Origin of the sequence: Emticicia sp. CRIBPO (assembly GCF_009905725.1) — a bacterium.
Lineage (GTDB): Bacteria > Bacteroidota > Bacteroidia > Cytophagales > Spirosomataceae > Leadbetterella.
Genome location: NZ_JAAAKV010000004.1, coordinates 1 through 57671 on the forward strand (window position 1 = coordinate 1; position 57671 = coordinate 57671).

The 57671-nt window shown below is 45.5% G+C and carries 38 protein-coding genes (1 of these 38 running past the window's edge); 14 read left to right on the forward strand and 24 right to left on the reverse strand.

Annotation, left to right across the window (positions count from 1 at the left end; all coding sequences use genetic code 11):
* The first annotated feature begins 87 nt into the window (after nucleotides 1-87).
* Both GVN16_RS09005 and GVN16_RS09010 read left to right on the forward strand, forming a co-directional pair.
* Nucleotides 88-14925 carry a gliding motility-associated C-terminal domain-containing protein gene (locus GVN16_RS09005; RefSeq protein ID WP_205748825.1) on the forward strand — a complete coding sequence of 4946 codons (14838 nt, stop codon included), beginning with the start codon at nucleotides 88-90 and terminating at the stop codon, nucleotides 14923-14925.
* A 115-nt stretch (nucleotides 14926-15040) separates the two neighbouring features.
* Nucleotides 15041-17581 (forward strand): OmpA family protein, encoded by a 2541-nt coding sequence (locus GVN16_RS09010; RefSeq protein WP_166563555.1) that lies wholly within the window; start codon nucleotides 15041-15043, stop codon nucleotides 17579-17581.
* A 5-nt stretch (nucleotides 17582-17586) separates the two neighbouring features.
* Here GVN16_RS09010 and GVN16_RS09015 read toward each other — a convergent pair whose 3' ends face one another.
* Both GVN16_RS09015 and mutY read right to left on the reverse strand, forming a co-directional pair.
* Complete coding sequence (locus GVN16_RS09015; protein WP_166563556.1) at nucleotides 17587-18051, reverse strand: single-stranded DNA-binding protein; 465 nt, start codon at nucleotides 18049-18051, stop codon at nucleotides 17587-17589.
* Nucleotides 18052-18111: 60 nt separating this feature from the next.
* Entirely contained in the window at nucleotides 18112-19158 is a 1047-nt protein-coding gene (mutY, locus tag GVN16_RS09020) for an A/G-specific adenine glycosylase (RefSeq protein WP_166563557.1), read from the reverse strand.
* Nucleotides 19159-19355: 197 nt separating this feature from the next.
* Here mutY and GVN16_RS09025 point away from each other — a divergent pair, with 197 nt between their 5' ends.
* From GVN16_RS09025 to GVN16_RS09035, 3 genes are all read left to right on the forward strand, one after another.
* Nucleotides 19356-19640, forward strand: a complete 285-nt coding sequence (locus tag GVN16_RS09025; protein WP_166563558.1) for an HU family DNA-binding protein — start codon at nucleotides 19356-19358, stop codon at nucleotides 19638-19640.
* Nucleotides 19641-19716: 76 nt separating this feature from the next.
* Nucleotides 19717-20481 (forward strand): lipopolysaccharide assembly protein LapB, encoded by a 765-nt coding sequence (locus GVN16_RS09030; RefSeq protein ID WP_166563559.1) that lies wholly within the window; start codon nucleotides 19717-19719, stop codon nucleotides 20479-20481.
* A gap of 422 nt (nucleotides 20482-20903) precedes the next feature.
* Nucleotides 20904-22406, forward strand: coding sequence for an Rne/Rng family ribonuclease (locus GVN16_RS09035; protein ID WP_229244108.1), 1503 nt, complete (start codon nucleotides 20904-20906; stop codon nucleotides 22404-22406).
* Between the two features lie 92 nt (nucleotides 22407-22498).
* Here the strand turns inward: GVN16_RS09035 and GVN16_RS09040 are convergent, their stop codons facing one another.
* Entirely contained in the window at nucleotides 22499-23437 is a 939-nt protein-coding gene (locus GVN16_RS09040) for a CPBP family intramembrane glutamic endopeptidase (RefSeq protein WP_166563561.1), read from the reverse strand.
* 170 nt (nucleotides 23438-23607) lie between these two features.
* Here GVN16_RS09040 and dusB point away from each other — a divergent pair, with 170 nt between their 5' ends.
* Nucleotides 23608-24636, forward strand: a complete 1029-nt coding sequence (gene dusB, locus GVN16_RS09045; RefSeq protein ID WP_166563562.1) for a tRNA dihydrouridine synthase DusB — start codon at nucleotides 23608-23610, stop codon at nucleotides 24634-24636.
* A 167-nt stretch (nucleotides 24637-24803) separates the two neighbouring features.
* On the opposite strand, the gene GVN16_RS09050 is transcribed toward dusB, so the two are convergent.
* Together GVN16_RS09050 and GVN16_RS09055 are read right to left on the reverse strand one after the other, a co-directional pair.
* The gene (locus GVN16_RS09050; protein ID WP_166563563.1) at nucleotides 24804-25724 is read right to left on the reverse strand and encodes an alpha/beta hydrolase; all 921 of its coding nucleotides are present in this window, start codon (nucleotides 25722-25724) and stop codon (nucleotides 24804-24806) included.
* 151 nt (nucleotides 25725-25875) lie between these two features.
* Nucleotides 25876-27909 carry an OmpA family protein gene (locus GVN16_RS09055; protein ID WP_229244110.1) on the reverse strand — a complete coding sequence of 678 codons (2034 nt, stop codon included), beginning with the start codon at nucleotides 27907-27909 and terminating at the stop codon, nucleotides 25876-25878.
* 510 nt (nucleotides 27910-28419) lie between these two features.
* On the opposite strand from GVN16_RS09055, the gene GVN16_RS09060 reads away from it, so the two are divergent.
* Together GVN16_RS09060 and GVN16_RS09065 are read left to right on the forward strand one after the other, a co-directional pair.
* Entirely contained in the window at nucleotides 28420-28692 is a 273-nt protein-coding gene (locus GVN16_RS09060; RefSeq protein WP_166563564.1) for an RNA-binding protein, read from the forward strand.
* Nucleotides 28693-29198: 506 nt separating this feature from the next.
* Nucleotides 29199-29471: an RNA-binding protein gene (locus GVN16_RS09065; RefSeq protein WP_166563565.1), complete on the forward strand. Its 273-nt coding sequence runs from the start codon at nucleotides 29199-29201 to the stop codon at nucleotides 29469-29471.
* A 222-nt stretch (nucleotides 29472-29693) separates the two neighbouring features.
* On the opposite strand, the gene GVN16_RS09070 is transcribed toward GVN16_RS09065, so the two are convergent.
* On the reverse strand, nucleotides 29694-30401 hold the full coding sequence (locus GVN16_RS09070) for an SAM-dependent methyltransferase (protein WP_166563973.1): 708 nt from the start codon (nucleotides 30399-30401) through the stop codon (nucleotides 29694-29696).
* Nucleotides 30402-30413: 12 nt separating this feature from the next.
* Nucleotides 30414-31079 (reverse strand): HAD family phosphatase, encoded by a 666-nt coding sequence (locus GVN16_RS09075; RefSeq protein WP_166563566.1) that lies wholly within the window; start codon nucleotides 31077-31079, stop codon nucleotides 30414-30416.
* Nucleotides 31080-31312: 233 nt separating this feature from the next.
* Between GVN16_RS09075 and uvrA the strand changes: the two genes are divergently transcribed.
* From uvrA to GVN16_RS09090, 3 genes are read left to right on the forward strand one after another with little or no spacing between them, the layout of a single operon-like run.
* Nucleotides 31313-34192 carry an excinuclease ABC subunit UvrA gene (uvrA, locus tag GVN16_RS09080; protein WP_166563567.1) on the forward strand — a complete coding sequence of 960 codons (2880 nt, stop codon included), beginning with the start codon at nucleotides 31313-31315 and terminating at the stop codon, nucleotides 34190-34192.
* Nucleotides 34189-34824 carry a carotenoid biosynthesis protein gene (locus GVN16_RS09085; protein ID WP_166563568.1) on the forward strand — a complete coding sequence of 212 codons (636 nt, stop codon included), beginning with the start codon at nucleotides 34189-34191 and terminating at the stop codon, nucleotides 34822-34824. Before uvrA ends, GVN16_RS09085 begins: the two co-directional genes overlap by 4 nt.
* A gap of 10 nt (nucleotides 34825-34834) precedes the next feature.
* Nucleotides 34835-35659, forward strand: coding sequence for an amidohydrolase (locus GVN16_RS09090; RefSeq protein ID WP_166563569.1), 825 nt, complete (start codon nucleotides 34835-34837; stop codon nucleotides 35657-35659).
* 3 nt (nucleotides 35660-35662) lie between these two features.
* Here the strand turns inward: GVN16_RS09090 and GVN16_RS09095 are convergent, their stop codons facing one another.
* The 10 genes from GVN16_RS09095 to GVN16_RS09140 form a co-directional block, all read right to left on the reverse strand.
* Nucleotides 35663-36358 (reverse strand): sulfite exporter TauE/SafE family protein, encoded by a 696-nt coding sequence (locus GVN16_RS09095; protein ID WP_166563570.1) that lies wholly within the window; start codon nucleotides 36356-36358, stop codon nucleotides 35663-35665.
* A 9-nt stretch (nucleotides 36359-36367) separates the two neighbouring features.
* Nucleotides 36368-36805 carry a FixH family protein gene (locus GVN16_RS09100; protein WP_166563571.1) on the reverse strand — a complete coding sequence of 146 codons (438 nt, stop codon included), beginning with the start codon at nucleotides 36803-36805 and terminating at the stop codon, nucleotides 36368-36370.
* Nucleotides 36806-36817: 12 nt separating this feature from the next.
* A complete protein-coding gene (gene ccoG, locus GVN16_RS09105) occupies nucleotides 36818-38233 on the reverse strand; it encodes a cytochrome c oxidase accessory protein CcoG (protein ID WP_166563572.1) in 1416 nt (471 codons plus the stop codon).
* 29 nt (nucleotides 38234-38262) lie between these two features.
* Nucleotides 38263-39063, reverse strand: a complete 801-nt coding sequence (locus GVN16_RS09110) for a cbb3-type cytochrome c oxidase N-terminal domain-containing protein (RefSeq protein WP_166563573.1) — start codon at nucleotides 39061-39063, stop codon at nucleotides 38263-38265.
* A gap of 39 nt (nucleotides 39064-39102) precedes the next feature.
* The gene (locus tag GVN16_RS09115) at nucleotides 39103-39264 is read right to left on the reverse strand and encodes a CcoQ/FixQ family Cbb3-type cytochrome c oxidase assembly chaperone (RefSeq protein WP_166563574.1); all 162 of its coding nucleotides are present in this window, start codon (nucleotides 39262-39264) and stop codon (nucleotides 39103-39105) included.
* A 47-nt stretch (nucleotides 39265-39311) separates the two neighbouring features.
* Complete coding sequence (gene ccoN, locus GVN16_RS09120; protein WP_166563575.1) at nucleotides 39312-41492, reverse strand: cytochrome-c oxidase, cbb3-type subunit I; 2181 nt, start codon at nucleotides 41490-41492, stop codon at nucleotides 39312-39314.
* Between the two features lie 155 nt (nucleotides 41493-41647).
* Nucleotides 41648-41824: a cbb3-type cytochrome oxidase assembly protein CcoS gene (ccoS, locus tag GVN16_RS09125; protein WP_166563576.1), complete on the reverse strand. Its 177-nt coding sequence runs from the start codon at nucleotides 41822-41824 to the stop codon at nucleotides 41648-41650.
* Nucleotides 41821-44286: a heavy metal translocating P-type ATPase metal-binding domain-containing protein gene (locus GVN16_RS09130; RefSeq protein ID WP_166563577.1), complete on the reverse strand. Its 2466-nt coding sequence runs from the start codon at nucleotides 44284-44286 to the stop codon at nucleotides 41821-41823. Before GVN16_RS09130 ends, ccoS begins: the two co-directional genes overlap by 4 nt.
* Nucleotides 44283-44651 (reverse strand): hypothetical protein, encoded by a 369-nt coding sequence (locus GVN16_RS09135; RefSeq protein ID WP_166563578.1) that lies wholly within the window; start codon nucleotides 44649-44651, stop codon nucleotides 44283-44285. Before GVN16_RS09135 ends, GVN16_RS09130 begins: the two co-directional genes overlap by 4 nt.
* A 19-nt stretch (nucleotides 44652-44670) precedes the next feature.
* The gene (locus tag GVN16_RS09140) at nucleotides 44671-45498 is read right to left on the reverse strand and encodes a universal stress protein (RefSeq protein ID WP_166563579.1); all 828 of its coding nucleotides are present in this window, start codon (nucleotides 45496-45498) and stop codon (nucleotides 44671-44673) included.
* 204 nt (nucleotides 45499-45702) lie between these two features.
* Between GVN16_RS09140 and GVN16_RS09145 the strand changes: the two genes are divergently transcribed.
* The 3 genes from GVN16_RS09145 (at nucleotide 45703) to GVN16_RS09155 (ending at nucleotide 49968) form a co-directional block, all read left to right on the forward strand.
* Nucleotides 45703-46938 (forward strand): PAS domain-containing sensor histidine kinase, encoded by a 1236-nt coding sequence (locus GVN16_RS09145; protein ID WP_166563580.1) that lies wholly within the window; start codon nucleotides 45703-45705, stop codon nucleotides 46936-46938.
* A 24-nt stretch (nucleotides 46939-46962) separates the two neighbouring features.
* Entirely contained in the window at nucleotides 46963-48021 is a 1059-nt protein-coding gene (locus GVN16_RS09150; RefSeq protein ID WP_166563581.1) for a response regulator, read from the forward strand.
* A gap of 708 nt (nucleotides 48022-48729) precedes the next feature.
* Complete coding sequence (locus GVN16_RS09155; protein WP_166563582.1) at nucleotides 48730-49968, forward strand: ROK family transcriptional regulator; 1239 nt, start codon at nucleotides 48730-48732, stop codon at nucleotides 49966-49968.
* A gap of 125 nt (nucleotides 49969-50093) precedes the next feature.
* On the opposite strand, the gene GVN16_RS09160 is transcribed toward GVN16_RS09155, so the two are convergent.
* The 7 genes from GVN16_RS09160 to GVN16_RS09190 form a co-directional block, all read right to left on the reverse strand.
* On the reverse strand, nucleotides 50094-50618 hold the full coding sequence (locus tag GVN16_RS09160; protein WP_166563583.1) for a helix-turn-helix domain-containing protein: 525 nt from the start codon (nucleotides 50616-50618) through the stop codon (nucleotides 50094-50096).
* Between the two features lie 140 nt (nucleotides 50619-50758).
* On the reverse strand, nucleotides 50759-51700 hold the full coding sequence (locus tag GVN16_RS09165; RefSeq protein ID WP_166563584.1) for a nitrilase family protein: 942 nt from the start codon (nucleotides 51698-51700) through the stop codon (nucleotides 50759-50761).
* A gap of 60 nt (nucleotides 51701-51760) precedes the next feature.
* Entirely contained in the window at nucleotides 51761-52225 is a 465-nt protein-coding gene (locus GVN16_RS09170) for a hypothetical protein (protein WP_166563585.1), read from the reverse strand.
* Nucleotides 52226-52297: 72 nt separating this feature from the next.
* Complete coding sequence (locus GVN16_RS09175; protein ID WP_166563586.1) at nucleotides 52298-55651, reverse strand: DEAD/DEAH box helicase; 3354 nt, start codon at nucleotides 55649-55651, stop codon at nucleotides 52298-52300.
* A 68-nt stretch (nucleotides 55652-55719) separates the two neighbouring features.
* Nucleotides 55720-56457 (reverse strand): class I SAM-dependent methyltransferase, encoded by a 738-nt coding sequence (locus GVN16_RS09180; protein WP_166563587.1) that lies wholly within the window; start codon nucleotides 56455-56457, stop codon nucleotides 55720-55722.
* Between the two features lie 2 nt (nucleotides 56458-56459).
* The gene (locus tag GVN16_RS09185; RefSeq protein ID WP_166563588.1) at nucleotides 56460-57200 is read right to left on the reverse strand and encodes an ankyrin repeat domain-containing protein; all 741 of its coding nucleotides are present in this window, start codon (nucleotides 57198-57200) and stop codon (nucleotides 56460-56462) included.
* 72 nt (nucleotides 57201-57272) lie between these two features.
* A protein-coding gene (locus GVN16_RS09190) for a serine hydrolase (RefSeq protein ID WP_166563589.1) crosses the window boundary here: on the reverse strand, nucleotides 57273-57671 show its end. The gene runs 621 nt beyond the window's last position; 399 of the gene's 1020 nt are visible here — the last part of the coding sequence; the start codon falls outside the window, past its right edge — the gene reads right to left on this strand; its stop codon occupies nucleotides 57273-57275.

Here is a 57671-nt window from a genome sequence, read left to right on the forward strand (position 1 = left end):
GGTTCAACAATCGTAACTCAGGACAAAAACCTTCCTACGATCACAGCGACTGGCGGACAGATCACTTGTTTGGTTCCAACCATCACAGTGAGTGCGACAGCGACACCAAACACTGGTGTATCTTATGTGTGGACTGTACCTGCTGGTGTAACCAACCCTGGAAGTGTAGCTTCATTTACAACTACAACACCTGGAACATACTCAGTAACCGTAACAGTAACTGCGACAGGCTGTACTGCAAGTACAACTGCGACAGTTACAGAAGATAAAACACCTCCGACCGTAACGGTAGCTGGTGGCCAGATCACTTGTTTGACTCCGAGCATCACAGTATCAGCGACAGCCACGCCAAACACAGGTGTGACTTATACCTGGACTGTACCTGCAGGCGTAACAGCCCCGGGTAATGTAGCTTCGTTCACAACGACTACCCCTGGTACTTATAGTGTGACTGTAACGAAAGAGAACGGATGTTATGCAAGCAGTTCGACTGTTGTAACAGAAGATAAAACACCTCCGACTGTAACAGCGACTGGCGGAACAATTACCTGTGCAGCACCAAGTGTGACAGTGACTGCTACTGCGACAGCCGGTGTAAATTATTCATGGATTGTACCAGCCGGAGCAACTGCCCCAGGCAACGTAGCTTCATTTACAACTACAACACCTGGAACATATTCAGTAACTGTAACAAAAGAAAACGGATGTACTGCCAGCACGACAGTAGTTGTAGGTCAGGACAAAAACCTTCCGACGATCACAGCAACTGGTGGCAAAATCACATGTTTGACTCCGACGATTACAGTATCTGCTACAGCCACACCAAACACAGGTGTAACTTACGTGTGGACTGTACCTGCCGGAGTAACCAACCCTGGTAGTGTAGCTTCATTCACGACTACAACCCCAGGTACTTATTCAGTAACGGTAACAGTAACCGCGACAGGATGTACCGCAAGTACCACTGCGATAGTAACCGAAGATAAAACACCTCCGACCGTAACAGTAACAGGAGGTAAAATCACTTGTTTGACTCCGAGCATTACAGTAGCTGCAACAGCAACACCAAATACGAATGTATCTTATGTATGGACCGTACCTGCCGGCGTAACTGCCCCAGGTAATGTGGCTTCATTCACTACTACAGTGGCTGGAACTTACAGTGTAACCGTAACGAAAGAGAACGGATGTTATGCAAGTAGCTCTACGATTGTAACAGAAGACAAAACGACACCTACTGTAACAGTAAGTGGTGGAATGATCACTTGTGCCGCTCCAACCGTAACTGTTTCAGCGACTGCTACACCGAATACCGATGTAAGCTATGCATGGACTGTTCCTGCCGGAGTAGTTAATCCAGGTAATGTGGCCTCATTTACTACCACCGTACCTGGCACTTATTCTGTAACCGTAACCAAAACATCTTCAGGATGTACGGTGACCGGTTCAACAGAAGTAACAGAAGATAAAGGAATACCGACCTTAACTATATCAGGAGGACAAATTACTTGTCTTGTTCCAACAGTGACAATAGCCGCAACGGCTACACCGGCAACGGGAGTATCTTATGTCTGGACTGTACCTGCGGGTGTAACTAATCCTGGTAATGTAGCTTCATTCACTACAAGTGTACCGGGAACCTATTCAGTAACAATAACTGTAACTGCAACCGGATGTACTGCAAGTAAATCAACTGTGGTGACAGAAGAGAAAACGCCTCCTACAGTAACTGTAACCGGTGGTAAAATCACTTGTGAAACTCCAAGCATTACAGTATCAGCGACAGCCACGCCAAACACAGGTGTGACTTATACCTGGACTGTACCTGCAGGCGTAACAGCTCCTGGTAATGTGGCCTCATTTACGACCACAGTAGCTGGAACTTACAGCGTGACTGTAACCAAAGAAAACGGATGTTATGCGAGCAACTCGACCATCGTAACAGAAGATAAAGGTGTACCGACGATCACATTGACCGGAGGTAAAATCACTTGCGAAATGCCAAGCGTAACCGTAAGTGCTACACCAACAACAGGTGTATCTTATACCTGGACCGTACCTGCGGGGGTAACAGCTCCTGGTAATGTGGCCTCATTTACAACGACAGTAGCCGGTGATTATACCGTAGTCGTAACCAGTCTGACCACAGGTTGTACAGCAACGAAAACCGTAACGGTAACCGAAGATAAAAACTTGCCGAACGTCACCGTAACAGGTGGTAAAATTACCTGTGCTGCACCGACGGTAACAGTAAGTGCAACACCGGCAACAGGCGTGTCTTATGTTTGGACCGTGCCTGCAGGTGTAACTAACCCTGGCAATGTGGCTTCATTCACGACCACAGTAGCCGGAACTTATAGTGTAGTGGTAACCAATACTACTACAGGATGTACAGGAACTGGCAACACTGTTGTTACTCAGGACACAGATGTACCTACAGTAACCACAACTGGTGGTCAACTGACATGTGAAGAAAGAAGTATCAAACTGACCGCTAACGGATCTGCAGGCGTGACTTACGCCTGGAGTGGTCCTGGAGGATTTACTGTAAATACCCAGGAAATCACCGTAAACACTGCCGGTACCTATACTGTAGTAGTAACCTCACCAAACGGATGTACTGCTACTGCAACGGCTGTTGTAACCCAGGATACTGAAATGCCGACAGTAACCATCACAGGTGGCAATCTGAATTGCGAAGTCACAAGCGTGAAACTGACAGCGAATGCTTCTCCTGGTGTGACTTATGCCTGGAGTGGCCCCGGAGGATTTACAGCGACAACCAAAGAAATCACTGTAAGCACCGCCGGAACTTATACGGTGATTGTAACCTCACCAAACGGATGTACCGCTACTGCTACCCATACCGTAACAGGCAGCACAGAAGTTCCTCAGGTGACGGTAACTGTAGAAAACGATGGAAAGCTGACTTGTGAGAAAACAAGCCTGCTGGTAACCATCACTTCTGCACCTTCACAAAACGTAACCTATACCTGGACAGTACCTGCCGGAGTAACCAACCCTGGCAACGTATCAAGCTTTACTGCAACTGTACCGGGTACTTATATAGTAGTGGTGACCAATACCCTGAACGGATGTTCAACAACCAAAACCATCAAAATTGAAGGCAGCCCGGTTGATCCTGATGTAAGGGTTGAAGTAGACGGTTCATTGAGCTGTCTGGTAAGTAGTGTCACTGTAAGTGCCATTGCTTCTCCGATCCAAAGTGTAAGCTACCAGTGGATTGTTCCGGCGGGCGTGCCTAATCCTGGTAACGTATCATCGTTTGCTGCTTCTGCAGTAGGTACTTACACTGTGATTGTCACCAATACAGAAAACGGATGTGTAACTGACGCAGCAAGCGTAACCGTAACCGGAAACTTCGACCTTCCGGTGGCGACAGTCACTCATACAGATATTAATTGTCACGGAGCCAGCACAGGTACTGCCACAGTAGTGCCTCAGGCCGGAGCTGCTTACACTTATCTGTGGAGCAACGGACAAACCTCTGCTACTGCAACAGGCCTGATCGCCGGAACTTATACAGTAGTAATCACTAACACTGCAAGCGGCTGTACCATCCAGAAAGTGGTTGAGATTATTCAACCTGACGAACTGACCGCTACGATCGGTAAAGAAGATATCGACTGCAAAGGTGGAAAAACCGGAACTGCTACAGTAATTCCTGCAGGCGGAACAGGTCCTTACACTTATGTATGGAGCACTAATCCTGTACAAACAACTGCAACAGTAACAGGACTTACTGCAGGTACTTACAGTGTGGTGGTTACAGATGCCAATGGATGTACCGTAACGAAAGAAGTAGTAGTGGATGAATCTGATAAAGTTGCACCACCACCACCGAATATTTATACCGATAAGTTGACAGTTTGCGGAACAGAAACTGCGACACTGACAGCCAGAGGTTGTGACGGTATCGTAACCTGGAGCAACGGCATGACCGGAACTGTCATTCATGTAGGTCCTGGAACTTACTCTGCAACTTGTACAAACGAGTGCGGCGTGAGCAGCTCATGTACCAACTGTAACCTGATTACCATCAAAGTTCGTGATATTCCGAACCCTCCGACCATCGAAACCAGCAAAACCTTGCTTTGTGGTGATGAGAAGGCGACACTGACAGCTACAGGCTGTACAGGAACAGTAACGTGGAGCAACGGTATGACCGGAACTTCTATCCTGGTAGGAGCCGGAACTTACACTGCTACTTGTACCAATGCTTGTGCAACAAGTACAAACTCTAACTCAGTGACCATTACTACAGGTCAGTATCCTACGGTACCTGTGATATCAACTGACAAGCTTATTGTTTGCGAAGATGGTAAAGCTACACTGACAGCTACAGGTTGTACCGGAACTGTGATCTGGAGCAACGGCATGACAGGAGAGACCATCCTGGTAGGCGAAGGATCTTACAATGCTTACTGTCAGACAGAATGTGGTATCAGTGCTTACTGTAAAATCATAAAAATAACAAAAGAAGTTAAACCAGCTCCGCCGGTGATCTCAACAGACAAACAAATGGTTTGTAATGACGAGAAAGCGACACTTACAGCGACAGGTTGCACAGGAACTCTTAAATGGAGCACCGGAGCAACCACTGCAAGTATCGTGGTGGGAGAGGGAACATATACAGCTACCTGCAGCAACATCTGCGGAGAAAGTGCGAATTCAAACAGTATCACCATCATTAAACAGGTAACACCGGCTGCTCCGACCATCACCCCAAGTAAAACAGAGGTTTGTGGTAATGAGAAAGCTACCCTGACTGTAACTTGTGCGGGTACTGTGAGCTGGAGCAACGGAGCCACCGGACTAACTATTCAGGTAGGTGCCGGAACTTATACAGCGACATGTGCGAATACCTGCGGAACCAGCGATAATTCACTTCCGGTGACTATCACTACAGGAACACCTCCTGCCGCACCGGTGATCGCTACCAACAAAACAATGCTTTGTGGTAACGAGCAAGCTACGCTGACTGCTACCAACTGTGCCGGAACTGTAACCTGGAGTAACAACGCTACCGGAGTATCGATTCAGGTGGGTGCAGGAACTTATACAGCGACTTGTACTACTAATTGCGGAACAAGCGTCGCTTCTAACTCTGTGACGATCACTACAGGAGTTGTGGCTACTACACCGACGATTACAGCCAATAAAACAGTGATTTGCGGTAACGAGCAGGCTACACTGACTGCTACCAACTGTAACGGAACCGTAACCTGGAGTAACAACACTACAGGAGCATCGATCCAGGTAGGAGCAGGAACTTATACAGCCACTTGTACTACTACTTGCGGAACAAGTGTGGTTTCTAACTCAATAACCATCACTACCGGAACGCCTCCGGCTGCACCGGTTATCTCGGCTTTGAAAACAGTGGTTTGCGGAGTCGAACTGACTACGCTGACCGCTACCAACTGTGCCGGAACCGTAACCTGGAGCAACAACGCCACAGGAGTATCGATCCAGGCAGGAGCCGGAACTTATACAGCTACTTGTACCACGACTTGCGGAACAAGTGCAGCATCTAACTCGGTGACCATTACTACAGGACCAGCACCAACCACGCCGGCCATCACTGCGAGCAAAACCTTGCTATGTGGTAATGAGCAGGCAACGCTGACTGCCACGAACTGTAACGGCACCGTAACCTGGAGCAACAACGCTACAGGAACTACTACCCAGGTAGGAGCGGGAACTTACACTGCGACTTGTACGACTGTTTGCGGAACAAGTGTAGCATCTAACTCAGTGACGATTACAACAGGAACAGCACCAATCACGCCGGTGATTACTGCAAGCAAAACCTTGCTATGTGGTAATGAGCAGGCTACGTTGACCGCTGCAAACTGTAACGGAACTGTAACCTGGAGTAATAATGCCACCGGAACTACCATCCAGGTAGGAGCTGGAACTTATACTGCGACTTGTACTACGACCTGCGGAACAAGTGTAGCGTCTAATTCAGTGACCATCACTACAGGAGCAACGCCAACCACGCCAACCATCACTGCGAGCAAAACCTTGCTGTGTGGTAATGAGCAGGCGACGTTGACTGCAGCCAACTGTAACGGAACTGTAACCTGGAGCAATAACGCTACCGGAGCCACTACTCTTGTAGGAGCCGGAACATATACTGCGACTTGTACTACAGCTTGTGGAACAAGTGTAGCTTCTAATTCAGTGACGATTACAACAGGTGTGACGCCGACTACTCCAACCATCACAGCAAGTAAAACCTTGCTATGTGGTAATGAGCAGGCTACGTTGACCGCTGCAAACTGTAACGGAACTGTAACCTGGAGTAATAATGCCACCGGAACTACCATCCAGGTAGGAGCTGGAACTTATACTGCGACTTGTACTACGACCTGCGGAACAAGTGTAGCGTCTAATTCAGCGACCATCACTACAGGAGCAACGCCAACCACGCCAACCATCACTGCGAGCAAAACCTTGCTGTGTGGTAACGAGCAGGCTACGTTGACAGCAACGAACTGCAACGGAACCGTAACCTGGAGCAACAATGCTACCGGAACTACTACCTTGGTAGGAGCCGGAACATACACTGCGACTTGTACGACTGCTTGCGGAACGAGTGTGGCATCTAATTCTATAACGATCACTACAGGTGTGATGCCGACTACGCCGGTGATTACTGCAAGTAAAACTTTACTATGTGGTAACGAACAGGCTACCTTGACAGCAACTAACTGTAACGGAACCGTAACCTGGAGCAACAATGCTACCGGAACTACCACGCAGGTAGGAGCGGGAACTTATACAGCAACTTGTACCACGACTTGCGGAACAAGCGTGAACTCAAATACAATCGTGATCACTACAGGTACTGCACCGACTACGCCGACCATTACTGCCAGCAAAACCTTGATATGTGGTAACGAGCAGGCAACGTTGACAGCTACCAACTGTAACGGAACTGTAACCTGGAGCAATAACGCTACCGGAGCCACTACTCTTGTAGGAGCCGGAACATACACTGCGACTTGTACAACTGCTTGTGGAACAAGTGTGGCATCTAATTCAATAACGATCACTATAGGTGTGATGCCGACTACGCCGGTGATTACTGCAAGTAAAACTTTACTATGTGGTAACGAACAGGCTACCTTGACAGCAACTAACTGTAACGGAACCGTAACCTGGAGCAACAATGCGACCGGGGCTACTACCTTGGTAGGAGCGGGAACATACACTGCGACTTGTACTACGACTTGCGGAACAAGTGTGAATTCAAATACAATTGTCATCACTACGGGAGCCACGCCAACTACGCCAACCATCACTGCCAGCAAAACCTTGCTATGTGGTAATGAGCAGGCAACGTTGACAGCTACCAACTGTAACGGAACAGTAACCTGGAGCAACAATGCTACCGGAACTACTACATTAGTAGGAGCCGGAACATACACTGCGACTTGTACAACTGCTTGCGGAACAAGTGTGGCATCTAATTCAATTACGATTACAACAGGTGTGATGCCAACTACACCAAGCATCACTTCTAATAAAACCCAGGTGTGTGGAATTGAGCAAGCTACCTTGACCGCTACTAACTGTAACGGAACGGTGACCTGGAGCAACAACGCCACCGGAACTACTACCTTGGTAGGAGCAGGAACATACACTGCCACATGTACCACATCTTGCGGAACAAGCGTGGTTTCTAATTCAGTGACCATCACTGTAGGAACACCACCGGCAGCACCGACTGTCACGACAAACAAAACCTTGTTGTGTGGTAACGAACTTGCTACCCTGACTGCTTCTAATTGTACAGGAACGGTAAGCTGGAGTAACAACGCTACCGGAACTACCACTCAGGTAGGAGCAGGAACTTACACTGCAACCTGTAGCTCGACTTGCGGAACAAGTGCAGCGTCTAACTCTGTAACCATTACTACAGGATTGATGCCGACTACGCCAAGTATTACAGCGAATAAGACAATGGTTTGTGGTGTTGAAAAAGCGACATTGACTGCTACCAACTGTAACGGAACGGTGACCTGGAGCAATAATGCTACGGGAACTACTACCCAGGTAGGAGCAGGAACTTATACTGCGACTTGTGTAACAACTTGCGGAACAAGTGCCGTTTCAAATTCGATCACGATCACTACTGGAGTTACGCCTACTACGCCGACCATCACAGCCAGCAAAACTGTGTTATGTGGTAATGAGCAGGCTACGTTGACCGCTACTAACTGTAACGGAACGGTAACCTGGAGTAACAATGCTACCGGAACTACCACACAGGTAGGAGCCGGAACCTACACCGCCACTTGTACTACAACTTGCGGAGTAAGTGTTGCTTCCAACTCTGTAACCATCACTACAGGATTGATGCCGACTACACCGGTTATTACTGCGAGTAAAACGATTGTATGTGGTAACGAAAAAGCTACATTGACCGCTACCAATTGTACAGGAACTGTAACATGGAGCAATAATGCTACCGGAACAACTACCCAGGTAGGGGCCGGAACATACACAGCGACCTGTACTACTTCATGCGGAACAAGTGTTGCTTCCAATTCGATCACCATCACTACAGGTGTGACGCCAACCACTCCGACCATCTCGGCTAACAAGACCCAGGTGTGCGGCATTGAGCAGGCTACCTTGACTGCTGCCAACTGTAACGGAACCGTAACCTGGAGCAATAATGCTACCGGAACGACTATCCAGGTGGGAGCCGGAACATATACTGCCACTTGTACTACCACTTGCGGAACTAGTGTGGCATCAAATGCAGTAACTATCACTACCGGAACAGCTCCGTCAGCACCGACCATCTCTGCCAGCAAAACGCCGCAGGTGTGTGGTAACGAACTGGCTACCCTGACAGCAACAGGCTGCACAGGAACCGTAAGCTGGAGCAATAATGCTACAGGAGCAGGTATCCAGGTAGGAGCCGGAACTTATACTGCTACTTGTTCTTCGACTTGCGGAACAAGCGGTAATTCAAATTCAGTAACGATTACTACGGGTGTGGCACCAACCACTCCGGTAATATCAGCCAATAAGACCCAGGTTTGCGGTAACGAAACAGCTACCCTGACAGCAACGGGCTGCACAGGAACTGTAATGTGGAGCAACAATGCTACCGGAACAACCACTCAGGTAGGAGCCGGAACATATACTGCAACTTGTACTTCAACTTGCGGAACAAGCGTGGCTTCCAACTCAGTAACGATCACTACCGGAGTGACACCGACAACACCAACGATCTCAGCTAATAAAACTCAGATTTGTGGTATTGAGCAGGCAACCTTAACAGCTTCGAATTGTACCGGAACTGTAACATGGAGTAACAATGCTACCGGAACAACTACCCAGGTAGGAGCCGGAACATACACAGCGACTTGTACCAACACTTGCGGAACAAGCGTAGCTTCTAACTCAGTAACGATCACTACAGGAGCATTGCCTGCAGCACCAAGTATCTCTGCCAACAAAACGCAGGTTTGCGGTGAAGAAAAAGCGACGCTCACAGCAACGGGTTGTACAGGAACAGTAAGCTGGAGCAACAGTGCGACCGGAACAAGCATCCAGGTAGGAGCAGGAACATATACTGCTACTTGTTCTTCGACTTGCGGAACAAGCGTAGCGTCTAACTCTGTGACCATCACTACAGGAGGAACATCTGTGCCACCAACCATCTCTGCGAATAAAACACAGATATGTGGTGCTGAAACAGCTACCCTGACAGCAACGGGCTGCACAGGAACAGTAACCTGGAGCAACAACGCTACCGGAACAACTACCCAGGCAGGAGCCGGAACATACACTGCCACCTGTACTTCAACTTGCGGAACAAGCGTAGCTTCAAACCCGGTGACGATCACTACCGGAGCCTTGCCTGTAGCACCAAGCATCTCTGCTAACAAAACGCAGGTGTGCGGAATTGAAACAGCTACCCTGACGGCAGCAAACTGCTCGGGAACAGTAACCTGGAGCAACAATGCTACCGGAACAACTACCCAGGCAGGAGCCGGAACTTATACAGCGACCTGTACTACTTCTTGCGGAACAAGTGTTGCCTCTAATTCAGTGACCATCACTAACGGAGGAGCAATACCAACTGCACCAAGTGTGACAACTAACAAAACACAGGTTTGCGGAACAGAAAAAGCAACACTGACCGCCAGCAACTGTACCGGAACTGTAACGTGGAATGACGGAACAACCGGAACAACCAAACTGGTAGGAGCAGGAACATACACTGCTACCTGTACCACTACCTGCGGAACAAGTCCTGCTTCAACATCTGTAACGATCAATAGCGGAGGAGCTCCTGCTGCACCAACCATTACTGCCAACAAAACGCAGGTGTGCGGAACAGAGAAAGCGACACTGACTGCTGAGAACTGTTCAGGAACAATAATATGGAATAACGATATGACCGGGGCAACCATTCAGGTGGGTGTGGGTACTTATAAAGCGACTTGCAGCACTACATGTGGAACCAGCGGCAATTCAAATACCATCACCATCACTACCGGTGGAACAGCACCATCAGCACCGACGGTAACGGCTAACAAAACGCAGGTGTGTGGTAATGAACTGGCAACATTGACAGCCACCAATTGTGGAGGAACAGTAACCTGGAGCAATGGATCAGCCGGAGCAAGTATCCAGGTGGGAGCCGGAACTTACACAGCAACATGTGCAACATCTTGCGGAACAAGCATGGCTTCAAATTCTGTAACCATTACTACCGGAACGGCTGCTTCTGCACCGACCATCTCGGCTAACAAAACCCAGTTGTGCGGAGCTGAACAGGCGACCCTGACTGCTGCCAACTGCACCGGAACCGTAACCTGGAGTAATAATGCCACCGGAACTACCACACAGGTAGGAGCCGGAACTTATACCGCAACCTGTACCACTTCTTGTGGAACCAGCGTAGCTTCAAATGCAGTGACTATCACTACCGGAGCCTTGCCAACAGCACCGACGATCTCGGCTAACAAGACCCAGTTGTGCGGAGCTGAAACAGCTACCTTGACGGCAGCCAATTGTGCAGGAACAGTAACCTGGAGTAACAATGCCACCGGAACCACCACGTCGGTAGGTGCCGGAACATACACGGCGACTTGTACTACTTCATGCGGAACAAGTGTTGCGTCTAATTCAGTGACCATCACTACCGGCGGTACACCATCTGCACCATCACTGACTTCTGATAAAACACAGGTTTGTGGTACTGAGAAAGCGACCATCACGGCCGCTAACTGTACAGGAACCATCACCTGGAGCAACGGAGCAACCGGAACAAGCATCCAGGCAGGAGCCGGAACTTATACAGCGACTTGTACCAATGCCTGCGGAACAAGCGGTAACTCAACTGCAGTAACGATCACCACCGGTGCACCGTCTGCAGCTCCGATTATCTCTGCCACCGCTACGCAGTTGTGTGGAAATGCCACCATCACACTGACAGCTATCTCTTGTAACGGAACAGTGAAATGGAGCAACAATGCCACGGGTACAACGACCACGGTTTCTGCAGCCGGAACTTACACGGCAGTTTGTGTGACTTCGTGCGGAGACAGCCCTGCAAGTAATGCAGTAACCATTACTACAGGTCAGACGCCGGGTAGCCCGACCATCACTGCAGACAGAACAAATGTTTGCGGAACTGAGAAAGCTGTCCTGACTGCGACCAACTGTACAGGAACTGTAACCTGGAGCAACGGTGAAACCGGTACTTCAATACAAGTAGGAGTAGGAAGCTATACCGCAAAATGCTCTAATGCATGTGGTTTGAGCCCTAATTCTAACAGCATCAATATCGAAAGCGGCGGAACTCCTGCAGCTCCGGTAGTTGAAGCTAACAAAACCGCACTTTGTGGTGCTGATTCAGCAAAACTGACCGCTTCGGTTTGCGGAGGTGTAATCAGATGGAGCAACAATGTTCAGGCAGATGTCATTTATGTGAAAACAGCCGGAACTTATACAGCAACATGTACCAATGCATGCGGTGTGAGTGTAAATTCTGCACCGATCACCATCACCACGGGAGGAACACCTTCAGTGCCGGTAATAACAACAGCTAACAATGCGATTTGTCAGGGAGATTCAACTATTCTTACAGCAGACGGATGTTCAGGTACCATTACCTGGAGTACTGCTGCCACAGGATCGACCATAAAAGTTAAAACAGCAGGAAGCTACACCGCAACCTGTACCAATACCTGCGGAACCAGCTCAGCTTCTGCACCGATGGTAATTACTGTCAAAACAGAAGGTTGCGGAACGGGATGTGATGCACCGAAACCGGTCATTACAGCTTCTAAAACTTCAGTTTGTCAACCGGAGGAAATTACGCTGACAGCTTCTGAATGTGCCGGTGGATCAATAGTATGGTCTAACGGTAAAACAGGCAGCAGCATCGTAGTGAAACCTACAACAACGGCGACTTACATTGCGGTTTGTAAAGTAGGAACCTGTATCAGTCTGACTTCTAATGTGCTGACTATTCATGTGGGTAACATCAACCCGCCTAAGCTGACATGTTGTGCCAAAGAACTGATTTGTGAAGGTGAGTCTGTCACACTGAAAGCCGGTGAGTGTAACGGTGAGATTGTATGGTCTAACGGAATGAAAGGTAAATCAATCACTTTCGTACCTACAGTGTCTACCAAATATGCAGCGGTTTGTGATATAGACGGATGTATCAGTAACCCTACAGATTCTATCGCCATCGCTATCGGTAGCCCTAACAAACCATTCATCACTTGTAAAACCAAAGTGATATGTCTTGGAGAAACAGCTACACTTTCAGCTTCGGGATGTACAGGTAAGATCATCTGGTCTAACGGATCTGAAGGATCGGTATTGAACGTGACACCGGCAGAAGCAGGTAAATATTCTTACACTGCCATCTGTAAATCAATTCAGGGTAAATGTGAAAGTGAGGTTTCAAACACCGTGACCATCACCGTAGGTGGCGTGGTTGAGGCACCGACTGTCATAGCTGAACTTGAAAATACATGTCCTTACGAAACTGTTGATCTGAACAACGCTGTGTTGGGAAGTCCTGCGGCCGGTGGAACATTCGAGTTCCATGCCAGCAACTCGCCTAACTCACAACTGATCACTAATCCAAGTATGACCGTAGCGGGTAACTACTACCTGTTCGAAAGAAGCCAGTTCGGTTGCTACAGTGATGCAGCGGCTATCAAGGTAACCATCCAGGATTGTGGAACAGGCGGTATCGGCCCGGATCCTACCAAGTTTGTAGATGTAGCCATCGACAAAAAAGGAGACAAGCTGTTTGCAGTGGTAGGTGATACAGTGACCTACAGAGTGGTTGTGAAAAACAACAGCAATAATGTAGCCACCAGTGTGGTAGCGAGAGATATCCTTCCTGCCGGGCTTACCCTTGATACTGTCGGCGTAAACGCCGTACTGGAAGGAGGAGCCATCATCGCAAGAATCGATAGCTTGTTTAAAGGAGACAGTCTTGTATTTACTTATAAAGCACTGGTTTCAGGAACCGGTAAGATCACGAACAAAGCGGAACTGGTGAACATTGGCCAGATAGATAACGTACTGTCTAATAACACCAGCACCTTTACGATCAATGATCCGATGGAAAGCAACCTGATGGGAGTCAACAAGATTGCGGGTACGCCGGTTAAAATCGGAGACCTTCAATATGAGGTGCCGTTCTCGATCTTTGTGACCAACATGGGTGGAACAGACATCAGCAAAGTTCAGATCACGGATAACTTGGCCCAGACATTCGGTAACGGTGCGGTCATTCTTGACGACACCATCCTGGTAACGGCTGAAGCCGGTCTGACAGCCAACCCGAACTTTACAGGTAGAGGCGTTAATACAAATCTTTTGATTGATACTGCGAGCACACTGCAGGTTGGTAAAAAACTGGGTGTAAGCTTCAAGGTTAAAGTTGACCTGAAAGATGCCACCACGTTCGACTTCCTGAACAGTGCCAAAGGATTCTCGGTAGCCGACACCACGATCAGCGACATATCGCAGAACGGTAACAATCCTGATCCGGACGGAGACTTTGACCCGACCAATAACAACGATCCTACGCACGTTGACCTGACTCCATCAGTTGATTCGACATCAAGCGGCATCGGAGTGGCCCTGGCGGTAATTGACTCAATGGCCGTTAACTCAAGTACTTACGAAGTGACCTACATGGCCCTTGTGAAAAACATGAGTAACTCGGTATTGAACAACGTACAACTGGTAGACAGTCTGAAATATACTTTCGGAGACAGCATCCAGTACCAGATCAAAGGTCAGTCGATCGGTAAAAACAGTACACTGAAAATCAACAATGCCTTCAACGGTATTACCGATAACAGAATACTGGTATCTGACTCAACTACCAAGCTGAATGCAGGTCAGGTCGACTCGGTGTTCTTCACCGTCACCGTTGAATACAAAGGAAATACCGGCCCTTACTCTAACAATGTAATAGCTTCGGCTAAAACAACGGAAGGAAATGAAGTGGCGGATGTTTCAAACAACGGACTCGTGATTGTTCAGTCATCAAGTACGCCTACCGTGTTCTCGATACCGGAATCGGCCCTTGACAAGATCATCATTCCTGACGGCTTCTCGCCTAACGAAGATGGTAAGAACGACACATTCGAAGCCATCGTACCGGCCAATGTTGAGATCGACGTATTCGAGATTTATAACAGATGGGGTCATATGATCTGGAAATACAGCCAGGAAAGCAGAGTAGAGAACAAGATCACATGGGATGGAACTTCAAACACAGGTTACAGATTCGGACCAGAAGGTGTGCCTGACGGAACTTACTATTACTCAATCAAGGTAAAAGGTGAGTCGAAAAGAAAAGTGAATTTCATCACTGTGTCGAGATAATTTATAACAGTAGTCCATTAATGCCACCATTGAATCTCTTAAAGATCTCTGGTGGCATTTTTTCCATATAGTTTAAGAAACTTACCATTATAACAATTTCGCATACAAAGACTTAATGATTCGCATCTTAATTCTTATATCATTATTTTTTGTTTTTGAGTCAGAAGGCATCGCCCAGAGCGTTGCCAAACAGATTCAGAAAGCGGATGCTAGTTTCAAAGAGTTGTCGATTGCCAGTGCCATTGAGCAGTATGAGACCATTATTAAAAAGAATAAGAACCTGACGGCAGACGAAGACCAGAAAGTTAAACTCAGTCTAGCCAATGCCTATTTCCAGGTCAAGGATTTTGTTTCTGCTGAAAAGTACTTCACAGAAATATTGAGCAACAACCCTGTCCTTAAAGGAGACGACCTGAAGTCATACCTCCGGTATGCTCAGGTTTTATCCAGTAACGGCAAGCCCAAGGAAGCCGCCGTTGCCTGGAAAAAGTACAGTGAACTTAAGGATCAGGACAAAAGGGCCGAGCAGTTTCAGAAGCTCTACAGCAATCTGGATGCCCTCACCCGTAACGCATCAAGCTATAAAATTGAGTACATCGGAATCAACACCGCCAGTGCAGACTTCAGCCCGGCGTTTTATAAGGACGGGCTGGTGTTTGTATCTAACCGCGGCAAGTCCGGGCCTGTAAAAAGGGTTTTCAGCTGGGACAATTCTTCTTTTCTTGACTTGTATTATCTCGAAGACCTGAAGGTTCTCGGGGCTACCGAAGAATCGGTGGCGTCTATCGGCTCCAGTAATCAGAGTGACAACACTACAAAGTCAAGTAAAAGTAAAAGTGAAAAACTGGGTTCTGACTACTACACCCCACCGACCTCCAACGATGCCCCGACGATTGCCCATCAGGGTAGCGTATATATCAACGGCACTCAGAACTATGAAGAGACTGCTACCGTAGAAACCAGGAAATTCAGTAAGCACCTCAACTCCAAATATCATGAAGGGCCCTGTACATTTTTTCATGACGGCTCAAAAATCATTTTTACCCGCAACGGCAATTCGGGCGGAGGAGGGATTTTCGGACAGAAGAAAGATGTCATAGACCGGCTCAAATTATATTCGGCAGATAAAAAAGGAAACGATTGGTCTAACATCAGGGAGTTACCTTTTAACAGCAGCGACTATTCATGCGGACACCCTACCATCAGCTTTGATGATAAAGTCCTGTTTTTTGTGTCGGATATGCCCGGTGGGTATGGAGGTACAGACATTTATGTCACCCGTTTTAACAACGGAGAATGGTCAAAGCCCATGAACCTGGGCGGAGGAGTGAATACGGCAGGAAATGAAATGTTCCCTTTTGTAGACAAAGAAGGTGGTTTGTTCTTTTCGAGTGACGGACATCCCGGACTCGGTGACCTGGATATATTCTATGTTAAAACCGACCTTAAAACCCTTAAGGCAAGCGGCCCGGTCAGAAACGCCGGAGCACCGATCAACTCCAGCCGCGACGATTTCGGTATCATTTCGGATGCACAGCGTCAGTCGGGATATTTCAGCAGCAACAGGAAAAGGGGAGGAGGTGATGACGACATCTACAGGTTTACCCGTCTGGGGTCAGTATATGGATGCCGTGACCTGATCGTCAGTATATTTGATAAAGACACAAAAAAACCTCTGGAGAACGGCCGCTTTGAATACCGGGTCAAAGATGATAAGAGAGGAGCTGAACAGGCCACTACCAATACTTCGGGGGTGAGCAAACTTTGCCTGGAGGCGGATAGGGAATTTGACTTTGTATTTGAAAAGGAAGGGTACATTTCAGAGAAGAAGTATTTTTCGAATCTTGAAGCTTCTGATTTTGAACCCTCTAAAATAGAAATTTATCTGAAACCGGAAGAGAAAAACCGGAAGCTTCCTGAAGAGCCGGAACCGGATGACAAGGCTGAAAAGAAAAGCCAGCTGGTCCAGAAAAGAAGCAGCACGAACGATTCGAAAGTTTTCAGGGGTGTAGTCACCGGCGGTGAAAACAGCCAGCCTATGGCCGCTGTAAAGGTGAAATTTGTCAATAAATGTACCGGGCACGTGCAGGAAATGTACACCCGTAAGGACGGTTCTTATGAGTTCAGCAGGGACCTGGGCTGTGAATATGAACTGATAGCCACAAAAGAAGATTTCGGCACCAGTACCGAGACCATAGCCAAAGTGCCTGGTAAAAAACTGTTCAGCAAAAAGGCAAAACCTACTTATTCGGTCAATCTTTTTGACACCAGGTTATATAAGGTAGGCGACGTGGTGAAACTGGAAAACATTTACTATGACCTGGAGAACTGGAAAATAAAAGGAGAATCTGCCAAAGAGCTGGATAAGCTTGTGGCGATCCTAAAGAAATATCCGAACATGATTATCGAGATAGCTTCACATACCGATACCCGCGGCAATGCCGCTGAAAACATGAAGTTGTCCCAGCTCAGGGCCAAAGAAGTTTTCGATTATATCGTCCGTAAGGGAGGCATCAATAAAGACAGGGTGAAATCGGTAGGAAAAGGAGAAACCGAGCCCCTGAATGAATGCAGCGATGGAGTACAGTGTACAGAAGCTGAACACCGCCGCAATCGCCGCACTGAATTCAAGATTTTATTTATTGAGAGAAAATAACCTGATCAGAAAGGAAGATCATCTTCGTCCATGACAGGGGGCTGAGATACCTGGTCATTTCTCTGGGTTCTTTCCTGGTACTGACCCGGACTTGCCGGCTGCTGCTGTGTACCAGAAGGTGCTCCGCCTTGTCTGGAAGCCGCCCCGCCCAGCATTTGCATGGCCTGGCCGCGGATCCTGATCCCGGTCTTTTCCTGGCCGTTCTGATCCGTCCATTTCTCACTTCTGATTCTTCCTTCTATGTAGACGGAGTCTCCTTTTTTCAGATATTGCTCGGCTACATTGGCCAGACCTTCCCAAAGCTCGATCCGGTGCCATTCGGTCTGGTCCTGCTTCTGACCACTTCTGTCGGTATAGGTTTCAGTGGTGGCGATAGAAAAGTTAGCTACCTTGGCACCACTTGGCAAAGTCCTGATCTCAGGGTCAGATCCCAGGTTGCCAATCAAAAGAACTTTATTTAAAACTGCCATATATTTTATTTTTAGAGTAAAAATGAAAATTTGTACTGAAGCATCCTTTTACAAATATAACTAATTGTGAGACAAATACTGCTTCAAATAATTGACAATCAGCTGAGGTTTAGGTAGGTTTTCAAAAGCACTCAGCTCAATAAACTCACCGGTTTTGTCCAGAATGACCATGTTTTCCAGCTCAATTTCCCAGAAATAAGCCGTTATTTTGCGGTGAGTCAGTACGTGAAAAAATTTCTCACTTTTGTTAATTGCTACAAACTTCGGCAGCCCGGAAGGGAAAATAAGCCCGAGTTCATGCTCCAGGTCAAAGGAATTGTCCTCTTTTTCGACCAGGTAAAAGTCAAACATATTCGCCCAGATGTCCTTGGAAGGTCTCTGATTTACCCATATATGATCTCTGTTTTTGAAGACCAGGTAGTTCAGAAAACGCTCTTTTGTCTTCACTTTTTTGTCTTTTTTCGGATACTCCGATTGCGTTTTATGGAGAAAAGCACCGCACTCCACATGTACCGGACAAGCCTCACAATCGGGATTTTTAGGGTGGCAAACCATGGCCCCGAGTTCCATAAAGGCCTGGTTGAAGTCTGCCGGATTTTGGCCGGTAATCAGCTGATCAGCAATGTTATAGAAATATTTATAAGCCCCTGAACTGGTAATCGGAAGGTCGATTTCGAACAAGCGGGAAAGCACCCTGTAGACATTGCCGTCGACCACCGGAACCGCTTCGCCGAAAGCGATGGAAGCAATGGCCGCTGCCGTATAACTGCCCACTCCTTTGAGCTTTTTGAGGTCTTCATAATGGTCCGGAAATTTCCCGCCGAATTCTTTCATGACCATTTTGGCAGCCGCGTGCATATTCCTGGCCCTTGAATAATACCCGAGTCCCTGCCATAACCTAAGCACCTGTGACTCATCGGCTTGTGCCAGATCAGCGACCGTCGGAAATGCGGAAACGAATTTCTCATAATAAGGCAAACCCTGACTTACCCGGGTTTGCTGGAGTATAATTTCGGACATCCAGATCAGGTAAGGATCTTTCGTTTTTCGCCAGGGTAAATCCCTTTTGTTTTTTAAATACCAGTCGGCAATTTTTTTTGCGAGCATATTTTTTTTATCGGGAAATAGTATTATATTGAAAAGTGCATATAGGTAAATGGTTAATAATTAATAATTTACAAAAAAAAAATTAAAAATCTACTTGTTTGTTTTAATCCAATTCCTCTATCTTTGCAAACCTAAAAAATAAACGGACTGCATTGCAGCGTTTTTAGGAATTTTTAACCAAGTAAATATTTTATATCGTGACTAAAGCAGAGGCAATTTCAATCATCGCCGACAAGACCGGAGTAGATAAGGCGAATGTTTCAATTACCATTGAAGCATTTTTTGAGACCGTTAAAGAAACACTTGCAAGCGGAGATGCAATTTATGTAAGAGGATTCGGAAGTTTTGTGAACAAAAAGAGAGCGGAGAAAAAAGCCCGTAACATCTCACAAAAAACTACCGTTACAGTTCCTGAGCATTTTATTCCTAGCTTTAAGCCTTCAAAAGAGTTTGTTGAGCAGGTAAAAACTAACGTTAAGTAATTATATGCTGAACGGTTTCAATCAAAAAATACATCTTGTTGTTATATTGGTGATCGCATTGGGATCAACTCTATTTTTGTATTCCAGACCTAAAGTCGTTGTCAAAGACGAGGAAAAGGCCGGGAAAGAGCAAACCGTTCAGCAAAATAATTCAAAAGATAGTGACTCACACGCTGTACACCTTTCAGAAGAAGCGGAAAAATCTTTGAGTAAGCTTAATGCCGATCTTAAGGCAGCCAAAGACAATTCAGCCAAGACCACCATTTACAATCAGATCGCAGAAGTCTTTTCTAAAGAATCTGTTTTCGACAGTGCCGGACATTATCTCGTCAAAATCGCTGAACTTTCTCCGACCGAAGCCAACTGGGAGCGGGCCGGAGATACCTATTATCAGGCTTATTCACTGGCACTCAGCGGTAATAAAATTGAACAGAGTATAGAGAAAACGAGGTTTTGTTATAATAAAGTACTTTCCTTGGATCCTCAGAACCTTCATGCCAAAACCAACCTGGCGATGACTTATGTCACTTCGGACTCTCCGATGACCGCCATCGGGATGATCAGGGAAGTGCTTGACACCGACCCGAATTACATTCCGGCTCTGATGAGCCTTGGGGCACTTTCCATGCAGTCCAATCAGTTTGAGAAAGCAGCAGGCAGGTTTAACCAGGTTCTCAAAATCAATCCGGCAAACACCAACGCAAAACTTGGTTTGGCTTACAGTTTGATAGAACTTGACAAGAAGGATGAAGCCAGGGAGATTTTTAATGACGTACTGAAAGAAGATATTGATAAAGTATTAAGAGATGAGGTGACAAAAACTTTGAATAATTTAAAGTAATTGTTATCTTTGCGGTTCGGAAAAAAACACCACCTTCCCTTTAAGGCGGTTCAAGATATAGGAATTTTGTTTCACAATTAAAAAAATCCCAATCGGGTGGGATCAAATTAAAGTTATGCCTTGCGGAAAGAAAAGAAAAAGACACAAGATGTCAACTCACAAAAGAAAGAAACGTCTTAGAAAGAATCGTCACAAGAAGAAGTAATCTGACTGGCTTCGATTTATATAAAAGATAAGCAGTTAATAGTAAAAAAGATTGTTTTCATTCTTTAGCCTGTTCACTGCTTATTTTTTGAATTTTAGATCCCTCTTTTGGCCCTAAAATCATCCTAAAATAATTGTTTTACCCCTCTAATTCTTACTCAATTTTGAGCAACGAATTATATATTTCCGCCACGCAGAAAGGTGATAGAATCGCCTTGATGCAAGATAAACGGCTTATTGAATATCATTTTGATGAAACGGAACACCAGTTTTCCGTTGGAGATATCTATTTGGGTACCGTTAGAAAGGTTGTTTCAGGTCTTAATGCTGCTTTTATCGATATTGGCTATGAGAAAGATGCCTTTCTGCATTACCATGACCTCAGCCCCAATATCAACTCTCTCAACAGGTTTACCAAAGAAGTTGTAGCTAAAAAACCGGTAAGTTTAAGACTCAAGAATTTTAACCCTGATCCTCAGATCGACAAACTGGGTAAAATCGTTGATGTTCTTTCCAAAAACCAGCCGGTACTGGTGCAGGTGGTCAAAGAGCCCATCTCTTCCAAAGGCCCCCGTCTTTCATGCGATATCTCTATCGCCGGAAGATACATCGTCCTGGTTCCTTTCAGCAATTCCGTCAATATCTCTAAAAAAATCACCAGTAAACAGGAACGCCAGCGTTTGCATAAACTGCTGTCTTCGGTTAAACCTGATAATTTCGGAGTGATCGTCAGAACCGTTGCTGAAGGTAAAGAAGTATCTGACCTGCAGAAAGACCTAGAAGGCTGCGTTGAAAAGTGGGAGAACGGCATGAAATTGCTGAAATCGGCCAAGCCACGTGACAGGATCATTTCTGAAATGGACAGGGCTGCCTCGATTCTGAGGGATATGCTTAATGATGATTTCGATTCCATCGTAGTAGATACCAAAGAGACTTTCGACAGCATCAGGACATTAATCCAGACGATTGCTCCTCAAAAGGAAAAAATACTTAAACTGCATACCGGCAAAGCCAAGCTTTTTGAACAATATGGCATCGAAAAACAATTGAAGTCATTGTTCGGACGCTCTGTAAGCCTTCCAAGCGGCGGATACCTGATCATTGAACACACCGAAGCACTGCACGTGATTGATGTGAACAGTGGCAACAAGTCGACCCAGGAAGTGGACCAAGAAGCTACCGCACTGCATGTCAACAGGGAAGCGGCTACGGAAATTGCCCGTCAGCTGAGACTCCGTGATATGGGGGGTATTGTAGTCATCGACTTCATCGACATGAAGAAGCCTGAAAACAAAAGGGACATTCATGAAGCGTTGAAGGAGGAAATGAAATCAGACAGGTCTAAATACACGATCCTGCCTATTTCGAAATTCGGATTGTCCCAGATCACCCGTCAGCGTGTGAGACCTGAGATGAACATCTCTACCAGGGAAACCTGCCCGACCTGCGGAGGCACAGGAACCATCCAGGCCAGTATCGCCGTCACAGACCTCATCGAAAACAACATTGAGTACCTTCTGACTAAACAGAACGAAGAGAAAATCAGTGTGATCGTTCACCCGTTTGTCTATGCCTATTACAAAGAAGGCATCATTTCAAGACAAATGAAGTGGTTCTTCAAATACAAAAAATGGGTCAAGCTTATCAAAGATTCCTCTATCGGAATCATCAATTATCATTTCCTTGACAAAATGGGGGATGAGATTGATCTTGGAGGCTGATTATCTTCTTAAAAAGTTTACGATTGTTTTCAAAAAAAATGACTATCTCCTTTCTGGAAATAGTCATCATATATTTTTGTACTTACTCCGCTTTAAGCTTCGGGTTCGCCCGAGAGCCGTTTCTTCAAAAGATAAGTAAATCCGATGCCCAGGGCCAGTGAACCTGCCACTGCAGCAAGCGGAACGTTGTCCATCTTCTCAATTTCCGGACTCACCTTTTTGATATTGACCAGATAGAGCATGACGACCGCAAACCCGTTGTTAAATATATGGGCCACAATCGGTACCCATAAATTGCCCGACCAGTAATAAAAATAGCCGAACAAAGCACCCAGCATTAATCTCGGCAGAAAACCGTAAAACTGCATATGGAAAGCAGAGAATATAATGGCCGAAATCCAGATGGCCGCATGATGGTTTTTAAGTCCCAGTTGCAGTTTTCTTTGTATTAATCCCCTGAATATCAGTTCTTCACCAATGCCGGCTGTCACCGCAATCACCAGGAATGCCAGAACGAGTTGCCAGATCGAATCAAACGTTGTCAGGAATTTGGTTACCTCAGCCAGGCTTTCTTCCATCGCCTTGAGCGATTCTTCCAGGCCTTTTAATGAGGCAGGTAATTTCATGTTCTCATTAACGCTCTGCAGCCAGCCACCCAGAGGCAGAAATGAAAGCTGGACAGCGAAGAGAAAAAGAAAGACCACCGGAGCCGGAATAGCTTTGAAGTTGAAATCACTGAATTTTTTCTTTTCAATCACATACCAGTAAAATAAACCTGAACATATGAAAATAACGATGGAGGCAATACCCTGCCCCAGCATCATCCCCAGCCATCCGTTTGGAGACTGGATCAGGCTTTGATTGATATTCGCCAGGTCTTTCAGACCGATGTTTGAAGCCACAATCATGATGACGGCAGCCACGATGTTACCGATGGCCATGCCGACCAGTAAAACACCAATAATGATTAATAAGGAGGATAATGCGGGACGTTCCTGAAGTGTATTGCTTCCAAAGGAATGGTTTTCCATTTGATCTGATAATTAATTTATATCCAAAATTAGCGATCAATGGCCAGATTAGAAAGTCTCCGCCAAACTAAACCGCTGATTTTTAGGTTTACTTAGTTGATCAGCAGGTTTTGTGTTGAAAAAACAGGTAACTTTGCAGTTGGTTTACTTCAGATAGATTTTAGCAGAAGATGGTAAAGATAGGTAATATTGATTTAGGGGCGTTCCCGCTTTTACTGGCACCGATGGAAGACGTGAGTGATCCGCCGTTCCGCCAGGTATGTAAAGAAAACGGGGCGGATATGATGTACACAGAGTTCATTTCCTCAGAGGGGTTGATCCGTAATGCGGTCAAGTCCACTCAGAAACTGGACATTTTTGAATATGAAAGGCCAATCGGGGTGCAGTTGTTCGGAAGTGATGTGGATACCATGGCCGAGTGTACCAGGATAGCCACCCGTGTAAATCCGGATCTGATTGATATCAATTACGGATGTCCCGTTAAAAAAGTAGCCTGCAAAGGGGCCGGGGCGGCATTGCTGCAGGATATTCCCCTGATGGTGAAAATGACCGAATCTGTCGTGAAAGCCACGCATTTACCCGTGACTGTAAAAACAAGATTGGGTTGGGATGAGGCCACTAAGAACATTGAAGAGGTAGCCGAACGTCTGCAGGATGTAGGCATTCAGGCTCTGACCGTCCACGGAAGGACCAGGGCCCAGTTATACAAAGGCGAGGCCGACTGGAGGTTGATCGCCAAGATCAAAGAAAACCCAAGAATCAAAATTCCCATTTTCGGGAACGGTGACATAGATTCGCCTGAAAAGGCACTGGAATATCGCAACAGGTACGGGATTGACGGTATCATGATCGGCCGGGCCAGCATCGGTTACCCATGGATATTTAATGAAATCAAACATTTTTTTGAAACAGGAGAATATCTGCCTTCCCCTTCTATGGAGCAACGCGTAGCAGCTGCAAGAAGGCATCTGGAGTTTTCTATTCAATGGAAAGGAGAAAAGCTGGGTATCCTGGAGATGCGTCGTCATTATTCCAATTATTTCCGTGGGCTACCGCATTTTAAAGAATACAGGATGAAAATGGTGCAGACCATGATCAAGGAAGAGCTTTTTGAAACCCTCGACGAAATCCTCAAAGAATTTTCAGGGGTACTGCTCGAATCAAAAGCCAAAAAAGTAGAATACGCTGGGGCTGACTGAGTATTTGTGATCCGGGACTTTTGATTTGATGGCAGAGAAGTTGCAAGCAACATCTGTTTTATATATTATTTTCTTTTTTCCGGCAGATACGCACGGCCGTACGTATCTGCCGGATTTTTTTTAGACAGTCAGCCAATTGCCGACAGCCGGATAGCTCACAGTTTTTCTTACATAAACCCGTTCAGTTTCAGCCATTCTTCCATTCTTACATGCCAGGTAGCCACAGGGCCTTTGTTGTCTTTCTTAAGTGAGAAACCATGTCCGCCTCTGTCGTAAAGGTGCATTTCTGAGGCGATACCTTCTTTTTTCAGAGCCCTGTAGTAGCTGATGCTGTTTTCAACATTGACCCAGTCGTCAAAGGCATGCACCAGGAAAGTAGGAGGGGTGGTTTTCTTTACCTGCTTTTCGTTGGAATAAAATTCTATCTTCTGAATCGAAGGATTCTGGCCGATCAGGTTGTCTCTTGAACCCATATGCCCGAACTTATCTGAAAACGAGATCACCGGATAGATCAGCAGAGAAAAATCAGGTCTTACGCTGATGGTTTCGTCTGTGATTTCACCGACCTGTTTGTCAAAATGCGTTGAAGCAGAGGCGGCCAGGTGTCCACCGGCCGAAAAGCCCATGATGCCTACTTTATTTGGATTGATGCCAAGACTGGCCGCATTTTTACGGATATATCTGAATGCCTGCTGAGCGTCCTGCAACGGTCTGATTTCGGCGTTGTCAAACAGCTCGTCCTGAGGAAGTCTGTATTTAAGCACGAAAGCAGTAACCCCTCTTTTGGCGAACCATTCTCCGAGATTCAAACCTTCGTGGTCAAAAGCAAGGATGGCATAGCCACCACCCGGACAAATGATAACAGAGGCGTCAGAAGTCTTTTTCTGAGGCTTGAAAATGGTAAGGGAAGGATTAGTTACATCTTTAAGACGGATGATATCCCCCGGTTTGCTGATATTAAGTTCTTTGATGCTGACATCAGGCTTCAATCCTGGTGATTTTCCGTCAGGGTAGAGGAAAATTTCGTTTTTCTGGGCGTGTAAACTCACGGCTGTAGCCATTAATAATAAAGTAAGGAATGTTTTCATTGAGGTTGAATAATTGTATTGTTATAAGGTATAAAAATAAGGTTTTGTCCCGGAAATTGCATCTTTTAAATCGATATATTTATTTTCCAGGTATCAAAAAGAAGCCCCGCCAACGGATTTTGGCAGGGCTGTGATATTATTTGTCGGAAGGTCATTCTGCCGCGGCAGTCATTTCAAGGACTTTGAATTCCGTACGCCTGTTGACCTGGTGTTCTTTGTCGTTTTTAGCATTCTGGATGATCAGCTCTGTTTCACCATAGCCTTTGGCAGTCAGCCTGTCTCTGGCGATGTTTTTTGATACAATATAATTGATGGCTGATTCGGCCCTTTTCTGTGAAAGCCTGATGTTATAAATGTCGGTTCCCTGGCTGTCGGTATGCGAGCCCAGTTCGATTTTGAGCAGAGGATTATCTTTCAGGATCTGCACCAGTTTATCAAGCTCCAGGGCAGCATCAGGTCTGATGTCAAATTTATCAAGGTCATAATAGATGTTCTCAAGTCTGAAAGTCTTGCCGATGAAGATTTTGTCGAGATTCATTGTCGTAAAGAAAGTGGTATCGGTCACTGTCTTTTTCAACAACTGCTGCGGAATAGACCTTCCGAACATCGAGAAATCTTCTCTTTTGGTCAGGTACTCCGGTTTGTCGGCCAGGATCAGGTAGTCGGCTTCTTCTTCCAGCTTAACCGGTCCGAAGGCCCCGGCGGCTGTGGTGACCACTTCGGCAATGCTTTCTTCTATGCCGCCTTCTATTTTAAATATCCTGACACGTGCCCCGTCCAGCGGAACAGGTTTGGCATTGTCTACATTGGAGTTGATTTTTCCGGCCAGGTAATAATTGACTTGCTTGATTTCCAGTGATTTGTTGACGTCGCTGTTTTTGGGATTAAGCGGGTCTAAAGGGTCGACATTCTGAGCCAGTTCTGTTTTCGGCGGAGCCTGGTAGAAATAAATGTCATCGCTTCCTTTACCGCCTGCCCTGTTGGAAGTGATAAAGATATTGCCGTTGTCGTCCATGGAAAGCCCGAAATCATCCATAGGGGAGTTAAACGGCAGCCCCATGTTTTCAACAGAAATCTTACCTCCTGATCTTACGGCTACAAAAAGGTCAAGTTTGCCCAGACCAGGATGTCCGTCTGAAGCGAAGTACAGTTTGCCATCAGATGAAACAAAAGGAAACATTTCATCACCGGCCGTATTGATGGCTTTGCCCATATTAACCGGGTTTCCGAACCGGCCTGATGCATCCATGTTGACACGGTAGATGTCCATGCCACCTACGCCGCCCAGCCTGTTGGAGGCGAAATACAAGGTTTTGCCGTCTCCTGAAAATGCCGGGCATCCGTCCCAGCTGGAAGAATCTGAAGCCGAAACCAGTTTGGGTTCCGTCCAGCCGGTGTTGGGAACCAGGCGGCTCATGTAAAGGTCTACATCAGGAGAAAGGTCCTTTCTTTTACCGGAGTTGCCTCTGGCAAAAATCACGGTCTTGCCGTCAGGAGAGAATGAAGGAGAGCCTTCATTTCTTTCCGAATCATAAATAGCCGGGCTGAAAAGCTCAGGCTTTCCGATTTCGGATATCGTCGGGTTGACCTTTACTTTGTAGATCCCAAGAAAAGGCAGGCCATTAGAGTATATTTTATCTTTACGGGTACCGGAGTAAATCAGGTAACCATTGGAAACCATCGGAGAAAACTCCATGCCCTCTGTATTGACCTCGCTGAGATTTCTGAAGGTGATGTCTTTATTCTGGGTCTTTTTAATGTCGTCAATCAGTTTCAGGGTATTCAGTTCCCTGTTGGCTCTTTCGTTCAGGACTTTGTCTGTCGATTTGGAGGCCACAAATTTTTCAAACTGGGTTAGCGATTTGTCATATTCCTCATTGGCTTTTAAGGCGTAGGCATAATTAAAGATGGCTTCGGAATTGGCCAGGCCTGCTTCAAATGCTTTTTCAAAATAAGGAATGGCTTCAAGCCAGCGGTTGGAGAGTCTGTACGATTCGGCAATTTTGTAGTTCAGATTGGCTTTTTCGGTTTCATCTATTTCTTTGACTTTAGACAGGTCTTTGATGGCCAGGTCGTAGAATCCTTTGTCGAAACTTGACAAACCTTTTTTATAAGACTGCATCTGGGCAAAACTCTGGAGTCCGCCAAAAGTAAGGGCGAAAAAAAGTATAAAGTATCTGCTCATTTTATGGGTGAGGCCAGGGGATTGGATGAATACTGAGCTCCTGAATTTTTTATAACAATTCAACATGAATCAAGAATGAAATTTAAGCGTTAGAAATTTCAGAATACAATTACAATATTTTAAACGAGTTGCCAAAGTAATTGTTGCAAAAAATAAGTGAATGGCTTTTTAAAACGATGACCGGAGTAGAAAGGGCGGCTTTTTTTAAGGGCTTAAGCGTATAGAGATGATGATGGAAATCCGGGCTCGGATATATTTTAAATTATTTTAATTATTCCAATATATTATTGTCTTTTTGGATTATTTTAATATATTGTAATACTTGGATAAATTAATTGTAAAGAGGGCTGTAAATATTTTTAATTTTATTTGGAGAATAGTTTTTTATTTTTACCTTTACAACGTTTTTGAGTTATTTCTTCGTTTAGCATAATTTGTTTTCTCTTTTGGGTACTCGGTTTTGCGACGTTGTTTTGCTCTTTTTTTTTAAAATTTATAATTTTTTTTCAAATGAACATTTTCGTAGCAAAATTGAATTACGACACCCAGGATGACACACTTTTAGCAGCTTTCGAAGAATTCGGAACAGTTGATTCTGCAAAAATTATCATCGACAAATTTACAGGTCGTTCTAAAGGTTTTGGGTTTGTTGAAATGCCAAATGATTCAGAAGCTAACGCTGCAATCAAGGCTCTTAACGAAACTGAAATCGACGGACGTACTATTGTTGTGAAAGTAGCAGAGCCTAAAGGCGAGCGTCCTCAAAGAAGAGAAAGATATTAATCATATATTTTTCAGCCAAAAGAAACCTCCAGGCGGAGGTTTTTTTTGTGCCTGATTTTTCCGGCCAGTGATTTCCGAATAAGTGATCTGTGGTTTTTCCTGTAAAATTGCACTGTGTCAGAAAAAAAACGGCTACTGAAGTCAGACATAATAGCATAAGAAAATGGCCGTCCAGCCTGAAGGCCCGGGCAGAAAGACGAGGGGTTTTGGGCCCCGAATTTAGGAACAAGCTCTGAAAGTCCGGTTTTCCTGACAGCTCGCAGGCTCGTTTTTTGTATAAATAAATGTGATTATATAAATATTATAATTATTAGTATAATTATTTATGGATAATTTCTTTTATTATACCTATTACTGATACAAATACTGATATACCGGTTTATTATACTTAGCTTTGTGGAGTTTATGAGTTATTTCTTCGTTCAGCATTCTTTGTGTTCTCTTTTGGGTATTCTTTTTTTGCTACGTTGTTTTCGCTCTTTTATTAATTCTTTAATTTTATTCAAATGAACATTTTCGTAGCAAAATTGAATTACGACACTCAGGATGACACACTTTTAGCCGCTTTCGAAGAATTCGGAACTGTGGATTCAGCCAAAATTATTTATGACAAATTCACTGACCGTTCTAAAGGATTCGGTTTTGTTGAAATGCCAAACGAAGCTGAAGCTAATGCTGCTATCAGAGCTTTGAACGAAACTGAAATCGATGGTCGTACGATCGTTGTTAAAGTTGCTGAGCCTAAAGGCGAGCGTTCAGAAAGAAGAGAAAGATATTAATCAGAATATTCTTCCTATAAAAGAAAAAACCTCCAATTTGGAGGTTTTTTCTTTTATATAGCTACCGGAGTTTGAATAATTTTCAATTTTCAATGAATGAATGATTGATTGAATGAGTGGACGCTCACGAAGAAAATTTATCTTCCACTCTGGTTGGTGACTCCGGCGGCGTCTTTAACATCTTTATATTCTTAATTCAGGCATTCACAATTCATCATTACATTAGCCCAGCAGAAACATACAAGGCTTTTTGTGGAGGTCCGGTAATGTGCCTTTTTTCCATTCGGCTATTGATTTGGTTTTGATGAATTCGTCCGGAGCGGTGATGTTACAGGCCACGCACACTTTTAAGGCAGGATTCAGGTTTTTGAGGATGCTTTCCAGCATCTGATTGTTACGATAAGGCGTTTCGATAAAAAGCTGGGTCTGTTTTTTCGCCAGGGCGTCTTTTTCCAGCAGCCTCAGTTTTTTTACCCTTTCGTCTTTGTCTATCGGCAGATAGCCATGAAAGGCAAAGGATTGTCCGCTGAATCCTGAAGCCATCAATGCCAGTAAAATAGAACTGGGCCCCACCAGGGGAATCACTTTAATGTTCAGGGCATGGGCAATTTCAACTGCCAGGGAGCCCGGATCTGCAATACCCGGACAGCCCGCTTCGGAGATGATGCCGGCATTTTCTTTCAGCTGATACAACTGCGGAAACAGCTGTTCATAAGTAGTGTATTTGTCTAACTCAATGAACGTCAGGCTGTCAATGACGATACCCAGTTTAAGACTTGAGATAAACCTTCGTGTCGTTTTTACGTTTTCAACAAAGAAAATCCTGGTATTGGCCATGATCTCGCTGATCTGTTGGGGTAAAACAGAAGAGTGGGTGTCGTCTGCCAGCAGATTAGGAATGAGATACAGTTTGCGTTCAGGATTTTCCATCATCAGGAAGATTTATTTTTCGTTAATCAGGATATCCAGGATGGTCTGACTGGTCAGATGCAGGTAATTGTCAATATAAAGATGACATGGCGGAAGTTCCTCTTTTTTATGAGAAGAAAGCACTCCGATCACCCTCATGCCGGCATTGAGCCCGGCGGTTATGCCGGAAACAGAATCTTCGAATACCATACAATTGGCCGGGTCGACGCCAAGATTTTCGGCTGATTTGAGATAAACCTGCGGATCCGGCTTGTGTTTTGTGACATTTTCACTGGCCATGATCGATTCCATTTTAGGTTCGAATTTCAGGAAATTCATGATCAGGTCAAGATTGGCTCTCGGGGCTGAAGTGGCCACGCCTGTTTTCAGGCCCGCGGTTTTCAGACTGTCCAGAAAGGCCGGAAAGTCGTCAATCGGTGAAATATGATCTGCATAGATTTCTCTGAACAAGGCTTCTTTCTCAAATTCAAGGGCTAAAAACTCTTCTCCTTCGACCTTTCTCTTAAGAAAATGGCTCAGGATATAGCTGTTGCTTTTTCCAAACATGTGTTCGGCGTACTCTTCATGGGTGGGATTGAGCCCTCTTTTCTCAAAAAAACGCTCAAAAGCTATGGTGTGATATGGATTTGTATGGCAAATGACCCCATCCATATCAAAAATTACGGCATACTTATTCATGACACAAAGGTAATGCCTGAAGCCCTATTTTGCTTTAAGAACGACAGGAAAAAGATGTTTTCATAGGAAATGGCAGGATTACATGGTTTAAAGCGGATTTCTGTATTTCAGCGAAGCCCCGCTTTCTCCTTTCTGCTTTTTCCCTTTCCCCGGCATTGCAAACCTATTTAGCAATTTTTCAAAACTACCCTTCAAATTATTGTATTACCATAAAACAAGGTTAAATTTGCTTTATGAACTTCGACATTGAAATCACCAGGCCCGAAAGCGTAGAGTCGCTTGATCCCAAGGAATATATCATCATTAAAGGGGCAAAAGTCAACAACTTGAAAAACATCGATGTTGCGATCAAACGCAACAAACTCACTGTCATTACCGGATTGTCTGGAAGCGGGAAGTCGTCGCTTGCGTTTGATACCCTGTATGCAGAGGGCCAAAGGATGTACGTGGAGAGTCTGAGTTCTTATGCCAGGCAGTTTCTGGGCAGGATGGAAAAACCCGAAGTAGATTACATCAGGGGGATTTCTCCGGCCATAGCGATAGAGCAAAAAGTAACTTCGAAAAACCCGAGATCGACGGTTGGTACCACCACCGAGATTTATGATTACCTGAGGCTTCTGTTTGCCAGGATCGGGGTGACTTACTCTCCTGCGAGCGGAACAGTGGTAAAAAAAGATACCGTCACAGATGTTGTCAATGCTATTTTTCAGCATGAGGAAGGCACAAAAGTGATGGTGTTGGCACCGGTTAAACCCAAAGAAGAAAGGACCCTGAACCGGGAACTGGATCTGCTGATGCAGAAAGGTTTTACGAGGGTTTTACTCGATGATGAGACGGTGCAGATTGAAGAGTTGTTGGAAGATGCTCAGAAGGTAAATGATTTAAAGTCAGATATTTATATTCTTATTGACAGGGCTGTTGTCAAACTGGATGAAAACGGGAACCCGGATGAAGACACCCAGTTCAGGATTTCAGATTCTGTCCAGACGGCGTTTTCTGAAGGTGAGGGCGACTGTATTGTCAAGATATTTAAGGAAGAAGGGATCATTGTCAGGACGTTTTCGGACAGGTTTGAACTGGACGGAATCAGTTTTGAAGAACCGAGTGTCAACCTCTTCACGTTTAATAACCCTTACGGGGCCTGTAAGCGTTGCGAAGGCTTCGGATCGGTATTGGGCCTTGACCCTGATCTGGTTATCCCGGATAAAAACCTTTCCGTTTTTGAAGGGGCGATTGCTCCCTGGAGAAGCGAAAAAATGGGAGAGTGGCTGGCTCCGCTCATCAGAACCGGCATCCGCTTTGATTTTCCGATCCACAGGGCTTATAAAGACCTGAGCGAGGAAGAGAAGGAATTGTTGTGGAAAGGGAATTCATATTTCCAGGGGCTGGATGAGTTTTTCAGATTCCTGGAAGAGCAGACCTATAAGATACAGTACAGGGTGATGTTGTCGAAATACCGTGGACGGACCGTTTGTCCGGATTGCCGCGGATCAAGACTCAGAAAGGACGCCTCTTACGTGAAAGTCGCCGGGAAGTCTATCATCGACCTGGTTTTAATGCCTATTACTGAGGTTTCTTCGTTTTTCAGGACGATAGATCTTCCGGGTTCCCAGGCACAGATTGCCAAAAGAATCCTGGTGGAAATTCAGAACCGCCTGGATTACATGGAGCGTGTCGGGTTGGGTTACCTGACCCTTAACAGGCTGGCTTCAACGCTTTCAGGTGGAGAATCACAGAGGATCAAGCTGGCGACTTCGTTGGGAAGTGCCCTGGTGGGATCGATGTATATCCTGGATGAGCCCAGCATCGGTTTGCATCCGAGGGATACGCAGAGGCTGATTTCAGTGCTGGAATCACTCAAAGAAATAGGAAACACCGTCATTGTAGTAGAGCATGAAGAAGAAGTAATGCTGGCTGCAGACGAAATCATAGATATCGGCCCGGAAGCGGGTAACCAGGGAGGAGAACTGGTTTTTCAGGGCAGATTAACGGATGGCAACGGACAGCAGAAATTGAACGAAGATTTTGACCGCTCACACACCATTGCCTTTCTGACGGGAAAAGATACCATCGCTATACCGAAGCACAGACGTAAATCTACTGATTTTCTGAAGATTACCGGAGCGAGGGAAAATAACCTGAAAGATGTCGATGTGAAAATTCCGCTGGGGATTCTAGGCGTGGTGACGGGTGTCAGCGGATCGGGTAAATCGACCCTGATCCGTAAAATCCTTTACCCGGCACTGGCCAGGTTAAAAGGAGAATATAATGAGGATTCAGGTAAATTCAGTGAACTGACAGGAAGCCTGAGTAGGATCAACCAGGTGGAAATGGTGGACCAGAACCCGATCGGGAAGTCGAGCCGCTCAAACCCGGTGACTTATATCAAGGCCTACGATTCCATCAGGGCCCTGATGTCTGAGCAGCCGTTGTCTAAAACCCGTGATTATAAACCTGCGTTTTTCTCTTTCAATGTCGAAGGCGGACGCTGCGAAGCTTGCCAGGGCGAAGGGTTTCAGACCATAGAAATGCAGTTTATGGCTGACGTAAAACTGACCTGCGAAAGCTGTGGCGGGAAGCGTTTCAAACAAGAAATCCTGGAAATAAAATATAAAGAAAAAGACATATCCGACATCCTGGACATGACGGTGGATGAGGCGATTGAATTTTTCAGGGGAGATCAGCCTAAACTGATGGAGAAGCTGGTGCCTTTGCAGGAAGTGGGTTTGGGCTATATTAAACTGGGGCAGTCTTCGAGCACTTTGTCGGGTGGTGAAGCCCAGAGGGTGAAGCTGGCGTTTTTCCTGGGTAAAGGCAATTCGGATAAAGGCAAAACCCTGTTTATTTTTGATGAGCCGACCACCGGTCTGCATTTTCACGACATCCGTAAATTGCTGAAAGCCATCAATGCCCTGGTAGACCAGGGGGACAGCGTGATCATCATTGAACATAACATGGAAATCATCAAATCGGCAGACTGGATCATCGATCTGGGCCCTGAAGGTGGTGATAAAGGCGGTTACGTTTGTTTTGAAGGTACGCCCGAAGAAATGGCTAAAATAGAGGATAATTATACGGCCTATTATCTGAAACAGAAGTTGAATGGTTTATGAGCAATCACCGGGGATATGTTTACCTGTTAGCTTCGATGTACCTGGCGGGTTTGATCGGTCTGAGCATTGAAAGCACCCGGCCGCTGTTCCAGGCTTTAACGCCTTTTCATTTGCTGACTTCTTTCGGGATATTGGTTCTTTTTCAAAAAGACAAAAGTCCTGCTTTTGTTATATTCCTGTTCATTTGTGTTTTTACAGGGTATTTTATTGAAGTGGCCGGGGTGAAAACCGGGCTGATCTTCGGCCGTTACGAGTACCTGACGACCCTGGGCCTGAAAATCCTGGAAGTGCCTCCCATGATCGGTATCAACTGGTTTCTGCTTGTTTTTTGTGTAGGTACGGTCCTTGAAAAATGGCCGCAGCATGTCTGGATTAAAACAACGGTGGGGTCTCTGGCTCTCACACTTTTTGATTTTGTAGCTGAGCCGGTGGCCATCAGCCAAAGCATGTGGACCTGGTTTGGTGCAGCCCCTCCTTTGCAAAACTACATCGCCTGGTTTTTTGTAGCCTTTTTTTTATTATACTTGTTCTTCAGATCCGGATTCAGAAAAGAGAACCCGGTAGCCCCCTGGCTGTTGGTTTTCCAGGCAGTGTTTTTCGGGGTTTTGAGTATGGTAATGAGACTTTCATAAAATAAAAATCATGAAAATAGACGCACACCAGCATTTCTGGAAGTACGATCCTGTCAACTATGCGTGGATTGATGAATCCATGTACAAGATACAGGTGGATTTTATGCCGCAACATCTGAAGCCTGTGCTGGAAGAGAACGGCATTGACGGGTGTGTTTTGGTGCAGGTCAATCAGACAGAAGAAGAGAATCATTTCTTTCATGACCTGGCCCTTGAAAATCCTTTTATTAAAGGTACCGTCGGCTGGGTCGATTTAAAATCACCTGACCTCGGCGGGCGGCTGGAATATTTTAAGACTTTCGAAAAACTCAAAGGTTTCAGGCATATTGTGCAGGGAGAGCCGGTAGGTTTTATGCAGGCACCGGATTTTGTGGCGGGCGTTAAAAAGCTGGCTGCGTTTGATTACAGCTATGATATCCTGATTTTCCCGACCCAGATGAAAGACGCCGTGCACTTGGTCAGGGCGTGTGCAGATAACCGTTTTGTGATCGATCATATAGCCAAACCTTATATTAAAGAGGGAAAAATAACCCAGTGGGCCAATTATATGAGGAAGCTTTCTGAGTTTCCGAATGTGTATTGCAAGCTGTCGGGTATGGTGACTGAAGCCAACTGGTATACCTGGAAAGAGGAGGATTTCTACATTTACCTTGATACGGTTTTTGAGTGTTTCGGAGTAGAAAGGCTGATGTACGGCTCAGACTGGCCCGTTTGCCTGGTGGCTGCGGAGTATCAGGAGCAGTTGTCGATAGTCAGTTCTTATTTTGAAAAGCTGAGCTCTTCTGAAAAAGCGGCTGTTTTCGGCGACAACGCCGTAGCTTTTTACAGGTTGTAAGGTTCATCTGCAAACTTCAATTGCGGCACTGTTTGTGTTTTCATGAATGATATCAGGCTGGTGCAATGAAACGCCCCTGATGATCAGCCAGATGGCCAGCAGTCCATAAGTGATGGGTATGATCCTTGAAAAATTCAGCTTAAATTTCTTTTTGATAAAAGAGGCCCCCAGGCTGGCTCCGAGCATCATGGGGAGGGTGCCCGCTCCGAATAAGACCATGAAATAGAAACCGCCGAATGTGTCTGTGGTCAGAAAAGCCCCGCTCAGGGCGGCATAAACCAATCCGCAGGGCAGAAGCCCGTTGAGCAACCCGAATAAGAATTGCGTTCCCCAGAAATGTTTCTTAAAAAGGAATGAAAGGGAGGCCTTGATCTTTTGTGTGAGGCGTGCCAGAGGACTGTAAGGATTGACCTTGTCCAGCCACTTTTTAGGCCAGAGTATTCCTGCCAGCAGCAGGATGCCCAGGCCAATGGAAAGTGATTTCTGAGAACTTATGAAGGCCAGTTTTTCACCAAAATAGCCTATAAATAATCCTAAAACACCGTAAGTAAGTATTCTGCCCGTATTATAAAGCAATCTCCCGGCCACAAAACGCAGCCTTTTTTCTTTATTCCCGGGCAACATCATGGCTATGGGCCCGCACATGCCGAAGCAGTGCAGGCTCCCGATTAGTCCCATGAAGAAAGCTGAGTAGTACACGTTTTTTGGTTAGATTAATATTTTGTCTTCCTGATAATATACTTTCTGATCCTTTTGCCATCTGGTTTTTAAAATCCAATAGCCTGAGTCGAGGTGATTTGCCGGTATCCTTTGTGTTTGACCATGCGTGGTTTCCAGTTTCTGGGTAAAGTCCTTTCTTGCATCTGAAGGACGGTAAAACTGAATTAATCCCGTTGCTCCATTCAATGAGCTGGGTATGCTTACCAGTACTTCACTCCGGCTGGAATCGTAAGAGATTATCAGTTTCTCTTTTAAATGACTGACATTTGCCCTCTGATCTATATTGTCCTGGTAGGCGATTTCCTGGCGGTAATAATCCTCGCTGACGAGGTGAATATCATCCTGTTTGACACAAAGCCAGACAAGGCAGCCCATAAAGGCCACAAAACCCAGGTAAACGGCAGCTAATTTTTGTCCCCAATTCATAATCGTAAAAGTTTATTGTTCCGGCCCGAGAAAATTCGTTTTGATGGTTTCAATGAGTTTATTTCCCTGGTATACCTCAATTTTCAGGGGCGTTTTTATTTGTTTAATGTCTTTTTTGTCCATGTCGAGGAAGAATATAATTTCTGTTCTTCCCTGCTTCGGCAGGTGGACTTTGTCGCCCACCAGTCTGATTCTGCCTTTGTTTTCTGCTACTTTCAGTGTCACGTCGATTTCCTCCGATGTCTTGTTAATGATCTGGGCATTGTAGAGGTTGCTGATTTTGCCGTTGGGTTGTTCCTGGTACATTTGCCCCGGAACCCGCAGGATGGTGGTATCGACCATCGTTCTGCCGATCAGAAGGTAAGCCTCAAGGCCGATCAGCATCAATAACACAGCAGAATAATAGTAAGCCCGGCGTGACATTCTAAACGGAGTGCCTTTTTCAATGCTTTCTTCTGACGCATACCTGATCAGGCCGGCAGGTTTATTGATTTTGAACATGACTTCATCACAGGCGTCGATACAGGCGGTGCAGTTGACACATTCCAGCTGAGTGCCGTTCCTGATGTCGATTCCGGTAGGGCAAACCTGCACGCACAGGGCACAGTCAATGCAATCGCCGTGAGTTGTCTTTTTTTCTTCCTGTTTTTTGAGCTTGCCGCGAGGCTCCCCTCTCACAAAATCGTACATAATGGCCATGGTACTCTTACCCATCAATACGCCCTGCAGTCTGCCGTATGGACAAATGGCGATACAAACCTGCTCCCTGAGCCTGGTAAACACGAAGTAAAAGATCGCTGTAAAAGCCACTACCCCGATGAAACCCGTCGGATTGCTGGCCGGGGAGCTTGTGGCAATCCGTAAAGTTTCTTCTATACCTATCATATAAGACATCGTCAGATGGGCGATGATGATAGAAAAGAAGATGAAAATAGCATGCTTGGTTACTTTTTTACGGACTTTTTCGGAAGTCCAAGGGCCGCTGTCGAGTTTTTGCTGCTGGCGGGCATCCCCTTCGATCCAGTATTCGATCTTCCGGAAAACCATTTCGAGAAAAATCGTTTGCGGGCAGGCCCAGCCACACCAGAAGCGGCCATAGACTACCGTAAACAGGATGATAAATACAAAGAAAATGATCATCCCGATCCCGAAAAGGATAAAATCCTGGGGGAAAAATACCTGGCCGAAAATGACGAACTTCCTTTCAAAAATATTCATCATCAAAAGCGGTTCTCCTTTGATTTTGATGAAAGGAACTGCGAAGAAAATAGTCAGGAAAACGATGGTCGCTATGATCCTCTTGTTATGAAAACTGCCTTTCGGTTTTTTAGGATGTAACCAGATGCGTTTCCCGTTTTTGTCTACCGTTGCAATGGTGTCGCGGTATTCTTCATCATAAAATTCGGATATGTCAGAAGAAATGGCCATAAGAAAAATGTTTGGTAAACCGGTAGCTTTTAAAGCAAAGCTACCGGAGTTGATGAAGCAGTTGAGTCTGTTTTTACCCCTTGCGGAGCTTTTGAATTGGGTGGGTTGCTCCCCCCGATGGTTTTGATATAATTGGCTACATCCTGAATTTCATTAGGTTTCAGGGTGGCTTTCCAGGAAATCATCCCTTTTTCCGGCACACCGTACTTGATGACTTTGAAAAGATCGTTGATCGAGCTTCCGTGCAGCCAGTATTCGTCGGTCAGGTTGGGGCCCACACCGCCTTCACCGGCTTGTCCGTGGCAGGCAGAGCATTTGGAACTGAAAATTTCCTTTCCTCTTTCTGCCACTTTCGGGTCGTTGGGAAGCAGTTTTACGGTTTTCTCATCTATGGCAGCGGCGTTTTTGGCCTGGTAGAGCTCAATTTCCTTTTGAGCCGTGGCGAGTTCCTGCTGATATTCACCATCCGACAGCGGGCTGGTTTTCCAGATGTGGTAATCGGCCATATAAATAATAGCAAAGATGATGGTGGCATAAAACATGTATTTCCACCACGGTGGCAGGTGGTTGTCCAGCTCCCTGATGCCGTCATAGCTGTGACGGAGCAGGATGGCTTCTTCATTTTCAACCGGAACAGCTTTAGTGAGGCTTTTCCACCAGGTTTTAAAGCTGAAAGGCTCGGTGATGACACCTTTGTGTTTGGCCTCGATGCGTTTGATGACCAGGAACACATTGATGACTGTAATGAGCAGCACAACGGCGAGTATGATGAGCATGGCCAGGATCAACACCATGGCCAGTTCTTCTCCTGATTTTAATGATATCTTCATTTTGATGTTAGCTAAATATTGATTTTAATTAAATAGTGATCATTCTTCATCAAATGGAAGCTGTTCCATGTGCCTGATGTATTTTTTATCCGACTTCATCACAAAGTACCCCAGAGCAGTAAAAAAGACGACAAAGATGACCAGGGAGAAAATCGGGAAGATGGATACCCCCTCAATACCCGAAAGTGCGTTTTTGAACATATTTTTAGGTGTTATGTCCGGGAGAAGGCTTCCCGGACGATGATCATTTATGGTTTCAATGCTGTTGATTCATTCTTGATATCGGTTCCCATCCTCTGCAGGTAAGCAATGAGGGCGATGATCTCACGGTCTGCCTTGGTGGTGATTTTGGCTTCAGCAAGGTTTTTGACAATGCCGTCTGCCTGTGCTTCCGCATCTTCAATGGCCTGATCTTCAAAGCCGTCAGGATAAGGTACTCCCAGCTTACGCATTACCGTGATTTTATCAGGTAGCTGCGACTTGTTGTATTTGTCAGACAAAAGCCATGGGTAAGCCGGCATAATAGAGCCCGGCGACATGGTGGTCGGGTCAAGCATGTGATTGTAATGCCAGCTGTGAGGGTATTTCTGGCCTATTCTGTGTAAATCAGGCCCTGTTCTCTTAGATCCCCACTGGAACGGGTGGTCATACACAAACTCTCCGGCTTTTGAATATTCGCCATATCGCTCGGTCTCTGACCTGAACGGACGGATCATCTGTGTGTGACAGTTATGACAGCCTTCACGGATGTAAATGTCGCGGCCTTCAAGCTCAAGCGGGGTGTAAGGTTTTACAGAAGCGATGGTCGGAATATTGGATTCCACCAGCCATGTAGGCACGAATTCTATCACCCCGCCAATCATCACGGCTACCAGTGACAAGACCATAAAGATGACAGGTTTACGTTCGAGAACCGCATGCCAGCCGCTTTCGGGAGTGTTCATTTTTTTCGGCAGGGCGGGAGCTTCATCGTATTCATTTGCTACAAAACTTCCTTTTTTAGCCGTTTTGATAAGGTTATAGATCATGATGAAGGTACCTATCAGGAAGAGGAATCCACCGAAAGCTCTCATCATATACAATGGAACGATCTGGGTGACGGTTTCCAGGAAGTTAGGATAGGCCAGGAAGCCGTCTTTGGTAAACTCTTTCCACATCAGACTCTGGGTAAAGCCAGCCCAGTACATCGGAAGGGCATAGAAAAGAATACCGAGCGTGCCGATCCAGAAGTGGGTATTAGCCAGGGATACGGAGTATAATTCCGTTTTCCACATTTTCGGTACCAGGTAGTACAGCATACCGAAAATCATGAATCCGTTCCATCCCAGCCCGCCAACGTGCACGTGGGCAACGGTCCAGTCGGTAAAGTGGGAAATGGCGTTGACGTTTTTCAGAGAAAGCAGCGGGCCTTCAAAAGTAGCCATACCGTAGGCAGTCACTGCCACTACGAAAAATTTCAGAACAGGATCGATACTGACTTTGTCCCAGGCTCCTCTCAGGGTCATCAAACCGTTGAGCATACCACCCCATGACGGGGCGATCAGCATGATTGAGAACACCGTGCCCAAACTTTGTGCCCAGTCAGGCAGCGAAGAATAAAGCAGGTGGTGAGGGCCTGCCCAGATGTAAAGGAATATCAGTGACCAGAAGTGAATGACCGATAATTTATAGGAGTACACCGGGCGATTGGCTGCTTTCGGAAGGAAATAATACATCAGTCCGAGAAATGGGGTAGTGAGGAAAAATGCCACGGCATTGTGTCCGTACCACCATTGCACCAGTGCATCCTGCACCCCGGCATAAATGGAGTAACTTTTAGTGAAGGATAAAGGCAGCTCAAGGGAGTTGACGATGTGAAGCATGGCTACGGTGATGAACGTACCGATATAAAACCAGATGGCCACATACATGTGTCTCTCACGCCTTTTGATGATGGTCCCGATCATGTTGATCCCGAATACCACCCAAACCAGCGTGATGGCGATGTCAATGGGCCATTCCAGTTCGGCGTATTCTTTGGAAGTGGTATAACCTAAAGGCAGTGAAACCGCTGCCGCCAGGATAATCAGCTGCCAGCCCCAGAAGTGCGTCCAGCTGAGGACCGGGCTAAACATGGGGGCTTTGAGTAAACGCGGCATGGAGTAGTAAATACCTGCAAACATGGCGTTACCTACAAAGGCAAAAATGATGGCATTGGTGTGCAGTGGTCTGATGCGGCCGAAGGTCGTATATGGCAAGTCCATATTGGCTGCAGGCAGGAATAATTGTATGGCGGCGGTCAGACCGGCCAGCATACCAATTACCCCGAAAATCACTGTCGCGATCATAAAAGCTTTTACGACTTTATTGTCGTAATGAAAACTTTCCAGAGCTCCGCCACCTGAGTGACCGGCGTCCTTATTTCTGTAGAGATTGTTGAAAATTCGCATAAGTTTAGAGAATTCTATGATTTGATTGCTCAAAAGTAAACTCAGGGCCTGCGAAGAAATATGATGCCCGTTACCGGAAAGTATGACTTTGGTCAGGAAATGAAAAAATGAAGACTGAGGAGCTGCGGATCTTAAAAATGAAGGTGATCCGCCTGTTATGGGCGGACCTCTTTTTCCTGGTTCGGGTCTTCTTTTTCGCTGTCGAAAAGCATCCTGATGGAGGGTGTATAGGTGTCGTCAAACTGCCCGTTGCGGGTAGCCCAGATGAAGGCCACCAGGAAACCTGCGGCTGTAAGTACTGCGGTGATGGCTAGAAATATGATGACTTTCATAATGATCTGAGGTTAGCGTCTGAGGCCGGGATACGGTAAAAGCCTTTGAGCCAGGCAAATAAATGGGTGAGACCCGTCGCAAACAGCACTACGGAAATAGAACTCAAAGGCATAAAGATAGCCGCCATGACAGGAGATAACTGACCGCTGACCGCCCACCCGATTCCGATAAAATTATAAACCAGCGACAAAATGAAACTGGCCTTGACGATATTAATGGCTGTTTTACTGAATCCCAGGAAGTCATTAAGCCGGTCAAAAACCGAGGCGTCAAGAATGGCGTCGCAAGCCGGGGTGAATACCTTGACGTCTTCGCTGATGGCTATGCCTACATGGCTTTGCCTCAGGGCCCCGGCGTCATTCAGCCCGTCGCCAATCATCAGGATATGCATGTTTTCCTCCTGCTTCTGACGGATAAAGTCCAGTTTATCCTGGGGTGTCTGGTGAAATCTGACCGCATGCTGATCAAAGCAGGGCTGAAGTTTGTCTTTCTCGGCGTCATTGTCACCCGACAAAAGAAACAGCTTGAAACTCCTGCTCAGTTTTTTGATCACCTTTTGCCAATGCGGACGGAACACCGGCTCTGCCACAAAACAGCCACATAACATACCGTCAATGCTCAGGTAGCTGTGCGTGTGTCTGACCAAAGGATCAAGGTCAGGGACTTCGATAAATCCTCTTTTGCCCAGCCTGATGAGATGGCCGTCAATCCGGCCTTCTATGCCCTGGCCTTCCGTTTCTTTGAAGTAATCCGTTGTCAGTTTTTCCTGCTGACCCAAGTCACGGGCAATCATCTGGCTTAAAGGGTGAGCGGAGGCTGAGCATAGGTGAGCCACCAGGTTTTTCTCATTTTCAGTGAGTGGCTTTCCTTTGAAAATAATCTTTTCTGAGTTATTGCGGGTCAATGTGCCGGTTTTGTCGAAAACTATACCGTCAATTTCATTGAGCAACTGAATGACGCCCTGATTTTTGACATAAAACTTATTCCGTCCGAAAATACCCATCGTTGTGCCCATCGTAAAAGGCATGGAGAGTGTAAGGGCACAGGGGCAGGCTACCATCAATACGGCAGTAACCGAATTGAGCATCACTTCCGGATTGTTAATATACCAGTAAATCCCTGTTATGGTAGCTATGAGCAGGGTAATTACCGTGAAATACTTGCTGAAAGCATTGGCCAGTTCAGTAGTGGGCATCACTTTTTCTTCCTTAAAGGCCTGGTTGTTCCACAGCTGGGTAAGGTAACTCTGTGAAACCGGTTTCTGAACAACCAGTTGCAGTTGCCCGCCTTTTTGTCTGCCTCCCGCATAGATCAGGTCACCTGGTCTGCGGCTTTGAGGGTCGGTTTCACCACTGACAAAACTGTAGTCAATTAAGCCCTTTCCGCTTGATAAAATAGCATCCGCTGGGATGAGCTCCTGGTGATGTATGAGTATGATATCTCCTTTTTCTAATTGGGAGACATTGATAAACTGCTCTTTCTGATCCCTGAGGGTTTTAACGGCCAGCGGGAAGTAGGACTTGTAATTTCGCTCAAATGACAGGTAATTGTAAGTCACCTGCTGGATCCAGCGGCCGGTCAAAAGGAAAAATACCAAACCTGCGAGGCTATCGTAATATCCGGCAGAATGGTTCGCAAATGTTTCATAGACACTCCTGCCAAACAGGGCGGTGATTCCCAACGCTATGGGAATGTCGACACTGAAAACCGAGTCAGTATTTTTGAAGTATTCTCGTATGGAAATCCAGGCACTTTTGAAATAATCCGAAGCTCCATAAAAGAATACGGGCAGGGCGAGGATGAAGTTGAAATATAAAAAGAATCCCTGGTAGGTTGAATCTACCTTGTTCTGAAGATCAAGATGGAAGTATTCGGGAAAACTCATCAGCATGATGTTCCCGGTACAGAAACCGACCACCCCGATCCGGAGAATCAGGTTTCGCTGTACATTGTTTTTTACAGTAGATTTTTCGCGGCTCTGGAGGCTGATCTGGGGTTCGTAGCCAAGCGTGGTTAAAAGCCCGGCTATTTCTTTCAGACTGACCTGCCGGTTGTCAAAACTGAGAGAAAGCTCTTTTTTCAGGAAGTTGAGCCTCGAAGAAACGACTCCTTTCTTTATCTTATGAAAGTTTTCAAGCAGCCATACGCAGGAGCTGCAGTGGACGGCAGGAATGTATAAAGTAATTTTGCTGACCGTATCAGATTGATAGTCAAGTAGCTGTGTGACTATTTCAGCTTGGTCGAGATAGTCGAACTTACCCTTGTGATCACCGGATTTCAGGCTGACGCCCGCATTCTGATTAAGATCGTAGTAAGTACAAAGATTGTTTTCTTCCAATATCTCATAAACGGTCCTGCATCCCTGGCAGCAGAAATGCTTATCTTCTGATAAAATGCTTTCATCAGGGCAGTCGTCTCCGCAATGATAACATTTAACCGGGGTTTCGGTTGATGAAATCATCCTTTTCTGGTTTCTGTTGTAAGAAAATCACCCATTTCTTCCCCTTTTTTGTTCTGTCTTTCCAGTGACCAGTAATTGGTATAGGAAGCTTCCAGCCAGGTTTTGCCTGACTTTCTGAAAATGGCGATCTGAACACCCATTTTTTTCCAGAATAATTCCTCTGCCTCCGCTACGGTGTTTTCCGGCAGAAGGCTGAAATTATGAGGCAACTTCCTTTTGGTGACGTCTCTGAGGAGGTTGTCATGGGCTGCATTGCTGATTTCTTCGCCCAGATAATAAACTTCCAGGCGAAGAAACGGGTAGATTTCGCTGAATTTGCTGACCAGCTCAGCTACTTTCATTTCATCATTTACAAAAAGCTCCATATTGTGTTAAAATTTAAGGTTACGGAATGGCCAGCACCGGAACGTCCGAGTCAAGGGCAATCCTCTCCGTACTACTTTCCGTTAATAAGCGTTCAAAGAAATTATGGTGTTTCGGCAAAGCGACAATCAGATCGGCTTTTTGTTCTTTGGCGAAATTCAGGACAGCTGCGGAGGCTTTTTCTCCCGTGATGACCGTGAAAGTATGCGGCTGCTCACCCAAAAGCTCGCGGATGAAAACACCTTTTGATCTGAGGTTTTCGATCTCTTCAGGCTCTTCCGACCTGGAAACTGTGACGATGTTCAGTACTGCTTCAAAATGCTTGAAAAACTGCAGCATTTTACTGATACTGACGGAATCGTTTTCTTTGCTGAGGTCAAGAGCCAGCACAGCATTTTCAAATGTTTTGTACCTGGATTTCGGAGGATTCAATAATACCGGAACAGGTGATTTTTTCAACATAGAAGTAGCAAAACTCCCGAAAAACCTGGATGCCAGGGGAGAGGTACCTGAGGTCCCCATGACGAGAAGGTCGGCCTCTGAAGCAATGATCTGGTCTTTGAGTGCATCTTCGACAAAACCTTCTTTGGCAATGAGTTCGGTTTTTAACCCCGGATCTGTTTTGGACAAAATCTTTTTTTGGAGTCGTTTCAGCCCTTTTACACTGCTGCTTTGAAGGTCCATCTCTGTAATGATCAGAGAATTGACCTCCGGATCATACGGAGCTATGTACCTGTAGGCGTGAAAAAGAATCAGCCTGGCCCCGGTTTTCAGGGCTATTTGAGCGGCGGTCAGTGCCGCCTGGCCTGACGCTTTCGAAAAGTCTGTTGCAAAAATGATCGTTTTCATACAGCTGTTGTTTTTATTAACAAGAATAAAAAATCTGTTCCATGCCACAAATTTTACATTCTGCTGCTTAAGGAATTATGATATTGCTCATCTGTTATTATGATTAATAGCTGAATTCCGGTAAATTCACGGAATAAATGGCACAGATTCATATAATCCTGACAGGAGTCATATTTTAGTTTTTTTATTCAACCTAATTTGCCGATGAAAACAAATCCGGAGCATTTATCAGCACAAGACACTGAAATGGACATATTTAACCAGGTGGAGGCGATATTTCAGTTTGCCACAGAGGCTATTTTAATTACAAATGACAAGGGGGTTATCATCAGGAGTAACCCAAGTGCCGAAAGGCTGTTCAGATATACCCAGCATGAACTTACAGGCTCTTCAGTAGAAATGCTTATCCCGGCCAGATATAAACATAGTCACGAAGCCCACCGGGAACATTATAACAAGAACTCGCACCCCCGGGCGATGGGAACAGGTTATGATGTGTTCGGAAAGACAAAAGAGGGGACGGAGTTCCCAGTTGAAGTCAGTCTGAGTCCCTTTTCCAATAGTCAGGGGCGTTTTGTGATTGCTTTTATCGTTGATATATCCCTCAGAAAGAGTGCGGAAGATCAGATGAAGGCCTACCAGTCGGAACTGGAAAAGGAAGTGGAGGAGCGGACGATGATCCTTAAGGAAGCCATTCATAAACTCGAACAGATCAAAGAGGAGCTGGACAGGTCACTGAAGCGGGAAAGGGAGCTGAACTCTATGAAATCGAGGTTTATCTCCATCGCTTCACATGAATTCAGGACTCCGCTGGCGACGGTCTTGTCTTCTTTGTCGCTGGTCGAAAAATATGCCGATCTTAACGAGGACGAGAAGAGAAATAAGCACATCACCAGGATCAAGTCCTCCATCCGCAATTTAACAGACATCCTGAATGATTTCCTGTCTCTTAATAAGCTGGAAGAAGGCAAGGTGATGGTAAGTCCGGATGAATTCGATGTGAACAAAGTCGTTGAAAAAGTCGTGCCGGATATCCAGGGGATTGCCAAGACAGGTCAGAAGATTGAGTCTGTTTTTGCAGCTCCTGAAACCATCGTTGAGCTGGATGCCAAACTGGTTCAGAACATCCTCATCAATCTTTTGTCCAATGCCATTAAATTCTCACCAGAAGATTCAACCATTACGGTTTCTGTCCAAACCTCCGGTGGCAGGCTCATCTTAAAAGTCGGGGATCAGGGTATCGGTATTCCCGATTCTGATAAAAAGCATATGTTCGAACGTTTTTTCAGGTCTTCCAACGCCGGGGAGATCCAGGGCACAGGACTGGGCCTCAGCATTGTTTTGCATTATGTCAACCTGATGAAAGGAAACATCTCTTTTGAAAGCAAGGAAAATGAGGGTACGACATTTATAGTTGACCTACCGATGAAAATTAAATAGCACAGATTTATACTATACAGAAGCATGAAAAAAATACTGTTGATAGAAGACAATTATGAAATCAGGGAAAACACGGCCGAGATTCTGGAATTGGCAGATTATTCGGTCATAACCGCTGAAAACGGCCGGATCGGCGTGGAAAAGGCCCGCCAGGAAAAACCCGACCTCATTGTTTGCGATATCATGATGCCGGTGATGGATGGTTACGGCGTTTTACATTTGTTGTCCAAAACTACCGATACGGCTGATATCCCTTTTATCTTTCTGACGGCCAAAGCCGACCGCACAGACCTCAGAAAAGGCATGGAAATGGGAGCAGACGACTATATCACGAAGCCGTTTGATGATGTTGAGTTGCTGAATGCCATTGAAAGCCGGCTCAAGAAAGCGGAGATGATCCGGAAAAATTATTCACAAAATTTGTCAGGACTTGATCAGCTGATCAGTGATGTCGGGGGAGAGGAAGAACTGGCGAAGCTTGCACAGAACCGTGAGGTAAGGGTATACAAGAAAAAGTCAGAGATTTACAGGGAGGGCGACTTTCCCCTTTATCTTTTTTATGTCATCAAAGGCAAAGTGAAGACATACAAAACCAATGACTATGGCAAAGAACTGATCATTAATATTTTTGATAAAGACGAGTACCTGGGCTATGTGGACCTGCTGCAGGAGAGCAGCTACACCGAGTCTGCCACGGCCATGGAGGATTGTGAAATCTGCCTGATCCCCAAAAATGACTTCAATATGCTCGTGCACCGGAACACGCAGGTGACCCGTAAGTTTATGGAGTTGTTGTCAAAAAACATCAAAAGCCATGAAGAGCAACTGATCAAGCTGGCTTATAATTCGGTTCGTAAGCGTGTGGCCGAGGCCCTGCTTAAGTTTCACAGCCATCTGATCACTGACAATACACCTAATACGTATATGAAAATCAGCCGGGAAGACCTTTCCAACATAGCCGGAACTTCCCTGGAAACGGCGATCAGAATGCTTTCGGATTTTAAAGACGAGAAGCTGATCGACATAGAAACAGGAAAAGTGAAAATACTTCACCTGGAAAAACTGAAAAATCTTAAAAACTAAAGCCGGATATCTGACCTGGTTTCATTCATTAAAAAAGAGGGCTTCTGATGAATATCGGAAGCTCTCTTTTTGTTTTTGGGGTATTTCGAGACCGGGTGAATAAGCCGAAGCTTTGGCTGAGCCTTGTGATGCTAAACCTGCTCAGATGCGAGAATAAGAGGGTTGATAAAAAAAATATGATAAAATGTATCTTTTAATAAAAAAAATTATTAAACTTACATAAGATTTGCATTAAAGCGACGTTTTATTGTCTGATCTCCTCAGATTTACAAACAGGATGATCAGAATCTGAGAAATCCGGGTCAGAATATGCTGAACCGGTAATTTACTGTTTCTGAAGGCGTAGATGTGATTGATGGGGAATGAGAAAGCATTCTGAGGAGGAGAGGCAGAGGTAAGAAGTGTTGAGTGTTTGAGGGTTAAAGTATTAAATTAATCTGTGGAACAAAGCTGTTCCGGGATCTAAAATAGTAATCTAGGTAATTATTGAATCTTATAATAGGAGGGCATTTGCCCTCCTATTATTTTTTGTGGCGGGGGCCGTGCCTCAAGGCACTGACGTACCGGGGCGAAGCCTTTGATTATATTAAAATATTGGTTAATTCATGTAAAATGAATGATAATTTTAGTGATACACCTTTTATTAAAAAATCTTATTAACTATATTTATGTTTTAATGACTAGTTCTTTATTCACCTTAAAAGATTAATGGATTTAAATACAAGTAGTATTATAAAAAGTGAAGTGCTATCCCGTGAATCGGCGGTAGAACTCAAAAAGTACAAGCAGAAGAAAAGTATCCTTAAATCATTATATCTGCACAAAAGGATGACCATTGCGGATTTATCGGAGGCTCTTTTTATAAGTATCCCTACGCTGACTTTGTATGTGGAAGAACTGCTTGCTGAAAACTGGCTTTCAGGGGAAGAACTGGATAACAAAAAACAGGGAAGAAGACCCACCATTTATTTTTTGAATACAGATTCCAAGCATGTCCTGATCGTGGATATCACCATCCATGAAACCAAGATATTTGTCCTTAATTTTAAGAATGAGATCGTATCCGAAGAACAGTTTGATCTGAAACTGACGGATGATCCTTCTTTTCTGCCGGAAATCTTTGGCCTCATTAACCAGACCATTCAGAGGACCAATGCCTCTCATAAAGACATCATTTCCATTGGCATTACCATGCCCGGTTTGGTGAATAAAAGAACCGGAATCAACAAGACGTATAAAAATATCAACATTGAAAACAAGTCGCTGAGTAAAAGAATAGCCGAAAAACTCAATATTCCTGTCTTTATGCTGAATGATTCCAAGGCCACGGTGTACGGAGAATCTAAATTCGGTGTAGGGCAGAACCTGTCTCATGTGCTGTCTATCAATGTGGACTGGGGGATCGGTCTTGCGGTGGTGATCAACGGACAGATTTTTAACGGTGCTTCGGGCTTTGCGGGGGAGCTGGGCCATATACAGGTTTATCCTGACGGTGACCTGTGCCGGTGCGGAAAGGTCGGCTGTCTGGACACAGTTACTTCGGCTCCGTCTCTTTTAAAAAGAGTGAGAAAAGGCCTCAGTGACGGTCAGGTCTCGATTTTGTCAAAATATAAAGAAAATCTTGAAGAAATAGACCTTGAAATGGTCATTGAAGCGGCTAAAAGCGGCGATGGTTTCTCTATTGATACGCTTTACAATATCGGAATGGAATTAGGTAAAGGGCTTTCGGTGGCTGTTCATCTGTTTAACCCTCAGATCATTATCATTGACGGGGTCTTGTCCAAAGCCGGAAAGTTGATTGTCAATCCTATCGAACACGCCATCAATAAATATTGCCTCCCTGATTTTAAAGAGAATCTGAAAATAGAGGTGACGAACCTGGGAGAGTCTGCGAAAATCCTGGGAATGAACGCCTTTGTGGCCAATAAATTATTCAGAAGCGAGTAACCTCACCTCATTTTCAACACCTTATCAGATATCAGTCGTTGCCTGGTCCTATTTTGAAAACCAGGCACGTATATTTTTGTTGGTTGTTTGTATTCCAGGGCTTATGAGTCCGGATAGATTCCGTATCAGGCCTTGATGAATTTAATGACAAGCGGGTAATAATATGGTTTTTCCTGTATGACCTTGACGGTATTGATCATGATAATAATGAAATGATAGATGACCAGCAACACGAAAAAAGGCGGAATACAAATAAGACAAACGATCATATAAATGGACAGGCTGATCTGAAAGTTGATAACGTCCCTGGCATGTGTGTTGATGTTTTCTATTTCTTCTTTTTTTAGTATCCAGATGACTGCCGTCGGAATAATAAAAAGAAAATAGGCACTCAGGTGTACCAGCGGAAGCCATATGTGTTCTTTTGACTCTTTCTGTATCTTGTTGTTGTCAAAAGCGTCCGACTGTAAATCTTCAAAGTCTACTTCTAAAGCCCTGGCAATGGTCTGAATGGTATACGCCCTTGGTACTACCTCTCCATTCTCAATCCTCTGGATGGTCCTGACACTAAGGTCTGTTTTGGCTGCCAGGTCTTCCTGGGTCATCCCTTTCTGAGATCTCAGTTCTTTTATTTTTTCTCCGGTTGTCATAATTAAGGCAGATCAGATTTTTTCAGTAAATATCTGTATTATTAGCATGATCACACAACTACTATGCCACGACATTTACCCGACATTTGTATTCAGGGGAGGTCCGGAGGCTTTTTTCCTTATAAAAACATCGTTTTAACTTATAACCAGACCACTTTTTGTTCAGGATCGTGAGGTTGTCCCAGTATTTCACGGTACAGGTCCGGCCTTCTGGCTTTGATGTAACGGTGCCCTCCGGCCAGGGTAAGCTTTTCTTTGGTCAATGTCGCTGCCACAAAATCGTCACCCAGGGTCCTGCATTCGGCAACAATGTCGCCGAACGGATCCAGTATCATGGAGCAGCCGTTCTTAAGCTGGTCTTCATCCATGCCGATGGGATTGGAGAATACCACGTAAACGGCATTGTCATACGCCCGTGCAGGCAGCCATTTCATCAGCCAGCCACGGCCTTTCAGTCCGTCAAACTCAATTCTGAGCGATGTCGGGTCTTTCTCCCTGTTTTTCCATAATTCAGGATCTACAAAACCCGCCCCGGGACGCGTAGAAGGCGTGCACATCGTCACATGGGGCATGAAAATGATTTCTGCTCCCAGCAGACGGGTGGCCCGGACGTTTTCGATCACGTTGTTGTCATAACAGATAAGGATGCCGCATTTCCATCCGTAAAGGTCAAAGACACAGTAGCTGTCACCCGGGGTCAGATGAGGATTGATGAAGGGGTGTAACTTCCTGAATTTAGCCACCAGGCCGTTTTTATCTACACAAACATAGGCTTTGAAAAGATGGTCCTCAGCATCTTTTTCGAACAAACCGGCCAGGATAGCCACGTCATGCTGAGCTGCGATCGAAGTGAGTTTCTGAATGCTTTCGCCGTCAGGAATGAATTCGGCGATGTCAAGCATTTCAGCTTTCGAAAGGTTTCTTGCAAAGGTATAGCCCGTCACAGAGCATTCATGAAAGGCAACGACTTTAGCCCCCCCGGCAGCAGCTTCAGCTGTAAGGCGTTCGATTACCGAAAGGTTATAGGCTTTGTCGCCGCTTTTATTTTCAAACTGGGCGGAAGATATTTTTATCGGATCCATTTATTTAAGGTTGTTATTTGCCTGCAATGTCAGATAATGTAAATTTTGATAGCAGAAAGCTTATTTAAGCCTTACATACTTCTCGATATTCAGTCTTTCCACACCCAGGTTCTCAATTTTTTCCACGCCGCTTTGAATCAAAGTGTCATTTTTAACAGACACGGAGAACTTGAAATTATTATTTTCCCAGGCTCTTTCTGAGCAGAATTCAAGGTATTCAGTGTATTGGTCACCTTCCAGTGTATATTTTCCGCCTCCTGAGCTGTAAACGTCTGCGGAGTCCTTGCCCTGGTGAAGGTCATGCCTCAGAAACGCGAAATGATCGCCGTTGATAATCTTGATCATTTTTTCTCCTTTGGTATGATCGGTAACGGTGGTATCTCCTTTTTCGATAAGGGTTCCTGAAATGAGCTGCCAGGTGCCTTCGATGGCGGGTTTGTCTTTTTTAGTGGCATTGTTTTCGGCTTTCGGACTGCAGGCGGCAAAACACAGGGATACAAAGAGAAGCGGAAGGCTGGTTTTCATAATTTTAAGGTAAGTGATATTGTTTTAAGTGAGTACTCTGACTCAAATATAAGGAAAACAAGGAACAAACCCTCAGTCGAGAAGACCCAATAAGTCTGTTTTTGTAAATTTTTTAATAATGTCATTATCCGTCCTGATCAGATCAGCCGTCAGGTCTTTTTTAGAGGATTGCAGCTTTACTATTTTCTCCTCAATTGTGCCGGGACAAATCAGTCTCACTGCCACCACATTTTTCTTCTGCCCGATGCGGTAAGAGCGGTCTATGGCCTGGTCTTCCACGGCAGGGTTCCACCACGGATCCACCAGGAACACATAATCGGCTTCTGTGAGGTTGAGTCCTGTGCCCCCGGCTTTCAGGCTGATGAGGAATACCCTCACCTCGGGGTTTTTCTGGAAATTATTGACCCTGGCTGCCCGGTCTTTGGTTTGCCCTGTGAGGTATTCGAAACCGATTTTCCTGGCCTCAAGGGCTTGTCTGATGAGGTCGAGCATGACCACAAACTGTGAAAACACCAGGATTTTGTGATGACCTGACTTATTTTCTATCTGCTCCATCAATGCTTCTATTTTGGAAGATTCGCTGCCATAATACTCTTCATCACTCAGCAGGGCAGGGGAGTTGCAGATCTGTCTCAGTTTGGTGAGTCCCTGCAGGATATGCAGTCTTTCTCTCGGAATATCGCCTTCCTGGCGGGTGTTCAGAAACATCCTGAATTCTTTTTCATAGGCGTTGTAGACTTTCCTTTGTTCTTCACCCATTTCACAGTAAAGGACCATTTCTGTTTTTTCAGGCAATTCTTTGGCTACCTGCTGCTTGGTTCGTCTCAAGATAAACGGACTGATTTTCTTCCGGAGTTCCACAGCCCTCTGCATGTCTCCGAACCCGTCAATCGGGGTCGCGTACTGGGTTTTGAAACGGAATTTGGTGCCTAAAAGCCCCGGACAGGCAAAAGAAAGCTGGCCGAATAAGTCATACGTGTTGTTTTCCAGCGGGGTGCCGCTCATGACGATCTTGTTTCTCGATTGTAACAGGCACGCGGCTTTGTACCGCTGAGATTCCGGGTTCTTGATGTTCTGAGATTCATCCAGGATCACATAATTGAAATAATACTGTTTCAACAGACGGATATCAGACAGCATCGTGCCGTATGAGGTAAGGATGATGTCATACTGGTCAAAAGTGGCGGTTTCACTGACCCTGCCGGCACCATAAACCGTCAGTACTTTTAATGAGGGAGCAAACTTTTCGACTTCTTCCTGCCAGTTAAAAAGCAATGAAGTAGGTACTACCACCAGGTTGGTATTGTGAGCTGTTTTTTGTCTTTGTGATAAGATAAAGGCAATGACCTGCAGGGTTTTTCCAAGACCCATGTCATCAGCCAGGCATCCTCCGAAACCGAATTCATCCAGGAAGTTGAGCCAGTTAAGACCCTGTTTCTGATAGTCGCGGAGGTTGGCTTTCAGGCCTTCAGGTATTTCGACTGCTCTGATGGACTCAAACTGAGACAACCTTTCGGAGTAATGAGCGATGCTTTGCTGCGTGTCGGAGCTCAGCATTTCTTCATCATACAATTCCCTCAGTTGAAGAAAGGTAATCCTGGGTGTTCTGATCCTTTCTTCCGATATTTCACCGGATTCAAAGTAATTGCTCATTTTCTCCAGCCATTCTTCAGGCAGGATACCCAGGGTGCCGTCGTCCAGCTGAACGAATTTATTTTTGTTCCTGATCGATTTATAAAGATGTTTTAATGTGGCTTTCTGCTGCCCGAACCGGACGTCAAGCGTAGTATCAAACCAGTTGATGCCAGTGCTTACACTGACCGATACTTTGGCTTTATAGCCGTTGAAGCGGTTCTTTTTAAGCTCGTTAAAGCCCAGAATTTCGATGTCATAACTTCGCCAGACCTCAAAAGCGTCCACAAACCAGTTTTCATCCAGAAAACGTTTCTTGTGCAGATAAAAGAAATCGTTATGCATCTGATCTTCAAAATCAGGATGCTGGCGGAGAAGGACAGCCGTAAACCTGATTTCGGCCGCTTCATCTCTGGGTACACTGAAAGGGACTCCTTCATGATCAGTAGCATAAATCTGCCTTTTTGAAAGCACAGGGATTTCTGCATGGCCATACCGCATGATCGGCGTGATCAATACGAAGTCTTCAGAGTCTGACAGGTAAATGGCACAGCGGGGTGCAGAGTCAAAACCGGTTTCTTCTGCTTGTTTGGATGTGGCGGGTCTCAGGTAAGAATAAGTAATTAAGACACGGTCTTCCAGCCCTGCCAGGATTTCCTTTCTGAAGTTTTCAAAACCCGACTCATGGATCAGGAGTTTGTTGTTTTTTTGTTTGAAATAGTCAATAATCCTGATCAGCTGCAGATGATCGATCAGGTACATGGTCCCACGCAGCAATATAAAGTAATCGAACCTGATAGAGATATCTTTTAATTCATAAGACTTCTCATCCACGATCAGATGTCCCGTAATGTGATAAAAGTCGTCTTTTTTGTCAACCACCAGGTGGATGTCTGATGTATAGGTTTTTAATTGGACCGGTACGAGCGACTGGGCATTAAGGCTGCCGGAAGCCCCGGGCTGATGATAAAAGAAGTCGAGATGCAAGGGGTTTCTGATGAGTGATCTGAGGCTTTCAAGGTGAGCTTCTGAAGCGGATGCATCAAAATTGTACTGGAACCTGGCAATGGTCGTATAAAACTTCATCTCTTCAGGTTCATCCGTTTTCAAAACCAGGTCAAGCGGCTGCAGGGTCACCAGCGGATTTTTTAGTTTTCCTTCTTTGGTGGTGGCTGCTTCGAACAATTCGATATTAAAATGCTCGTAATATTTATGCTTTTTGAAGACAACGACCTTCTTTTTAATTTCAGCCTCCTCACTTTGTACAAAAGGCGGTTTTTGGGCGAGGATCAACTGCTCTTTCAGCTGTCTGACAGCAGACAGACTTACGGGTAACAGGCCATTGTCTAAAGTTTTGATCTCGTATGTTTTGGTGCCCTGTTCTATTTTGAAATATTTTTCAGGATCGTCGTTTTCTGTCAGTCCGTACTCTTTTCCGAATTGTCTCAGTTTTTCACGACGCAACTCTCTATCAAAAAATATCCTGATTTCCTGGCGGGTCATGATCGCATATAAGGCCATGGATTGATGCCGGCAGAGCTTATTTTTTTGGCTTTTACAGTGACAGATTAAAGTGATATTTTCCTGATCTGCAGTAACTTCCACATCCGGAAAATGAAGGGTTTCGGATAAACTTGAAAACAAACCGGTGTTGATGTCCAGTGATTTGGCATAAAGATCCGAAACTTCACCACTGTTCAGCTCCTGACTGTGCTTAAGTATAAAGCTGTTGGTGAGTTCAGCGATGCTGAAATCAGGAATGGTATAAGTATGATTTGACTGACTTTCGTTCACTGGGTTCTATAATGAGGAAATGGATGCCGGAAGACAAAGTAATGTGATAATCCTCAATTAAGAAAGGGCTATTTTTCAATTTTACCAATCCTGAGCAACAAAGGAAAGCGGATGACACGCGTGTCTGTTCCCCAGAGTACTTTGAGTTGGTCAAAAACAAGGTCTAAGGGATTGTTTCCTGTAGCTTTCCGGTAGTGTTTTACAGCTGACCAGGTTTGCAGATAGCCCGTCAGGTGTTCAAATGACCACTCAAATACCATTTCAAAAGCCTCAGCTTTTATCTCCCCGAACGGAAAAGGGATCGTTTGATAATGTTCGTCAATGTACTTCCTTTCTGTATCCCAGTAAGGACCGATGACGTTTTTGTAGAATTCATCAATAACCGCGTCGATTTCAGGAGAAACCCTGAAAAGACCATACCCGATGACAGCCAGGATGCCCCCGTCTTTGATGGTCCTGTTCACTTCCCGGTAAAATGCCTCAAAGTCAAACCAGTGAATGGCCTGGGCCACTGTAATCAGGTCAAAGGTATTGTCCGGAAAAGGGGCTGACTCGGCCCGGCTTACCGAATAGAATATTTTTTCATGCGGAATGGCTTCGTCAATCTGCTGCTGGCTGAGGTCGGTAGCATAAACCTGGTCGAAATAAAAGGCCAGTTCGCGGGCTACCTGTCCGTTTCCGGTGCCGCAGTCCCAGGCGGTTTCCAGATCAGGTACCAGTGTGATGAGATAATCGAAAAGAGACCTGGGATAAACCGGCCTGAATCGGGCATACTGGTCGCTTTGTGAGGAGAAATTGTCTTTCATGATTATCTGAGGTAAGCACAGGGAACATTGACAGGTTCGTAATCGATTCCGTAGGCGTGTTTCATAAGCAGGCTCACTGTTCTGGAAATGGTCAGTTCCTTTCTGTGCATCTGCGGAAGCAGCCCCATCATGGCATAGCTGACCGGGTTGACGGCCGGGATGAACGTTTCCCATTCATAGTTTTTGCCCCAGATCAATCCTTTGACCTGGACCCCGAGGTCAGCCCCGTGCTGAAGCAAAAAATGCATCATTTCCGACGAATTGTTCTGGTTCTGATTGACGGTATGAAAGATGGGCGTGTGCCCTCCGAAGCCATACTCATCCACGCCTGCTTTGGCATTCACATCTGCTTTATGCCTGACCAGTACTTTGGCACAGTCCGGGAGGTTGTATTCAGCACAGATATGAAGCAGGCTGACCTCTGTAAGCGGGGTGTATGCACAGTCAAAGAGAGAATAGCGGGCATGAATGTCTACTGCACCATCATTGATCATCCTGTCGAGTGTTACGGCGTCGTCAGTCAGGATGGCCAGTATCAGAGGGTCGAATTGCAGGCCATAATCCACAAAAGCCCTGATACAGTGTTTGAAAGCCGGACTCCGGTAGTACATTTCCACCATGGTTTGAAAAAGGAGCTTGCCGTTGTGTGATGCATTGGGATCAATACCCTCTGAAAAATACTGCCTGATGCCGTCTTCTGAATGTACTTCAAATTCACCGATAAGGTCATCTGTCATTGCCATAAATTCTGCATTTTACTGGGCCTGACCCGGCCACGACAAATATAATCAAAAACCGGGTCAAGTCCATCGGTCTTACTGACCTGCGTTCACGACTTTTCTCAGGTCGTCATGGAAGTTGAAATCCTGGAAAACATTCTCAATGACCACCACACTGGTTTTGGTTTCGGGATAGTATATCAGGCTGGAAATAAAACCTGCCATGGCTCCGCTGTGGCTTAATTCCGGCTGATTGTTCAGCTCAGAAATCTGCAATCCGTAACCATATCCTACTTTTCCCCACCGGTGACTGGGCCTGTAAGCATATACGTCTGTCATCAGGGCATAAGATTTCTGACTAAGCAGTTTGCCGTTGTGAAGGTTTTCATTCCACAGACTGAGGTCTTTTGCCGTGGAAATAATACCACCGCCCGGCGTAGATTTTTTCATATTATCCAGCTGGTAAGGTTCGGGACTGAAAACCCCGTCACTTTT

Coding starts and splice junctions, on each gene's coding strand:
- GVN16_RS09010 (WP_166563555.1), top strand. CDS start 15,041: ATGATTCGCATCTTAATTCTTATATCATTATTTTTTGTTTTTGAGTCA.
- GVN16_RS09015 (WP_166563556.1), bottom strand. CDS start 18,051: ATGGCAGTTTTAAATAAAGTTCTTTTGATTGGCAACCTGGGATCTGAC.
- mutY (WP_166563557.1), bottom strand. CDS start 19,158: ATGCTCGCAAAAAAAATTGCCGACTGGTATTTAAAAAACAAAAGGGAT.
- GVN16_RS09035 (WP_229244108.1), top strand. CDS start 20,904: ATGCAAGATAAACGGCTTATTGAATATCATTTTGATGAAACGGAACAC.
- GVN16_RS09040 (WP_166563561.1), bottom strand. CDS start 23,437: ATGGAAAACCATTCCTTTGGAAGCAATACACTTCAGGAACGTCCCGCA.
- dusB (WP_166563562.1), top strand. CDS start 23,608: ATGGTAAAGATAGGTAATATTGATTTAGGGGCGTTCCCGCTTTTACTG.
- GVN16_RS09050 (WP_166563563.1), bottom strand. CDS start 25,724: ATGAAAACATTCCTTACTTTATTATTAATGGCTACAGCCGTGAGTTTA.
- GVN16_RS09055 (WP_229244110.1), bottom strand. CDS start 27,909: ATGAGCAGATACTTTATACTTTTTTTCGCCCTTACTTTTGGCGGACTC.
- GVN16_RS09060 (WP_166563564.1), top strand. CDS start 28,420: ATGAACATTTTCGTAGCAAAATTGAATTACGACACCCAGGATGACACA.
- GVN16_RS09065 (WP_166563565.1), top strand. CDS start 29,199: ATGAACATTTTCGTAGCAAAATTGAATTACGACACTCAGGATGACACA.
- GVN16_RS09070 (WP_166563973.1), bottom strand. CDS start 30,401: ATGGAAAATCCTGAACGCAAACTGTATCTCATTCCTAATCTGCTGGCA.
- GVN16_RS09075 (WP_166563566.1), bottom strand. CDS start 31,079: ATGAATAAGTATGCCGTAATTTTTGATATGGATGGGGTCATTTGCCAT.
- uvrA (WP_166563567.1), top strand. CDS start 31,313: ATGAACTTCGACATTGAAATCACCAGGCCCGAAAGCGTAGAGTCGCTT.
- GVN16_RS09085 (WP_166563568.1), top strand. CDS start 34,189: ATGAGCAATCACCGGGGATATGTTTACCTGTTAGCTTCGATGTACCTG.
- GVN16_RS09090 (WP_166563569.1), top strand. CDS start 34,835: ATGAAAATAGACGCACACCAGCATTTCTGGAAGTACGATCCTGTCAAC.
- GVN16_RS09100 (WP_166563571.1), bottom strand. CDS start 36,805: ATGAATTGGGGACAAAAATTAGCTGCCGTTTACCTGGGTTTTGTGGCC.
- ccoG (WP_166563572.1), bottom strand. CDS start 38,233: ATGGCCATTTCTTCTGACATATCCGAATTTTATGATGAAGAATACCGC.
- GVN16_RS09110 (WP_166563573.1), bottom strand. CDS start 39,063: ATGAAGATATCATTAAAATCAGGAGAAGAACTGGCCATGGTGTTGATC.
- GVN16_RS09115 (WP_166563574.1), bottom strand. CDS start 39,264: ATGTTCAAAAACGCACTTTCGGGTATTGAGGGGGTATCCATCTTCCCG.
- ccoN (WP_166563575.1), bottom strand. CDS start 41,492: ATGCGAATTTTCAACAATCTCTACAGAAATAAGGACGCCGGTCACTCA.
- ccoS (WP_166563576.1), bottom strand. CDS start 41,824: ATGAAAGTCATCATATTTCTAGCCATCACCGCAGTACTTACAGCCGCA.
- GVN16_RS09130 (WP_166563577.1), bottom strand. CDS start 44,286: ATGATTTCATCAACCGAAACCCCGGTTAAATGTTATCATTGCGGAGAC.
- GVN16_RS09135 (WP_166563578.1), bottom strand. CDS start 44,651: ATGGAGCTTTTTGTAAATGATGAAATGAAAGTAGCTGAGCTGGTCAGC.
- GVN16_RS09140 (WP_166563579.1), bottom strand. CDS start 45,498: ATGAAAACGATCATTTTTGCAACAGACTTTTCGAAAGCGTCAGGCCAG.
- GVN16_RS09145 (WP_166563580.1), top strand. CDS start 45,703: ATGAAAACAAATCCGGAGCATTTATCAGCACAAGACACTGAAATGGAC.
- GVN16_RS09150 (WP_166563581.1), top strand. CDS start 46,963: ATGAAAAAAATACTGTTGATAGAAGACAATTATGAAATCAGGGAAAAC.
- GVN16_RS09155 (WP_166563582.1), top strand. CDS start 48,730: ATGGATTTAAATACAAGTAGTATTATAAAAAGTGAAGTGCTATCCCGT.
- GVN16_RS09160 (WP_166563583.1), bottom strand. CDS start 50,618: ATGACAACCGGAGAAAAAATAAAAGAACTGAGATCTCAGAAAGGGATG.
- GVN16_RS09165 (WP_166563584.1), bottom strand. CDS start 51,700: ATGGATCCGATAAAAATATCTTCCGCCCAGTTTGAAAATAAAAGCGGC.
- GVN16_RS09170 (WP_166563585.1), bottom strand. CDS start 52,225: ATGAAAACCAGCCTTCCGCTTCTCTTTGTATCCCTGTGTTTTGCCGCC.
- GVN16_RS09180 (WP_166563587.1), bottom strand. CDS start 56,457: ATGAAAGACAATTTCTCCTCACAAAGCGACCAGTATGCCCGATTCAGG.
- GVN16_RS09185 (WP_166563588.1), bottom strand. CDS start 57,200: ATGGCAATGACAGATGACCTTATCGGTGAATTTGAAGTACATTCAGAA.